General features: G+C 70.1%; 51 protein-coding genes (2 of these 51 only partly in view). 35 read left to right on the plus strand and 16 right to left on the minus strand.

The genetic code is table 11. The features are described 5' to 3' along the window. The 3 genes from glpK to ABC271_RS06015 form a co-directional block, all read right to left on the minus strand. Positions 1-649, minus strand: the 5' portion of a protein-coding gene (gene glpK / locus ABC271_RS06005) for a glycerol kinase GlpK (RefSeq protein ID WP_412923984.1). The gene continues 863 nt to the left of window position 1, outside the view; the window shows 649 of its 1,512 coding nt (coding positions 1-649); its start codon is at positions 647-649; its stop codon lies beyond the left edge, outside the window. Positions 650-733: 84 nt separating this feature from the next. Beyond that, on the minus strand, positions 734-1,489 hold the full coding sequence (locus tag ABC271_RS06010) for an MIP/aquaporin family protein (protein ID WP_412923985.1): 756 nt from the start codon (positions 1,487-1,489) through the stop codon (positions 734-736). Between the two features lie 119 nt (positions 1,490-1,608). Next, on the minus strand, positions 1,609-3,327 hold the full coding sequence (locus ABC271_RS06015; RefSeq protein ID WP_412923986.1) for a glycerol-3-phosphate dehydrogenase/oxidase: 1,719 nt from the start codon (positions 3,325-3,327) through the stop codon (positions 1,609-1,611). A gap of 111 nt (positions 3,328-3,438) precedes the next feature. Here ABC271_RS06015 and ABC271_RS06020 point away from each other — a divergent pair, with 111 nt between their 5' ends. Next, positions 3,439-4,404 carry a sugar-binding transcriptional regulator gene (locus ABC271_RS06020; protein WP_412923987.1) on the plus strand — a complete coding sequence of 322 codons (966 nt, stop codon included), beginning with the start codon at positions 3,439-3,441 and terminating at the stop codon, positions 4,402-4,404. Positions 4,405-4,419: 15 nt separating this feature from the next. On the opposite strand, the gene dhaM is transcribed toward ABC271_RS06020, so the two are convergent. From dhaM to ABC271_RS06040, 4 genes are all read right to left on the minus strand, one after another. Next, entirely contained in the window at positions 4,420-5,142 is a 723-nt protein-coding gene (gene dhaM, locus ABC271_RS06025; RefSeq protein ID WP_412923988.1) for a dihydroxyacetone kinase phosphoryl donor subunit DhaM, read from the minus strand. Next, positions 5,139-5,774 carry a dihydroxyacetone kinase subunit DhaL gene (gene dhaL / locus ABC271_RS06030; protein WP_412923989.1) on the minus strand — a complete coding sequence of 212 codons (636 nt, stop codon included), beginning with the start codon at positions 5,772-5,774 and terminating at the stop codon, positions 5,139-5,141. Before dhaL ends, dhaM begins: the two co-directional genes overlap by 4 nt. Further along, positions 5,771-6,766, minus strand: a complete 996-nt coding sequence (dhaK, locus tag ABC271_RS06035; RefSeq protein ID WP_412923990.1) for a dihydroxyacetone kinase subunit DhaK — start codon at positions 6,764-6,766, stop codon at positions 5,771-5,773. Before dhaK ends, dhaL begins: the two co-directional genes overlap by 4 nt. Before the next feature lie 87 nt (positions 6,767-6,853). Beyond that, the gene (locus tag ABC271_RS06040) at positions 6,854-7,555 is read right to left on the minus strand and encodes a lysophospholipid acyltransferase family protein (protein WP_412926110.1); all 702 of its coding nucleotides are present in this window, start codon (positions 7,553-7,555) and stop codon (positions 6,854-6,856) included. Positions 7,556-7,668: 113 nt separating this feature from the next. Here ABC271_RS06040 and ABC271_RS06045 point away from each other — a divergent pair, with 113 nt between their 5' ends. Both ABC271_RS06045 and dxr read left to right on the plus strand, forming a co-directional pair. Then, positions 7,669-8,679 carry an FKBP-type peptidyl-prolyl cis-trans isomerase gene (locus ABC271_RS06045; protein WP_412923991.1) on the plus strand — a complete coding sequence of 337 codons (1,011 nt, stop codon included), beginning with the start codon at positions 7,669-7,671 and terminating at the stop codon, positions 8,677-8,679. 9 nt (positions 8,680-8,688) lie between these two features. Beyond that, complete coding sequence (dxr, locus tag ABC271_RS06050) at positions 8,689-9,771, plus strand: 1-deoxy-D-xylulose-5-phosphate reductoisomerase (RefSeq protein WP_412923993.1); 1,083 nt, start codon at positions 8,689-8,691, stop codon at positions 9,769-9,771. Positions 9,772-9,821: 50 nt separating this feature from the next. On the opposite strand, the gene ABC271_RS06055 is transcribed toward dxr, so the two are convergent. After that, the gene (locus ABC271_RS06055) at positions 9,822-11,480 is read right to left on the minus strand and encodes a Mur ligase family protein (protein ID WP_412923994.1); all 1,659 of its coding nucleotides are present in this window, start codon (positions 11,478-11,480) and stop codon (positions 9,822-9,824) included. Positions 11,481-11,567: 87 nt separating this feature from the next. On the opposite strand from ABC271_RS06055, the gene ABC271_RS06060 reads away from it, so the two are divergent. After that, positions 11,568-12,884 carry a M50 family metallopeptidase gene (locus tag ABC271_RS06060; RefSeq protein ID WP_412923995.1) on the plus strand — a complete coding sequence of 439 codons (1,317 nt, stop codon included), beginning with the start codon at positions 11,568-11,570 and terminating at the stop codon, positions 12,882-12,884. Between the two features lie 20 nt (positions 12,885-12,904). On the opposite strand, the gene ABC271_RS06065 is transcribed toward ABC271_RS06060, so the two are convergent. Further along, positions 12,905-14,806, minus strand: coding sequence for a chorismate-binding protein (locus ABC271_RS06065; RefSeq protein ID WP_412923996.1), 1,902 nt, complete (start codon positions 14,804-14,806; stop codon positions 12,905-12,907). Positions 14,807-15,010: 204 nt separating this feature from the next. Here ABC271_RS06065 and ispG point away from each other — a divergent pair, with 204 nt between their 5' ends. Both ispG and ABC271_RS06075 read left to right on the plus strand, forming a co-directional pair. Continuing rightward, positions 15,011-16,162 (plus strand): flavodoxin-dependent (E)-4-hydroxy-3-methylbut-2-enyl-diphosphate synthase, encoded by a 1,152-nt coding sequence (gene ispG, locus ABC271_RS06070; RefSeq protein WP_412923997.1) that lies wholly within the window; start codon positions 15,011-15,013, stop codon positions 16,160-16,162. 66 nt (positions 16,163-16,228) lie between these two features. Further along, positions 16,229-17,422, plus strand: coding sequence for a benzoate/H(+) symporter BenE family transporter (locus ABC271_RS06075; protein WP_412923998.1), 1,194 nt, complete (start codon positions 16,229-16,231; stop codon positions 17,420-17,422). A 49-nt stretch (positions 17,423-17,471) separates the two neighbouring features. Here ABC271_RS06075 and ABC271_RS06080 read toward each other — a convergent pair whose 3' ends face one another. Continuing rightward, positions 17,472-18,284 carry a M90 metallopeptidase family protein gene (locus tag ABC271_RS06080; protein WP_412923999.1) on the minus strand — a complete coding sequence of 271 codons (813 nt, stop codon included), beginning with the start codon at positions 18,282-18,284 and terminating at the stop codon, positions 17,472-17,474. 105 nt (positions 18,285-18,389) lie between these two features. Between ABC271_RS06080 and ABC271_RS06085 the strand changes: the two genes are divergently transcribed. The 5 genes from ABC271_RS06085 to ABC271_RS06105 all read left to right on the plus strand — a co-directional run bounded on the left by ABC271_RS06085 (position 18,390) and on the right by ABC271_RS06105 (position 24,133). After that, positions 18,390-18,917, plus strand: coding sequence for an RNA polymerase sigma factor (locus ABC271_RS06085; protein ID WP_412924000.1), 528 nt, complete (start codon positions 18,390-18,392; stop codon positions 18,915-18,917). Beyond that, entirely contained in the window at positions 18,914-20,053 is a 1,140-nt protein-coding gene (locus ABC271_RS06090) for a hypothetical protein (protein ID WP_412924001.1), read from the plus strand. Before ABC271_RS06085 ends, ABC271_RS06090 begins: the two co-directional genes overlap by 4 nt. Positions 20,054-20,283: 230 nt before the next feature. Beyond that, a complete protein-coding gene (locus tag ABC271_RS06095) occupies positions 20,284-21,294 on the plus strand; it encodes a hypothetical protein (protein ID WP_412924002.1) in 1,011 nt (336 codons plus the stop codon). Between the two features lie 33 nt (positions 21,295-21,327). Beyond that, positions 21,328-23,124, plus strand: a complete 1,797-nt coding sequence (locus ABC271_RS06100; RefSeq protein WP_412924003.1) for a proline--tRNA ligase — start codon at positions 21,328-21,330, stop codon at positions 23,122-23,124. A gap of 187 nt (positions 23,125-23,311) precedes the next feature. Then, a complete protein-coding gene (locus ABC271_RS06105; RefSeq protein ID WP_412924004.1) occupies positions 23,312-24,133 on the plus strand; it encodes an aldo/keto reductase in 822 nt (273 codons plus the stop codon). A gap of 6 nt (positions 24,134-24,139) precedes the next feature. Here the strand turns inward: ABC271_RS06105 and ABC271_RS06110 are convergent, their stop codons facing one another. Next, on the minus strand, positions 24,140-24,949 hold the full coding sequence (locus ABC271_RS06110) for a DUF1206 domain-containing protein (protein WP_412924005.1): 810 nt from the start codon (positions 24,947-24,949) through the stop codon (positions 24,140-24,142). Positions 24,950-25,088: 139 nt separating this feature from the next. Here ABC271_RS06110 and ABC271_RS06115 point away from each other — a divergent pair, with 139 nt between their 5' ends. The 7 genes from ABC271_RS06115 (at position 25,089) to ABC271_RS06145 (ending at position 34,529) form a co-directional block, all read left to right on the plus strand. After that, positions 25,089-27,593 carry a glycogen/starch/alpha-glucan phosphorylase gene (locus ABC271_RS06115; RefSeq protein WP_412924006.1) on the plus strand — a complete coding sequence of 835 codons (2,505 nt, stop codon included), beginning with the start codon at positions 25,089-25,091 and terminating at the stop codon, positions 27,591-27,593. Between the two features lie 150 nt (positions 27,594-27,743). Then, on the plus strand, positions 27,744-28,346 hold the full coding sequence (locus ABC271_RS06120) for an HD domain-containing protein (RefSeq protein WP_412924007.1): 603 nt from the start codon (positions 27,744-27,746) through the stop codon (positions 28,344-28,346). 290 nt (positions 28,347-28,636) lie between these two features. Further along, the gene (nusA, locus tag ABC271_RS06125; protein ID WP_412924008.1) at positions 28,637-29,626 is read left to right on the plus strand and encodes a transcription termination factor NusA; all 990 of its coding nucleotides are present in this window, start codon (positions 28,637-28,639) and stop codon (positions 29,624-29,626) included. A 33-nt stretch (positions 29,627-29,659) separates the two neighbouring features. Then, positions 29,660-29,911: a YlxR family protein gene (locus tag ABC271_RS06130; protein WP_076490888.1), complete on the plus strand. Its 252-nt coding sequence runs from the start codon at positions 29,660-29,662 to the stop codon at positions 29,909-29,911. A gap of 94 nt (positions 29,912-30,005) precedes the next feature. Beyond that, positions 30,006-32,855 (plus strand): translation initiation factor IF-2, encoded by a 2,850-nt coding sequence (gene infB / locus ABC271_RS06135; protein ID WP_412924009.1) that lies wholly within the window; start codon positions 30,006-30,008, stop codon positions 32,853-32,855. A 66-nt stretch (positions 32,856-32,921) separates the two neighbouring features. Beyond that, a complete protein-coding gene (gene rbfA / locus ABC271_RS06140) occupies positions 32,922-33,416 on the plus strand; it encodes a 30S ribosome-binding factor RbfA (protein WP_412924010.1) in 495 nt (164 codons plus the stop codon). A gap of 135 nt (positions 33,417-33,551) precedes the next feature. Further along, positions 33,552-34,529 carry a CPBP family intramembrane glutamic endopeptidase gene (locus tag ABC271_RS06145; protein ID WP_412924011.1) on the plus strand — a complete coding sequence of 326 codons (978 nt, stop codon included), beginning with the start codon at positions 33,552-33,554 and terminating at the stop codon, positions 34,527-34,529. Positions 34,530-34,540: 11 nt separating this feature from the next. Here the strand turns inward: ABC271_RS06145 and ABC271_RS06150 are convergent, their stop codons facing one another. Beyond that, entirely contained in the window at positions 34,541-35,407 is an 867-nt protein-coding gene (locus ABC271_RS06150; protein WP_412924012.1) for an HhH-GPD family protein, read from the minus strand. A 124-nt stretch (positions 35,408-35,531) separates the two neighbouring features. Here ABC271_RS06150 and ABC271_RS06155 point away from each other — a divergent pair, with 124 nt between their 5' ends. From ABC271_RS06155 to ABC271_RS06175, 5 genes are read left to right on the plus strand one after another with little or no spacing between them, the layout of a single operon-like run. Then, a complete protein-coding gene (locus ABC271_RS06155; protein ID WP_412924013.1) occupies positions 35,532-36,038 on the plus strand; it encodes a nucleoside/nucleotide kinase family protein in 507 nt (168 codons plus the stop codon). Further along, positions 36,038-36,931, plus strand: coding sequence for a tRNA pseudouridine(55) synthase TruB (truB, locus tag ABC271_RS06160; RefSeq protein WP_412924014.1), 894 nt, complete (start codon positions 36,038-36,040; stop codon positions 36,929-36,931). Before ABC271_RS06155 ends, truB begins: the two co-directional genes overlap by 1 nt. Then, complete coding sequence (locus tag ABC271_RS06165; protein WP_412924015.1) at positions 36,928-37,296, plus strand: hypothetical protein; 369 nt, start codon at positions 36,928-36,930, stop codon at positions 37,294-37,296. The genes truB and ABC271_RS06165 overlap by 4 nt, the downstream gene beginning before the upstream one ends. A gap of 55 nt (positions 37,297-37,351) precedes the next feature. After that, entirely contained in the window at positions 37,352-37,771 is a 420-nt protein-coding gene (locus ABC271_RS06170) for a hypothetical protein (protein ID WP_412924016.1), read from the plus strand. Then, positions 37,768-38,712 (plus strand): bifunctional riboflavin kinase/FAD synthetase, encoded by a 945-nt coding sequence (locus ABC271_RS06175; protein WP_412924017.1) that lies wholly within the window; start codon positions 37,768-37,770, stop codon positions 38,710-38,712. Before ABC271_RS06170 ends, ABC271_RS06175 begins: the two co-directional genes overlap by 4 nt. A gap of 53 nt (positions 38,713-38,765) precedes the next feature. Here ABC271_RS06175 and ABC271_RS06180 read toward each other — a convergent pair whose 3' ends face one another. Further along, positions 38,766-40,133 (minus strand): MFS transporter, encoded by a 1,368-nt coding sequence (locus ABC271_RS06180; protein WP_412924018.1) that lies wholly within the window; start codon positions 40,131-40,133, stop codon positions 38,766-38,768. 152 nt (positions 40,134-40,285) lie between these two features. Between ABC271_RS06180 and ABC271_RS06185 the strand changes: the two genes are divergently transcribed. The 5 genes from ABC271_RS06185 to ABC271_RS06205 all read left to right on the plus strand — a co-directional run bounded on the left by ABC271_RS06185 (position 40,286) and on the right by ABC271_RS06205 (position 46,686). Beyond that, positions 40,286-40,924: a hypothetical protein gene (locus tag ABC271_RS06185; protein ID WP_412924019.1), complete on the plus strand. Its 639-nt coding sequence runs from the start codon at positions 40,286-40,288 to the stop codon at positions 40,922-40,924. A 194-nt stretch (positions 40,925-41,118) separates the two neighbouring features. Continuing rightward, positions 41,119-43,275 (plus strand): DEAD/DEAH box helicase, encoded by a 2,157-nt coding sequence (locus ABC271_RS06190; RefSeq protein ID WP_412924020.1) that lies wholly within the window; start codon positions 41,119-41,121, stop codon positions 43,273-43,275. A gap of 55 nt (positions 43,276-43,330) precedes the next feature. After that, positions 43,331-44,392 carry a hypothetical protein gene (locus ABC271_RS06195; protein WP_412924021.1) on the plus strand — a complete coding sequence of 354 codons (1,062 nt, stop codon included), beginning with the start codon at positions 43,331-43,333 and terminating at the stop codon, positions 44,390-44,392. A 94-nt stretch (positions 44,393-44,486) separates the two neighbouring features. Further along, a complete protein-coding gene (locus ABC271_RS06200; protein WP_412924022.1) occupies positions 44,487-45,515 on the plus strand; it encodes a 6-phosphofructokinase in 1,029 nt (342 codons plus the stop codon). Positions 45,516-45,768: 253 nt separating this feature from the next. After that, a complete protein-coding gene (locus tag ABC271_RS06205) occupies positions 45,769-46,686 on the plus strand; it encodes a hypothetical protein (RefSeq protein WP_412924023.1) in 918 nt (305 codons plus the stop codon). A gap of 101 nt (positions 46,687-46,787) precedes the next feature. Here the strand turns inward: ABC271_RS06205 and ABC271_RS06210 are convergent, their stop codons facing one another. Further along, positions 46,788-48,902: a S9 family peptidase gene (locus ABC271_RS06210; protein ID WP_412924025.1), complete on the minus strand. Its 2,115-nt coding sequence runs from the start codon at positions 48,900-48,902 to the stop codon at positions 46,788-46,790. Positions 48,903-49,082: 180 nt separating this feature from the next. Here ABC271_RS06210 and ABC271_RS06215 point away from each other — a divergent pair, with 180 nt between their 5' ends. The 4 genes from ABC271_RS06215 to ABC271_RS06230 all read left to right on the plus strand — a co-directional run bounded on the left by ABC271_RS06215 (position 49,083) and on the right by ABC271_RS06230 (position 53,154). Further along, positions 49,083-50,306, plus strand: a complete 1,224-nt coding sequence (locus ABC271_RS06215) for an inorganic phosphate transporter (RefSeq protein WP_412926111.1) — start codon at positions 49,083-49,085, stop codon at positions 50,304-50,306. Beyond that, positions 50,303-50,629, plus strand: a complete 327-nt coding sequence (locus tag ABC271_RS06220; RefSeq protein ID WP_412924027.1) for a peptidase — start codon at positions 50,303-50,305, stop codon at positions 50,627-50,629. The genes ABC271_RS06215 and ABC271_RS06220 overlap by 4 nt, the downstream gene beginning before the upstream one ends. Before the next feature lie 35 nt (positions 50,630-50,664). Continuing rightward, the gene (locus ABC271_RS06225) at positions 50,665-51,564 is read left to right on the plus strand and encodes a phosphodiesterase (protein ID WP_412924028.1); all 900 of its coding nucleotides are present in this window, start codon (positions 50,665-50,667) and stop codon (positions 51,562-51,564) included. Positions 51,565-51,690: 126 nt separating this feature from the next. Further along, positions 51,691-53,154 (plus strand): aspartate ammonia-lyase, encoded by a 1,464-nt coding sequence (locus ABC271_RS06230; protein ID WP_412924029.1) that lies wholly within the window; start codon positions 51,691-51,693, stop codon positions 53,152-53,154. Positions 53,155-53,328: 174 nt separating this feature from the next. Here the strand turns inward: ABC271_RS06230 and ABC271_RS06235 are convergent, their stop codons facing one another. Then, positions 53,329-54,195 carry a fumarylacetoacetate hydrolase family protein gene (locus ABC271_RS06235; protein ID WP_412924030.1) on the minus strand — a complete coding sequence of 289 codons (867 nt, stop codon included), beginning with the start codon at positions 54,193-54,195 and terminating at the stop codon, positions 53,329-53,331. A gap of 93 nt (positions 54,196-54,288) precedes the next feature. Here ABC271_RS06235 and ABC271_RS06240 point away from each other — a divergent pair, with 93 nt between their 5' ends. The 3 genes from ABC271_RS06240 to ABC271_RS06250 all read left to right on the plus strand — a co-directional run bounded on the left by ABC271_RS06240 (position 54,289) and on the right by ABC271_RS06250 (position 56,764). Continuing rightward, positions 54,289-55,449: a PrsW family intramembrane metalloprotease gene (locus ABC271_RS06240; RefSeq protein WP_412924031.1), complete on the plus strand. Its 1,161-nt coding sequence runs from the start codon at positions 54,289-54,291 to the stop codon at positions 55,447-55,449. A gap of 240 nt (positions 55,450-55,689) precedes the next feature. After that, the gene (locus ABC271_RS06245) at positions 55,690-56,055 is read left to right on the plus strand and encodes an FKBP-type peptidyl-prolyl cis-trans isomerase (RefSeq protein ID WP_412924032.1); all 366 of its coding nucleotides are present in this window, start codon (positions 55,690-55,692) and stop codon (positions 56,053-56,055) included. Between the two features lie 148 nt (positions 56,056-56,203). Then, entirely contained in the window at positions 56,204-56,764 is a 561-nt protein-coding gene (locus ABC271_RS06250) for a YceI family protein (protein ID WP_077050207.1), read from the plus strand. A gap of 69 nt (positions 56,765-56,833) precedes the next feature. Here the strand turns inward: ABC271_RS06250 and ABC271_RS06255 are convergent, their stop codons facing one another. Then, positions 56,834-56,905, minus strand: the 3' end of a protein-coding gene (locus tag ABC271_RS06255) for a DMT family transporter (RefSeq protein WP_412924034.1). The gene runs 846 nt beyond the window's last position; only the last 72 of its 918 coding nucleotides appear in the window; its start codon lies off the right edge, out of view; it ends in the stop codon at positions 56,834-56,836.

Consider the following 56,905-nt stretch of genomic DNA (forward strand, 5'->3'; position numbering starts at 1 on the left):
CGGGCATCATCGAGCGCGGGACACCGAAGTCGGCGAGGATGTCGTCGCGCCACTGCAGGGTCTCGAGGTCCATGAAGAGCGTCCGGCTGGCGTTGGTGACGTCGGTCGCGTGCACGCCGCCGTCGATGCCGCCGGTGAGGTTCCACAGCACCCAGGCGTCGGTGGTGCCGAAGATCAGGTCGCCGGACTCGGCCTTCTCGCGAGCGCCCTCGACGTTCTCGAGGATCCAGACGATCTTGGTGCCCGAGAAGTAGGTCGCCAGCGGCAGACCCACGATGCTCTTGTAGCGCTCGACGTCGCCGTCGGCGAGGCGGTCGACGATCGACTGCGTGCGGGTGTCCTGCCACACGATGGCGTTGTAGACGGGCTTGCCGGTGTTCTTGTCCCAGACCACCGCGGTCTCGCGCTGGTTGGTGATGCCGACGGCGGCGATGTCGTGACGGGTGATGTCGGCGCGGCTCAAGGCCAGGCCGATGACTTCCTGGGTGTTGCGCCAGATCTCGAGCGGGTCGTGCTCGACCCACCCGGCCTTGGGGAAGATCTGCTCGTGCTCCTTCTGTCCGACGGACACGACGCCGCCGGACTTGTTGAAGATCATCGCGCGCGTCGAGGTCGTGCCCTGGTCGATGGCGAGGACGTAGTCGGCCATGGAGGACTCCTTTGTCAGTGGGTGGAGATGGTGGACGGGAGGGGAAGAGGAGCGGGGGCGCCGTACCGACGCCCCCGCGGAGGATTACTTGCCGAGGCTGAGGAGGACCGGGGCCAGCAGGCCCGCGAGGAGACCGCCGACGAGGGGACCGACGACCGGCACCCACGAGTAGCCCCAGTCGCTCGAGCCCTTGCCCTTGATGGGGAGGATCGCGTGGGCGATGCGGGGTCCGAGGTCACGGGCGGGGTTGATCGCGTAACCGGTGGGACCACCGAGAGAGGCGCCGATACCGACCACCAGGAGCGCGACCGGCACGGCGGCAAGACCACCGATGCCGCCCGGGACGCCGATGTCGGCGACGCCGTAGTCGGCGAACCCGAAGATCACGAAGACCAGGACGAAGGTCGCGATGATCTCGGTGAGGAGGTTCCAACCGTACGAACGGATGGCGGGCCCGGTGGAGAAGACGCCCAGCTTGGCGGCCGGGTCGGGCTCTCCGTCGAAGTGCTGCTTGTACGAGGCCCAGGCGAGCACGGCGCCCACGATGGCGCCGATCAACTGCGCGGCAACCGCGATGAGGAACTGGACGAAGCTGATCTTTCCGGCGACAAGGAGTCCGATGGAGACGGCGGGGTTCAGCTGAGCGCCGGAGTACGCCGACACGATCACGCCGGCGAAGACGGCGAGACCCCACCCCCAGTTCACCATCAGGAATCCGCCGGCATTGCCCTTGGTCTTGGCCAGCGCCACGTTGGCGACCACGCCGCAACCCAGCAGGATCAGCATGGCGGTGCCGACGACCTCCGAGAGGAAGTACAGCCCCAGATTCACTTCTTGCATGTCGTCATCGACCTTTCTGTTGTGCCCGGCCGCCATCGGCTCGGACGTTTCGCGGCTCGGTAACCCGAATGTATGACCGCCGTGCGGGCGCGCAACAGACGGCGCGCCCGCACGTTCTCTCAGATTCGGGCGACTCCGGCCTCGGCGAGATCCACGCGGTGAGCGTTCCGCAGCGACGCGGTCGCCGTGGCGATCTCCTCGTCGATCCGCGCGGCATCCCAGCCCAGCGGTCCAGCGACGGCCTCCGCGACTTCGCGCAGCGTGCGCTCGGTCATCCCGCCGACGAAGGCGAGGTGGGTCCGGCGCAGCAGCACGTCGATCAGGTGGACGACCTGCTCGTGCTCGGCGATCCAGACCAGCTCTTCGCGGTAGTAACCCGGGGCGCTCTCCAGAGCGGTGGGGTCGGCGGGCAGGACCGCGAGGATCGCGTCGGCGCGGGTGCCATAGCGCTTGAGCATGGCATCCACGAGCTCGGCGGAGTGAGCATTCGTGCGCGCGGCGACCCACCGCTGCCGTTCCGCGCGGGAGGTGGGGAAGCCCTTGCCTCCGCCGATGGCGAGTCCCTGGGTGCTGACGCGGTGCGGGCGGCGGAGCTTCTGCAGCGTCTTCATGCTGAGGTGCTCGGCGAGCGCGCGGAACGTCGTCCACTTGCCGCCGACGAGGCTCATCGCCGGGGTGTCGCCGATCTCGTCGTCGACGATGCGGTAGTCACGCGAGACGAACCCGGGTGCCGTGTCGTCGTGGCGGGGGAGCGGGCGGATGCCGGAGAAGGTGTAGACGATCTGCGAGCGGTCGACGGACACCGTGGGGAACACGTGACCGATGAGGTCGAAGAAGTACTCGATCTCGTCATCGGTGCACACGACCGGCGTCGACGGGTCGGCGTCGATGTCGGTGGTGCCGACGAGGACGCGGTCCTTCAGCGGGTAGATGAGAACGATGCGACCGTCGGAGTGCTCGAAGAAGATCTCGCGGCCACCGGTGGCGGCGAGCAGTTCGGGGTTGTCGAGCACGATGTGCGACCCCTTGGTGCCGCCCATGAACTGGGTGTCCAGACCCAGCGCGCCGTTGGTGAGGTCGGTCCACGGGCCCGAGGTGTTGAGGATGACCTTGGCCGCGACCGAGAACTCCTCGCCCGAGACCTCGTCGCGAACACGCACGCCGTTCTCGTCGGCACCGACGGCCGAGACGTAGTTGACGGCCTGGGTGCGGCCACCGCCGGCGACGATCCCGTCGTGCAGGACGTCGAGCGCGATGCGCTCGGGGTCGTGCATCGAGGCGTCGAAGTAGGTGGCGGTGTAAGCGAGGTCGGGGTTCAGGCGGGGGAGTTCGGCGAGCGACTTCTTCTTGCCGAGGAATTTGTGACGCGGGACCGAGCCGCCGTCGCGCGAGAAGGTGTCGTACATGATCAGGCCGACTTTGATGAGCAGAGCGCCGCGCTCACTGGGCTTGCCGCGACCGTGGGTCACCAGTAGCCGGAACGGGGCGGACAGAATGCCCGAGAACGTCTTGTAGATCGGGATGGTCGTTTCCAGCGGCTTGACGTAGTGGGGCGCCGTCTTGAGCAGATCGTTGCGCTCGGTGACCGCTTCCTTCACCAGGCGGAACTCGCCGTTCTCGAGGTACCGGATGCCGCCGTGCACCATGTGGCTGGATGCCGACGACGCGCCGGAAACGAAGTCGCCGCGCTCGACGAGGGCGACCTTCACGCCCTGGAGGGCGAGATCGCGGAGAGTGGCGAGGCCGTTGATGCCCCCTCCGATGATGAGGACGTCGAGGTCTTCGGCGTCACGGAGCGCCTGGACATCGGCGCGAAGTGAAGAAGAGGGGGACGACATGTCGACTGCGACCTTTCGTAGGAGTACGACGAAAAGAATGCGCGCCGCTGCACGTTGTTGCAAGCCCCTTGAACAAACGTGCAGAATGGGCAACGCGAAGAAAGGGCGGGCATGACGACCCAGACCGAAGAGCGTTCGCGCGACGCGCTGCGCGCCGCGCAGCTCTACTACATGCAGGACTTGACGATGGATGCCATCGCCCACGAGATGCGCGTTTCGCGATCCTCCGTATCCCGGCTGCTCCAGCATGCCCGCGACGTCGGGCTCGTCACGATCTCGATCAGCCCGCCGGACGACGCCCGCGGACAGATGGCCCAGCGCATCGCCGACCGCTTCGGCATCACCGCTCACGTCGTGCCGACCCCGGCACGGACCTCCGAGGCCGAACGTCTCGAGCGGACCGCGCTGACGGCGGCGCGAATCCTCGCGGAACGCATCGAGTCCTCGATGACGATCGGCATCGCGTGGGGGTCGACGCTGTCGGCCATCGCGCGCCACGTCCCGGCGAAGGATGTGCACGACACCCACATCGTTCAGATGAACGGCGCGGCCAACCTCCGGACGTCCGGCATCCCGTACGCGGGCGAGATCCTCTCTCGGCTGGGGTCCGCGTGGTCGTCATCCGTGCACCAATTCCCGGTCCCCGCGCTGTTCGACGACCCGCGCACGAAGCAGGCGATGTGGCGGGAGCGGTCGGTTCGGTCGGTGCTGGAGATCCAGCAGCGGGTCGGCCTCTTCGTCTTCGGTCTCGGATCGCCCCACGCCGACGTCCCCTCGCACGTCTACAGCGGCGACTACTTCGACGAGCACGACCGCGCGATCCTCGAGCGCGAAGGCGTCGTCGGGGACTGCGCGACGGTGTTCTACCGCGTCGACGGGTCGTGGGACATCCCCGAGCTCAACGCGCGCTCCAGCGGACCCGACCTCGACACTGTGCGCCGCATCCCGCGCCGGTTCTGCGTCGTCTCGAGCCTGTCCAAGCTGACCGCCCTCCGCGGTGCGCTGGCCGCGGGCCTCATCACCGAGCTCGTCGTCGAAGAGGCGCTCGCCCGGCGTCTGCTCAGCGTGACCCGCTGAACGGACGCCGGCTGCTCAGACCTCGCCGAAGCCTTCGTCGATGAGCTTGCGCAGCTCGTCCAGCGCTGGGCGAGCCTCCGGCCCGGTCGCGGTCACTCGGACCCGTGTCCCCTGACGGATCCCGAGAGCCATCAGCGCCAGCAGGCTTCGCGCGGAAACGGCGGGGGACTCGCCGCCCACTTCGGTGATCTGCACGTCGGCGTCGTACCGGGATACCGCCTTGACGAAGGTGGCTGCGGGTCGGGCGTGCAGGCCGGACGGGTTGATGACCGTCGTCTCGAACGAGATCTCGCCGGCAGGGTCCGTCGCCGGGGCGGGGGCCGGCGCGTCGTCTGCGCCGCCGCCCAGCTGGCGCCGCTTCGCGTCGGCGGCGCCCGCGACCTCGGCGGCGACCTGTGCGAGCGTCGCGCCCCCGGCCGCGGTGACGACGGCGGCGACGAGACCCTCGACGAACGGCGCGGGGCTGAGGACCACGCGGTCGGGCGAAGTGGCGAACTCGAGCGCCATCTCCGCGCTCAGCAGCGCCGACCCGAGGTCCATCAGGACGAGCACGCCGTCTCCGGAATCCGCCGAGTCCAGCGCCTCCGCGACCGCCGTGGCATCCGTGCCGAGGTCGCCGTCGGGGCCGCCGGCGGCGACGCGAACCGTGGGCGGCTCGTCGCCGCCCATCCGCAGCGCCAGGTCGACCGCGGCCTCGGCGAGCGGACGACTGTGTGAAACCGCGACGATGCCGATCACCCGTGAGCCGCCAGCGTGTCACTCAGCGTCTGGAACAGCAGGGCCGACGAGGCGGCACCGGGATCGATGTGTCCGGCGCTTCGCTCGCCGAGGTAGCTCGCGCGCCCCTTCCTCGCCACGAGCGGTTCCGTGGCATCGCGAGCCTTCGTGGCCGCGTCCGCGGCGGCCGCGGCAGCGCCGGCGGCATCCGCCCCGGAAGCGACGGCCTCGTCCCACGCGGCGAGGGCGGGGAGCTGCGCGTCCACCATCGTCTTGTCGCCGAGTTCGGCTTTGCCGCGCGCGACCACTCCCTCGGCGCCCGCCCGGAGCGCGGCCCCGAGGGTGGAGGCATCCGCACCGTCCGCGAGCGCCGGGCCCATCCGCAGGAAGAACGTCCCGTACAGCGGGCCGCTGGCCCCGCCCACCGACGACACCAGCGTCATGCCCACGGTCTTGAACAGCTCCGCCGCCGATGCGGGCGGCGACTCGAGCTTCGCGACGACCGCATCGAGGCCGCGCGCCATGTTCGAGCCGTGGTCGGCATCGCCGATCGCGGAGTCCAGGGCGGTCAGCTCGTCGCGGTGCTCCTGGACGGCATCCCGGAACGCGCGGATCCAGGCGAGGAGGTCGTCGGTCGAGACGGCGCCGCTCATGCGCCCCACCGCAGGCCGGGCGTTACGACGGGGGCGTCCCAGAGCCGCAGGAACTCCTCGTCCGCCTTCACGACGGTGAGAGACGCTCCCGCCATGTCGAGGCTCGTGATGTAGTCGCCGATGAGGACCCGCTGGACCTCGACGCCGGCGTCGGCGAGCAGCGGTGCGATCTCGCCGTACAGGAGGTACTGCTCGATGAGCGGGGTACCACCGAGGCCCGAGAGCAGCACGATCGCGGGGCCCACCGGGTCACCGAAGTCGTGCACGATCGGGTCGACCATGAGCTTCGCGATCTCGTGGGCGGTGGCGAGCGTGACGCGGCTGCGGCCGGGTTCGCCGTGAATGCCCACCCCGACCTCCATCTCGTCCTCGGGGAGGTCGAACGTGGGGTGTCCCACCGCGGGAACGGTGCAGCTGGTGAGCGCGACGCCCATGGAGCGTCCCGCCTCGGACACGCGTCGGGCCAGCGCCGCGACGGCGTCGAGGTCGGCGCCTTCCTCGGCGAGTGCGCCGACGATCTTCTCGAGGATCACCGTCGTGCCGGTGCCGCGGCGGCCCGCGGTCCACGTCGAGTCCTGCACGGCGACGTCGTCGGCGACGACGACGGACTCGACGCGCACGCCCTCGGCGGCGGCCAGTTCGGCGGCCATCTCGAAGTTCAGCACGTCGCCGGTGTAGTTCTTCACGATGTGCAGGACGCCCGCACCCGAATCCACCGCCTGGGTCGCCGCAAGCACCTGATCGGGCGTGGGGGAGGTGAACACCTCACCGGCGGCCGCGGCGTCGAGCATGCCGCGCCCGACGAAGCCACCGTGCATCGGCTCGTGGCCCGAACCGCCGCCGGAGACGAGCGCGACCTTCCCTTCACGAGTGGGTTCTCCGCGCAGGATGACGCGGTTCTCGGTGTCGATACGAAGCTCGGGATGAGCGGCGTGGATCCCTCGCAGGGCTTCCGCCAGCACGTCGGCCGGATCGTTGACGAACTTCTTCACGGGTGCCTCCTCGTCGTGGCTGCGGCGGGTTCGGGCCCGCCTCTTCAGACCATGCTCGCCGGGAGGCGTCGCGTCAAGGGCGTCCGCTCAGATGCGCTCGTGAGGGAGGACCTGCTTGATGCGCTCGATGGCGTTCTGCGCGGGCACCTCGTTGTAGGCGTTGGCCAGTTCTTGTTCGCTGAGCGCGTGGATGGCGGCCATGATCTCGTCCGTCGCCGCTCGGCGCGCGCGACCCGAGGAGGCAGCGCCGTGGGGCGAGAGGTCGAGGGGCTCGCCGAAGCGCACGGTGATGCGCTCTTTCGTGGTGGGCACCTTCGCCCCGACGGGCATGACCTTGTCGGTGCCGATGAGTCCGACCGGCACGACCGGCGCGCCGGTCTGGAGGGCCAGGAACGCGACCCCCGTGCGGCCCTTGTAGAGGCGCCCGTCGAGCGAACGCGTGCCCTCCGGATAGAGCGCGACGGCACGACCGTCTTCGAGCAGCGCGCGCTGCTGATCGAGGGCGTCGAGGGCCGCCTGCCCCGCACCGCGTTCGACGGCGATGGCGCCGATCGCGGTGAAGAACTGCCGTGAGGCCCACTTCTCGAAGTAGGTCGACTTGGCCAGGAAGTGCACGGGGCGGGGTGACGCGACGGGAATCGCGATCGAGTCGATGAAGGAAAGGTGGTTGCTCGCGAAGATCACCGGTCCCGTGCGCGGGACGTTGTCGCGACCCTCGACGCGGGGCCGGTAGACGGCGCGCGCGAGCGGGGCGATGAAGAAGCGCCCGAGGCCGTAGGCCGCGCCCATCTGCTTCGGTGGGACGGCGGGGGTGCCGCCCGGTTCGTCGGAACTCACCCGTCGAGGCTACTGTGCGCCGCATGCGTCGCCGCGCATGAGGCTCCCAGCGGCACCAAAGCCGGATGGGGGATGATGAGACGGTTCCCGTCGTCTCCGAGAGGTCTGCCGTGCGCATCCGCCCGATCGCTTCCCTGTCCGTCGCCGCCGCCGCGGTTCTCCTCCTGGCGGGGTGCTCCGGTTCGTCGAACGAGAGCCCGACTCCGGATGCCAGTGGCTCAGCCGACGCGAGCGCCTGCCAGAGCGCGCTGTCGCAGGGCGAGGTGTCCAGCGACGTGCAGGTCTCGGGCGACTTCAAGGGCAAGGTTCAGGTCACCCTCCCGGACGGTTACGCGCCGGACGGACTCGAGCGCACCACGCTCATCGAAGGCTCCGGTCAGCAGGTGCGGGCCGGCGACGTGCTCCGCGCGAACTACACGCTCATGGATGCCGCCACCGGTGAGGTGCAGCTCGAGTCCCAGACGACGTCGCCCGACGGTATGGACACCCTGATCTCTTCGCAGCAGATCTTCGGCGCGGCTCTCGAATGCGCGACGATCGGTTCGCGCACGGTCTCGGCGTTCCCCGCGGGTGCGCTCGGTGAGGGCTCTCCGGCGTTCGTCCTCGTGGCCGACGCCATCGAGGAGCTCCCCACGCGCGCCGATGGCACCGAGGTCGCCCCGGCCGAAGGAATGCCGACCGTGACCTTCGACGACAAGGGCGCGCCCACCATCACCATGCCCGACGCCCCTGCCCCCACCGAGACGCGTGTCACGAACCTGCGCCAGGGAGACGGCGACGTGGTGAACCCCGGTGACCAGGTCATCGTGCAGTACACCGGTGCCCTCTACGACGACGGCACCGTGTTCGACTCCAGCTGGCAGAGCGGTCAGCCCGCCGAGTTCGCGACCACCGGCGTCGTCCCCGGATTCCGGAAGGCGCTCGAGGGCCAGACCGTGGGCTCGCAGGTCCTCGTGGTCATGCCGGCGTCGGACGGATACGGCGACAAGGGGCAGGGAACCATTCCCGCCAACGCACCGCTCGTGTTCGTCGTCGACATCCTCGGAGTCCAGCACGCGGCGGCGACCGGTCAGTAGGCTGAGCGGATGCGTCGCGTCGTCATCCTCGGCTCCACCGGTTCGATCGGCACCCAGGCGCTCGACGTCATCCGGGCCAACCCCGACCGGTTCGAGGTCGTCGGGCTCGCGGCCGGCAGCGACCGCGCGGGCGTCGAGGCGCAGGCGGCGGAGTTCGGCGTCGACGACATCGCGCTCGGGGCCGTCGAAGCCGAGCACCTGGTACGTGACGTGCCAGCCGAGGTGGTGCTCAACGGCATCACCGGGTCGGTCGGGCTCGGTCCCACGCTCGCTGCTCTCGAGGAAGGGCGTACGCTCGCGCTGGCGAACAAGGAGTCGCTGATCGTGGGCGGCGATCTGGTGACGCGCCTCGCCGCGCCCGGGCAGATCGTCCCCGTCGACTCCGAACATTCCGCGATCGCGCAGGCGTTGCGATCGGGCGAACCGGACGAGGTGCGTCGACTCGTGCTCACGGCATCCGGAGGTCCTTTCCGCGGTCGCTCGAGGGACGAGTTGGCCGAGGTCACGCCCGCGCAAGCGCTCGCCCACCCCACCTGGGACATGGGCCGCGTCGTGACGACCAACTCGGCGACGCTGGTGAACAAGGGCCTCGAGGTCATCGAGGCGCACCTGCTGTTCGACGTGCCGTACGAGCACATCGACGTCGTCGTGCACCCCCAGTCGATCGTGCACTCGATGGTCGAGTTCCTCGACGGATCCACGATCGCCCAAGCCTCGCCGCCCGACATGCGCCTTCCCATCTCGCTCGGCCTCGACTGGCCGAACCGGATCTCGGGCGTCGGGGTGCCGCTGGACTGGACGACCGCGACGCAGTGGACGTTCGAACCGCTCGACGAAGAGGCGTTCGGCTCCGTGGCCCTCGCCAAGCGCGTCGGCCGAGCGGGCGGCACCTACCCGGCCGTCTTCAACGCCGCGAACGAGCAGGCCGTGGACGCCTTCCACGAGGGTCGCCTGAGCTTCCTCGGCATCGTCGAGGTCATCGAGCGCGTCGTCGAGCGCCACGATGCACCGGACACGCTCACCCGCGAGTCGCTCGCCGACGCCGAGGCGTGGGCCCGCCGCACGGCCGACGCCGTCATCGCCGCACTCTGACCCGCGCCGCCGCACGGAGGTGCGCGGGGCGGCTCGAGTGGCCCGCCGACTCAGGCGGGGAAGTCGACCGGCCGCTCGGGGTCGGACGAGGGGGTGTGATCGACCGGGTACGGTACGGGCCAGTGGGGCTCGGGCACCGACCAGCCGGCCGCGCGCAACGCGCGGCGGGAGAGCTCGCGCGCCGAGTACGGGGTGCGGACGCCGCGGATGTCGCGGTAGTCCTGGTGTCCCGGGCCGGCCCACAGGATCGCGTCGCCCTCGCCGACGAGCTTCACGGCCTCGAGGATCGCGCGCTCGGGCGGGGTGAACTCGTGGATCTCGGCATCGGGCCGCGCCCGACGAGCCCCCTCCACGAGCACCTCGCGAATGGCATCCGGGTTCTCGCTCCGGGGGTGGTGGTCGGTGACGATGAGGATGTCGCTGCCCTCGACCGCGGTGCGTCCCATGTCGTGGCGCTTCGTCGCGTCGCGGTCGCCGTCGGCGCCGAACAGCATCACGACGCGGCCCGGAGTGACGCGCCGCACCGCCGCGAGCGTCTTCTCGAACGCGTCGGGGGAATGGCCGAAGTCGACGTAGACCGCCGGTCCGTCCGGACCGGACACCAGCTGGGTTCGACCGGGAAGAGAGGCGGCGATCCGGCCACCGTCGAGGGCCGCGGTCAGGGCCTCCCACGTGTGGCCGGCCTCGAGCAGCATGACGATCGCGAGGCCCGCGTTCGCCGCCATGTGTCGACCGATCACCGGGACGACGGTCGTGAGCGAGCGTCCGCCGCGGTCGCGGACGGTGAACTCCGTGCCGTCCTGGCGCTCGTCGACGATGTCGACGGTCCAGTCGGCTTCGGCGGTCGGGTCGGCGGCGATGGCGGGAGTGACGATCGTCACCGTCGGGATGTCGGCCCGCGCCGCGATCTCCGCACCCGCGGGGGAGTCCAAGCAGACGACACCGCGACGCGAGCGGTCGGAGCGGAACAGGGGAAGCTTGGCCTCGAAGTACTCGCGCATGTCGGCGTAATCGTCGAGGTGGTCGTGCGTGAGGTTGGTGAACCCCGCCACGTCGAAGAGGAGCCCGTCCACACGGTGCCGCGTCAACGCCTGCGCGCTCACCTCGACCGCGACGGCCTCGACGCCTCGCTCCCGCATGAGGGCGAGAAGCGCGTGGAACTCGGACGCCTCCGGCGTCGTGAGCCGCGACACGATGACCTCGCCCGCGATGTGTCGCTCGGCCGTCGACGACAGGCCGGTCACGACCCCGAGCTGACCCAGGATGCCCTCGAGCAGGTGCGACACGCTCGTCTTCCCGTTCGTGCCGGTCGTGGCGAGGAGCTGGGGGAGGTCGTCATCGGGACCGGTGCCGTAGACCCAGGCCGACAGGTCGCCCAGCAACGCGCGAGGGTCTTCGACCACCACGATCGGGAGACCCGTGGACGCGGCGATGTCGGCGCCCGCCTCGTCCGTCACCACGGCGACGGCTCCCCGCTCGGCGGCGACACCGGCGAACTCCGCACCGTGGCGGTTCACTCCACGGATGGCGACGAAAGCCTCACCGGCGCGCAGATCCGCGGTCGCGAGCGTGATGCCCGTGAGGACGGTCCCCTCGACGTCGCCGATGCTGCGCTCGCCGAAACGGCGGGCCAGCTCCGAGAGATCGCGGCGCGGCGGGTGCTCGGGCCGGAGGACGGGCGGGAGGTGAGAGGGCGTGTCGGTCGGCATCCCTGCCATTGTCTCATCCGCCCCCGCACAGCCCTCGCATCGGCGCCGCACGGGAGGTTCCAAGGGCGGCGGCGGTATCGTCGGCAGGTGACCGCGATCGCCTTCCTCATCGGCGTGCTCGTGCTCGTGATCGGCCTGGCCGTCTCGATCGCCCTGCACGAGATCGGGCATCTGCTGCCCGCGAAGCTGTTCGGCGTGCGCGTCGGGCAGTACATGATCGGGTTCGGCCCGACGCTGTGGTCGCGCCGCATCGGCGAGACGGAGTACGGCGTCAAGCTCCTCCCGCTCGGTGGATTCATCTCGATGTCGGGGATGTACCCGCCCGCGCCGGAAAGCGACGCGCAGCCGACGCGCCGTTCGCGCCTGTTCGCGACGATGATCCAGGACGCCCGCGATGCCAACGCCGAGACGATGATCGCCGGTACGGATCGCGTCTTCTACAAGCTCCCGGTCTGGAAGCGCGTCATCATCATGCTCGGCGGCCCCGTGATGAACCTGGTGCTGGCGTTCGTACTGTCGGCGGTCGCCTTCAGCGCCATCGGCGTCGCGCAGGGCACCACCACGGTCGCCTCCGTTTCGCAGTGCGTGATCCCCGCGAGTGCGGAGCGGTCCGACTGCCAGCCGAGCGACCCCACGGCCCCGGCGGCCGCCGCCGGTATCCTTCCGGGCGACACGATCGTCTCGATCGGCGGCACCCCGGTCTCGACGTTCGATGAGGCGGCCGCCATCATCCAGCGCTCGCCGGATCAGACCCTGCCGGTCGTGGTCGAGCGCGATGGCGCGCAGCAGACCCTCACGATCACCCCGATCACCACCGACCGTGCGGTGACGGGCGCGGACGGACAGCCCGTCGTGGACGCCGCCGGCGCCCCGCAGTACGAGACCGTCGGTTTCGCCGGCCTCAGACCGCAGTCGGCGCTCGTCCCCCAGCCCATCTGGGTGGGGCCCGAGGCGACGATCCAGCAGGTCGGGCAGGTCGCGCAGATCATGACGCAGCTGCCGGTACGCGTCTACGACACCGCGGTCGACCTGTTCACGGGGCAACCGCGCGATCCCAACGGCCCGCTCAGCGTCGTCGGCGCCGGGCGCCTCGCGGGGGAGTTCGCGGCGGTCGATGCGCCCATCCTCGCCCGCGTCCAGTCGATCATCGGGCTGCTGGCGGCGCTGAACATCGCCCTCTTCGTCTTCAACCTCATCCCGCTGCTGCCGTTGGACGGCGGACACGTCGTGGTCGCTCTGTGGGACGGCCTGAAGCGTTGGTTCGCTCGTGTGCGCGGCAGAGTCGCCCGACCGGTGGATGCCACCAAGCTCGTGCCCGTGACCTTCGTCGTGGTCGTGCTGCTCATCGGCATGGGCGGAGTCCTGTTCCTCGCCGACATCTTCAACCCCGTGCAGCTGCTGTAGGGGGCGCGATCCCCGCAGCGTCAGAGGGCGGCGGCGATCAGTCGCTCGAGTGTGCGCATGCCGTCGCGCGACAGGATCGACTCGAGGTGACCCTGGACGCTGGAGAAACGCTCGCCATGCAGGGCGTACACGTCGCCCGTGTCCTCGTCCGCCGCGATCTCGACACCCTCGGGGAGCGTCTCGGGTAGCCGGGCGGTGAAGGTGTTGTAGAACCCGATGGACGCGGGCTCCCCGAACACGTCGACGCTCTTCTGCAGGCCCTGGTGCGGCTGCGCGAGTGGCGCCAGACCGAGGCCCAGCTGATCGGCGAGGATCTGGTGGCTGAGGCACACGGCGAGCAACGGGGCCCCGTGCGACAGTCGGCGCGACACCACCGCCCGCATCGCGGTGATGCGCGCGCTGTCGTGGTCGCGCGGGTCGCCGGGGCCGGGGCCCGCGACCACGAGGTCGGCGGCATCCACCTCGGCGTCGGTCGCCTCCGACCAGTGCACGATCCGGGCGTCGAGTCCGAGGTGGCGGAGCTGATGCGCGAGCATCGTGGTGAAGCGGTCCTCGGCATCCACGACGAGGGCGGTGCGCCCCGCGAACGGGCCGGTGCCGTCGGGGTCCTGCGGGTTCATCCAGAACGGTGCGAGGCGCTCGTTACGGGATGCCAGGAGCTCGGCGATCGCGGGATCCTCGGCGAGCGGGCGGCGCGGGGCGACCGGGGCGTCCGGGTCGGCGTCGGGCGCGGCGGCCGGAGCGGAGTCGCGGGGGATCGCTCCGATCGCGCCGAGCACCCCGGCGGCCTTGCCGTGGGTCTCACCGACCTCGCCGTACGGGTCGGAGTGACGCACGAGGGTCGCTCCCACGGGGACGCGGAGGCGTCCGTCGACGAGGTACGCCGTGCGGATGAGGATGGGCGCGTCGAGGTCGTGGGTCGGCCCCTCTGTCGCGCCGTTCGGGGTGAACAGCGCGGCGACGCCCGAGTAGTACCCGCGCGGGGTGGTCTCGTGGCGCGCGATCACCGTGCAGGCGTTCTGCATCGGCGAGCCGGTGACGGTGGGCGCGAACATCGTCTCGCGCAGGATGTCGCGCGGATCGAGCGTGCTGCGGCCGCGCAGCATGTACTCGGTGTGGGTCAGGCGCGACATCTCTTTGAGGTGGGGCCCGGTGATCCGGCCGCCGTCGCTGCAGACGGCGCTCATCATCTTCAGCTCTTCATCGACGACCATGAAGAGCTCCTCGGTCTCCTTGGTCGAGCGCAGGAACTCCGCGAGCGTCTCGGCCGTCGCGCCGCCGCGCGGGTGACGGAACGTGCCCGAGATGGGGTTCATGGTGACGATGCCGTCGCGCGCGCTGACGTGCGCCTCGGGGCTCGCGCCCACCGCGATGTGACCGGGCGTCACCACGGCGAACGTCCAGTACGCGCCCTTCTCGTGTTCGAGGAGCGCGCGGAACCACGTGAGCGCCGCGACCCGCGGATCGGCGTCCACACCGGCGACGAAGTCGCGGCGGATGACGAAGTTCGCCCCCTCGCCGCGCCCGATCTCGTCGGCGATCACCCGGCGCACGATGTCGGCGTACGCCTCGTCGTCGATGTCGAACCCGGCGTCCTGCAGGGCCACGGGGGTGGAGGGGAGGGATGCCAGGGCCTCGGCGCGGGGGAGTGGCATCCGTTCCTCGATCACGAGGCAGCGCAGCGGCGCGCCGTCGTCGTGGCAGACGAATCCGCGCTCGCGCACCTGGCGGAAGGGGACGAGCGCGAGCACCTCGCGCGGCGAGCCCTCGTCGTCGATCAGCGGAATGTCGGCGAGCAGCTCGACGTCGACGACGGTGCCGGTGAGCACCTCGACCGTCGCGTCGTCGCGGGCGATCAGCGCGAACGGCTCACTACCGGCGAGGAGATCGTGGATCAAGGAGGAGGGGTCGGGCCCGGTCATCGAAGTACTTCCGTCAGTGATCGAGGGTCCGGAGCGGCCGCCGGAAACACGAAGACCGCCCCGATCCCGAGGGAGGGCGGTCTGTCGCACGCGTGCTCACCGCCTAGACGGTGGGCCACCAGCCGGTATACGCGCGCATGCCGCCGAATTTATCACAGAGCGGCCCTCAGCCCCCGCCCGGGTGGGGCGGCGTAGGCTGTGGACGTGCCTGCAGTGAACATCGGGATGCCCCGCGTACCGGAGGTCCTCGCTCCCCGTCGCAAGACCCGCCAGATCAAGGTCGGCAAGGTCCTCGTCGGCGGTGACGCCCCCGTGAGCGTCCAGTCGATGACGACCACTCCGACCACCAACATCAACGCCACCCTGCAGCAGATCGCCGAGCTCACGGCATCCGGGTGCGAGATCGTGCGCGTCGCCGTCCCGTCGCAGGACGACGCGGACGTGCTCCACATCATCGCGAAGAAGAGCCAGATCCCCGTCATCGCCGACATCCACTTCCAGCCGAAGTACGTCTTCCAGGCGATCGACGCCGGGTGCGGCGCGGTGCGCGTCAACCCGGGGAACATCCGCAAGTTCGACGACCAGGTCGGGGCGATCGCGAAGGCCGCCAAGGACGCGGGCGTCTCGCTCCGCATCGGCGTGAACGCCGGGTCGCTCGATCGCCGCCTGCTCGAGAAGTACGGCAAGGCCACCCCGGAAGCGCTCGTGGAGAGCGCGGTGTGGGAGGCGTCGTTGTTCGAAGAGCACGACTTCCACGACTTCAAGATCTCGGTCAAGCACAACGACCCCGTCGTCATGGTGAAGGCCTACCGCCTCCTCGCCGAGCGGGGAGACTGGCCGCTGCACCTCGGTGTGACCGAGGCCGGTCCCGCGTTCCAGGGAACCATCAAGAGCGCGACGGCCTTCGGCATCCTGCTGTCCGAGGGCATCGGGGACACGATCCGTGTCTCGCTGTCGGCGCCGCCGGCGGAAGAGGTGAAGGTCGGCCACCAGATCCTGCAGTCGCTCAACCTCCGCGAGCGCAAGCTCGAGATCGTCTCGTGCCCGTCCTGCGGACGCGCGCAGGTCGACGTCTACACCCTCGCCGACAACGTCACGGAGGGCCTCAAAGACATGACCGTGCCGCTGCGCGTGGCCGTCATGGGCTGCGTCGTGAACGGCCCGGGCGAGGCCCGTGAGGCCGATCTCGGTGTGGCGTCGGGCAACGGCAAGGGCCAGATCTTCGTCAAGGGCCAGGTCATCAAGACCGTGCCCGAGGCCGAGATCGTGCAGACCCTCATCGAAGAGGCCAACCGCCTCGCCGACGAGATGGGCCCGGACGCCGCCGTCGGCACCGCGCAGGTCGTCACGTCCTGACGAGTCCACCTGTTCGGCGGTGGCCCGCAGGGAGGTCGCGCCGAACCCGATAGCGTCGGAAGCCGTATGACCGCTTCCCTCGCTTCCGACGCGCCCGCCTCCCGCCCGCTCATCGCCGGTGTGGTGACCGCCCTCGTGGGATTCACGAGCACGTTCGCCGTCGTCCTCACGGGGCTCCGGGCTGTCGGCGCGACCGCGGACCAGGCCGCCAGCGGGCTCCTCGCCCTGTGCGTCGTGGTGGGATTCGGATGCCTCTTCGTCGGTGCGCGGTACCGGATGCCGATCACGATCGCGTGGTCCACCCCCGGAGTGGCCCTCCTCGCGGCGACCGGCGCGGTGGACGGCGGATGGCCCGCGGTCGTCGGCGGGTTCCTGGTGTCGGCGGCGCTGATCCTGCTCGCAGGGTTCTTCCCGCCGCTCGGCGCGCTCATCGCCCGCATCCCGCCGTCGATCGCGCAGGCGATGCTCGCGGGCGTCCTGCTTCCCTTGTGCGTGGCACCGTTCACGGGCCTGCTCTCCGATCCGTGGGGGGTCGCGCCGGTCCTCGTCGTGTGGCTCGTCGCCGCGAGGCTGCTGCCCCGGTGGGCCGTGCCGCTGGCATTCGTGGCGGCCACGGTCGTGATCGTGATCGGGATCGTCCGGTCGGGCGCGCAGGTGGACCCGGCGACCCTCGTTCCCCGCGTCGAGTTCGTGGTCCCCACCCTCACGTTCGGCTCAGTGGTCGGCATCGGCATCCCGCTGTTCGTGGTGACGATGGCGTCGCAGAACGTGCCCGGGGTCGCCGTGATGCGGAGCCTCGGATACGCGGTCCCGTGGCGTCCCGCCATGATCGTCACCGGACTGGGCTCGGCGCTCGGCGCGACCGCCGGGGCGCACGCCATCAACCTGGGGGCGATCAGCGCCGCCATCGCGGCGGGACCCGACTCCCACCCCGACCCGAACCGTCGGTGGCTCGCGAGCATCTCGGCCGGTGGATCCTATCTCGTGCTCGCGGTCCTGTCGTCGGCGTTCGCCGCGCTCGTGCTGCTGGCCCCGGCGGGGGTGATCCCCGCCGTCGCGGGTGTCGCGCTGTTCGCCGCGTTCGGCTCGGCGATCCAGCAGGCGATTGATGACCCCGGTGAGCGGATTCCTGCGGTCGTGACCTTTCTCGTCGCGGCCTCCGGTGTCGCCGTGGCCGGCGTCAGCGCGGCATTCTGGGCACTGCTGGCGGGCCTCCTCGTGCGAACGGTGCTGCACGCCGGGCGGCGCCGGGCGGACTGACGGCGCGTCGCGTTCCGCGGGGTCCGAGCGACGGTCCGCCGTCGGGCGGTCAGTCCAGACCGAACTCTGCGCGGATGCGCTCGCGTGCCCCGGCGTACTCGGGCAGAGCGGCGAAGAACGCGAACTTCTCGGCGATCACGGAGTCCGTGGTATCCGTTCCCGGTTCGACCACGTACGCCGCGAAGGTCTCGGCGAAGTCCTCGGAGGCGTTTGTCGCGGCGTAATCGTCCACGAAGTCCTCCTCGTGCGCCTGGTAGAAGTCCCACGCGACGTCGACGTCGACGTTGTCGCGCGCCGGAGCGTCGGTGTAATCGGCCCAGAACTGCTTTGCGAACCGCTCGAGGTCGGCGTCAGGGAGCAGGCATCCGGCGCCCGCCCACTCGGTGTCGCACTCCGTTGCGGTGGCGTCGGTGTCGTCGGCCCCCAGGCTCAGCATGTGGGCGTACTCGTGGACGAGCGTCGAGAGCAGCAGATCGGCGTCGTCGACGTACGCCAGATTGGTGGCGAAGACCCACTTGCTCGGGTCGGCCGCGCTCGTGACGTACGCCAGGGTGTCGCTGTCCGGGTCGTCGCCGGTCTCGTACTGGGTGATCATGGACGTCGCGAACGCGGGGGTGGTCACTCGGAGGAGGTGCTCCCAGACCAGGCCGGCCCGTGAGTCCGGGTGCGGCGTCAGCGTGCCGTCCGCGGTGACGGTGAAGACATCCGTCGTGGTGAAGTCGGGCGAGGCCTCCGTGCTGTTCCGTGTCGTGGCGAGGATGCCGGTGCCGACGCCGATCCCCGCACCGATGGCGACCCACGCCATCACGCCCACCAGGACAGCGATCGACGCGCTGAGCAGGGCGATCCAGCGGGGGCGCATGCCCTCACCCTAGGTTGTGCGCGCGGGTTCGGGGACGTTGCCGTTTCGTTATCGAACCTGCCTCGCCGGAGGGAACCGATCGGCGTCTGCCGGACACTGAAGAGTGTGGGAGATGACGAGGCCGGGCTGTGGGCTCGGGTGCGCCTGGGGGATGAGCTTGCGCTCGCGGGGTTGTTCGATCGGTATGAGGGGCGGTTGTTCCGGCATGCGTCGCGGTTGTTGACGCATCGGGAGGATGCGAAGGATGCCGTGACGGTGGCGTTCTTCGAGTTGTGGCGTAAGCGTGCGTCGGTGCGGCTGGTCGATGGGTCGCCGTTGCCGTGGTTGTTGAACACGGTGGCGCATTGTGCGCGGAATCTGGAGCGGTCGGGGCGTCGGTATCGGGCGTTGTTGGATCGTGCGCCGGTTGCCGAGCCGGTGTCGCACGAGCAGGACGACAGCGACGTGATGGCGGCGTTGAAGCGTTTGCCGGAGCGGGAGCAGTCCGTGGTGGTGCTGTCGGTGTTGGAGGGGTTTTCTGAGCGCGAAGTGGCGCAGGCCCTCGGCATCCCGGCGGGGACGGTGAAGTCGCGGTTGGCGCGGGCGAAAGCGAAGCTCCGTGACGATCTGGCCCGGGAAGGGGTGCAGGCATGAACGACGAATTGACGCCCGATGAGCGGGCCGCTTTGCGCTCTCGCATTCTCGGCGGAGCGCGCGATATCAAGCCGGCCGGTGCGCACCGGAACGCGTGGATCGCGGGGTCGATCGCGGCGGTTCTGGTGGTTGCCATCGCCGGCGGTGTGGTCGCGACGTCGACGCTGTCAGCACCGCAGATCGCGGAGACCCCGACGCCGACGCCGGTGACCACCGAGACCGTCCCGCCGAGTCCCACTCCGCCCCCGACGTCCGTGCCGACCCCCGCCGCGACCGCCGTGACGGCAGTTGGACGCGCACCGTTCGGCGACTCGTGCGACAACGTCCTCACGTCGGAGCAACTGGCCGCGGCCACGGGTCATCCGATGTACGACGTCACTTTCATCCGGCATGACACCAGGGCGACGGTGCGGGGTGGCGTCTTCTGTGCGTGGGTGTCATCCGATGAGCGCTGGGCCGCGACCGTGAACGTCGCCGTCCTTCCGTCGACGGAATCGCTCCCCGCGCCCGAATCCGACCAGTTCGCTACCGAGGGATGTGACGAGAACGGCCGTTGCACACTCACCCGGGTCGAAGACGGGGTGCGGGTCTGGGTACAGGTCTGGGCGAAGCTCACAACACAGTCGCCCGACGTCACCGCCACGCGGTCCAGCACCCTGCTCGACCAGATCTTCGCGAGAGCGGGCGACTATCCCGCGGGCGTCACAGCGACCCCGACGTCGGCGTGGTGGTCTCCGTGGGACTGCGTGGATGTGACGTCGTGGATAGATCCGACCGTGTCCGGCTACGACACCGCGACGAGCGTGACCGCGGAGCCGGACACTGCGAAGGCGGACGGAGCCTGCACGATCACTCTGTCTCGACCGACGTCGACATGGGACGCTCAGGTCTGGCTCGTACCCGGCGGTGCTGTCGGTCTCGACCAGATGGTCGCCGCCGCGGACAGATCGACTCCCGTGACGGTGTCAGGAGCCGTCGAGGCGTACTCGGTGACGGTCCTCGCCAAGGTCGACGATGGTGGCGCGTCCTTCCTGTGGGTCAGCGACGGCACGAACCTGCTCGTCGTCACGCCTTCATCGTTGGAGGAACCGGATGTCGCGATCCAGCTCGCAGAGCAACTCCTCGCCCGGCTCTGACATGGCAGATGACGAGGCCGGGCTGTGGGCTCGGGTGCGGCAGATGGCACGTGGGCCCGGTTCTCGCTGCCCACGGAGGCCAGGTCTGCGGAACTGACGTCCATCGCCTCGCAGATCGCGTCGACGATCGTTCAGGCCGTGTATCGGATACCGTGACCGTGGCGTTCTTCCCCGTGGAAGCGTACCTACGCCTCGGCGCTGATCAGGGGGTTCCATCGTTGGAGAGGTTCTTGACGCGCAGGAACGCCTGGATCGCGGGGTCGATCGTGGCGGTGCTCGTGGTTGCCGTCGCCGGCGGTGTGGTCGCGACGTCGACGCTGTCGGCACCGCAGATCGCGGAGACCCCGACGCCGACGGCGACCGTCGCGCCGGTGGTCCCGACCCCCACCCCGACCCCGAGCGCCACCCCGTCGAGCACCCCGGTCGTGGCGTTCGACGGGGACTGCGGGAATGCGATGAGCGAGAACGACGTGTCGGCTCTCGTCGGCGTGCCCATGGTCCTCTCGAACGGTCTCGCAGCGGGGGATGCCCGGGTGCTGGGGGGTGTCGCCTGTCAGTGGCGCGCAGGAGGCGAGCAGTACCAGGCGGTCGGAGTCGACGTCTTCCCCGCTGCGGTCGTTCCCGAATCCGTCCGGGGCTCCCTTGGCGTACCGTCCGACTGCAAGATGGGTGGCCTCGCGTGTCGCTCCACCGAGCGATTCGGGGACGCGATCGTGTCGGCGTGGGGTGCGCGCGATGACGAGGTCGCGGCATTGCTCGAGGCGGTGGGACCTCGCGCCGCCGCGTCACCCGGCCGGCCCGGCACCATCCCCTCAGGCGCGTGGGCCCTCCCTGACTGTGCCGATGTTCTGAAGATCGCCGAGGCGGCCCGCGGGCGGGGGGATCTCGTTCCTCATCAGGGTGATTTCTTGCCGAACGGTCTGGCGTGGGACGTCATGAGCGCCAACGGCGCCGCCGGTTACTGCGCGGTGGACAACCGATCGGCGATCAACGTCGCGAGCGTGGTCGACATCTTCTTCGGTCCCGGTTCGTCGCCCGATCTCGCCGAGATCGCCCGGAGCTCGGGCTCAGAGACGGTCGTTGCCGGGGCGGATGCGGCCTGGTTCTTCCCGGAGTTGACGCCTTCCTTCGATTACCTCCTCGTTCAATCCGGGCCGAACGTCCTGATGATCGGAACCAAGGCCATGATCGAGGAGGAGATGGCGCAGCTCGCGGCCGGCCTGATCGCCGCGCTCGGCTGAGCCGTGGCATCCACCGCTCTAGACTCGATGATCGTGGTCACCCGTCTCTCGAACTACTTCCTCCGCACGCTCCGCGAAGACCCCTCGGATGCCGAGGTCACGAGCCACCGCCTGCTCGTGCGCGCCGGCTACATCCGTCGCAACGCCCCGGGCATCTTCGCGTGGCTGCCGCTGGGACTGAGGGTCAAGGCCAAGATCGAGACGGTCGTCCGCGAGGAGATGGCGAACGCCGGGGCGTTCGAGGTGCACTTCCCTGCGCTGCTGCCCCGTGAGCCCTACGAGGTCACGGGCCGCTGGGAGGAGTACGGCGACGCGCTGTTCCGCCTGCAGGACCGCAAGGGTGCCGACTACCTCCTCGCCCCCACGCACGAGGAGATGTTCACGCTCCTGGTGAAGGACCTGTACTCGTCGTACAAGGACCTGCCGCTGACGATCTACCAGATCCAGGACAAGTACCGCGACGAGGCGCGTCCCCGCGCCGGTCTCCTGCGCGGTCGCGAGTTCACGATGAAGGACGCGTACTCGTTCGACGCGACCGATGCGGGACTGGATGCCTCGTACCAGGCGCAGCGCGACGCGTACGAGCGGATCTTCCAGCGCCTCGGGCTCGAGTACGTCATCGTCGCGGCGGACGCCGGCGCGATGGGCGGGTCGAAGTCGGAGGAGTTCCTGCACCCGACACCGATCGGCGAGGACACGTTCGTGCGTTCGGCGGGCGGGTACGCGGCCAACGTCGAGGCGTTCACGACGGTGGCGCCCGAGGCGCTGCCCATCGAGGGGCAGCCCGCGCCGGTGATCTTCGACTCGCCGAACACGCCCACGATCGCGACCCTCGTCGACCACGCCAACGCGGTGTTGGACGCCCCGGCTCCCGGCGTCGCAGGCCCCGCCACCGCGGATGCCGCCGAGTGGACGGCCGCGCACACGCTCAAGAACGTGGTGCTCGCCCTCACGCACCTCGACGGCACCCGCGAGATCGTCGTCGTCGGCCTCCCGGGCGACCGCGACATCGACGACAAGCGCGTCGAGGTGGCGTTCGCGCCGGCCGAGGTCGAGGCCGCCACCGAGGCCGACTTCGAGAAGAACCCGCTCCTGGTGAAGGGGTACATCGGTCCCTGGTCGGAGACCGGCGCCATCCTCGGCAAAGAGTCCGCGACCGGCATCCGGTACTACCTCGACCCGCGCGTGGTGGACGGCACCGCCTGGATCACCGGCGCCAACATCGACCAGAAGCACGTGCACTCGCTCGTCGCGGGTCGTGACTTCGCCGGCGATGGCTTCGTCGAGGCCGCGACGGTGCGCGCCGGCGACCCCGCCCCCGACGGCTCGGGCCCGGTGGAACTCGCCCGCGGCATGGAGATCGGCCACGTGTTCCAGCTCGGCCGCAAGTACGCCGAGGCCCTCGGCCTGAAGGTGCTCGACGAGAACGGCAAGCTCGCCACCGTCACGATGGGGTCCTACGGCATCGGCGTGACGCGCATCCTCGCGATCATCGCCGAGCTCAACAACGACGACAAGGGCCTCATCTGGCCCCCGTCGGTCGCCCCGTTCGACGTGCACGTCGTCGCGACGGGTCGGGATGCCGTGGCCTTCGACCTGGCCGCGTCGGTGTCGGAGCAGCTCGAGGGCGCCGGACTCGACGTCCTCTACGACGACCGCCCCAAGGTCTCGCCGGGCGTGAAGTTCGGCGACGCCGAGCTCGTCGGCATCCCGCGTATCCTCATCGTCGGTCGCGGCGCGGCCGACGGAGAGGTCGAGCTGTGGGACCGCCGTACGGGGGAGCGCGAGACGCTGCCGGTCGAGGCGGCGATCGCGCGTCTGCGCCCCTGAGCGCTGCTCTCGGATCTCCCATCTCTCACGCCGCGTCCGTCCGTGCGCCCCACGGATTCGCCGAGACGTCATCACGCTGACGAGTCCCTTGCATCCTGCCGCGCGGATGTCGGCGCGATGACGTCTCGCGGATCAGGAGGGGGACGCAACGCGCCGACGGGCGCCGACCGCGGATAGCGTGGATGCCATGATCTCCGCGCCCCGCGTCCCCCTGTCCGACGGCTCCTCCATCCCGCAGCTCGGGGTGGGGACGTACAAGGTACCCGCCGAGGTCACCGCGGATCTCGTCGCCGGGGCGCTCGCCGCGGGATACCGACACGTCGACACCGCCGCGCTCTACGGCAACGAGCGGGAGGTCGGCGAGGGGATCCGGGCTGCCGGGATCGCGCGCGACGACGTCTTCGTCACGACGAAGGTGTGGAACGACGATCAGGGGTTCGACGAGACGCTTCGCGCCTTCGACGTGAGCGCCGAGCGGCTCGGACTCGGACACGTCGACCTGTACCTCATCCACTGGCCGATCCCCAGCGCCGACCGGTACGTCGACACGTGGCGTGCGCTGGTGCGCCTGCGCGAAGAGGGTCGTGTCACCTCCATCGGGGTCAGCAACTTCTCGCCCGCCCACATCGAACGCCTCCGCGACGAGACGGGAGTGCTGCCCGTCATCGACCAGGTGGAGCTGCACCCCCGCTTCCCGCAGAACGAGCTCGTGGAGTGGAACACGGCGCACGGCATCGTCACCGAATCGTGGGCGCCGCTGGCGCGCGGCGGCCTGCTCGAGGAGCCGGTGCTCGCCGACATCGCGGCCCGCTACGGCAAGACGCCGGCGCAGGTCGTCATCCGCTGGCACCTCGACCGCGGCCTCGTCGTGTTCCCCAAGTCCGTGTCTCTCGACCGCCTGCGCGAGAACGGCGACGTGTTCGATTTCGCCCTCGACGCCGCCGACCACGCCCGGATGGCGACGCTCGAGACGGGAGAGCGGACGGGGCGGAACCCCGACCTGGACTGACGGGCGTCAGGCGTCCAGGCGTGCGTAGCGCGCACGAAGAACGGTGAACAGGCCGTAGGCCAGGAATCCCGCGCCGACCAGCGCCGCGAGGAGAGGTCCGGCGGGGAGCGCGACGACGGCCGTCACAGCGCCGTCGAGACCGCCCGCGGTGTCGGGCTCCACGCGGATCGCGGCGACGACCAGAAGGATGCCCACGATCACCAGCGCCACGCCCTTCGCAAGGAACCCCGCCATCCCGAGCGCGGTCAACGCGACTCCACTCGTTCCATCGGGGATCCGGACTTTGGTGCGGAAGGATCGGCGCACGCCCATCCAGACGAAGCCGATGCCCACCGCCGCGACGACCACGCCGACGGCCCCGAGGACGAAGCCGCCGATCGGAAGATGCAGTACGCCCGCGCTGATTCCTTCGGCCGCCTGCTCCGCGTGGGGGCGGGCGCCCAGGGCGACGGATGCCGAGACCACCCCGACGGCGAGGAACACGATGCCCTGCGGTGCCTCGGCAGCGATGCGTGCGAGCCGTCGTGGGCCGGAGAGACCGCGGGGCGCGACGGCCTGCAGCAGATGCCAGGCGCCGAGGGCGACGAGGCCGACGGCCAGAGCCCACAACCCGACGGCTCCGAGGGGAAGCGCCGCGAGGGCGCGGAAAGCTCCGGTCTGATCAGTGTCCTCGGCGGCGCCCGTTCCCACCGCGATGACACGCCCGCCGATGAGGAGGTGCAGGATGCCGTTGGCGGCATACCCCGCACGAGCGGCGAGGCGGAATCCGGGGTTTGCCTCGGCGTCGCGGGCGAGGACGCGGGCGGGGGAGGGCATTGGGGAACCGTACGCGTCCTCGCCCGTTGCGACAAACCCCGGGCGTGGGATGCGTCGGCCATGCGGCGGCGAGGTGAAGATCCTGTGTCGATGCCGATCCCTCTTGGCGCGCACGGGCGGTTCTCATTACGGTCGAACCGTGCCCGAGAACACTTCCTCCGCGTCCGAGCCCCGTCCGACTCACCCGCTCGCGCTCGCCCCCGTGGCAGCGCCTCCGGCATCGGTCGATGGCTTCGTCCGCCGCTTCCTGCAGAACCTCAACTTCGACCAGGGCGTGGCGCTGTCGACCTCCGACGACAACGACCGTTACCTGGCGCTGGCAGGCACGGTCCGCGACTACCTCATGGCCCGCTGGCTGGACGACCAGGCGCAGCAGAGCCGCCAGCAGTCCAAGACGGTCTGCTACCTCTCGGCCGAGTACCTGCTCGGGCGTCAGCTCGACAACAACCTCCTCGCCGCGCGGTTGACCGACATCGCCACCGAAGCGCTCGCGCAGTGCGGGATCGACATCGACGAGCTCCGCGCCCTGGAGATCGAGCCCGGTCTCGGAAACGGCGGCCTCGGCCGGCTCGCCGCCTGCTTCATCGACTCGCTCGCGACGATGAGCATCCCGACGATCGGGTACGGCATCCGATACGAGTACGGCATCTTCCGCCAGGCCTTCGCCGACGGCCAGCAGATCGAGCAGCCCGACGCCTGGCTGCGGCTCGGCTCGCCGTGGGACTTCCCGCACCCCGAGGCGGCACAGACCATCTCGTTCGGTGGACGCACCGAGACCTACGACGACGGCGGCGTCGAACGGACGCGTTGGGTACCCGACTGGAACGTGCTCGCGGTGCCGTACAACATGATGGTCCCCGGCTACCACAACGGGCGCGTCAACACCCTCCGTCTGTGGCGTGCGGTCGCGACCAACGCCTTCGACCTCCACACCTTCAACTCCGGCGACTACGTCGAGTCGGTCCGCGCGCAGACCTTCGCCGAGAACATCTCCAAGGTGCTCTACCCCGAGGACTCCACCCCGCAGGGCAAGGAGCTGCGCCTCCAGCAGCAGTACTTCTTCGTCGCGGCATCCATCGCCGACTTCGTCGAGAACGTGCTGCCCGAGGGGTTCGACCTCGCGAACCTCCCCGAGCGCGTCATCTTCCAGCTCAACGACACCCACCCCGTGATCGGTGTGCCCGAACTCATGCGCGTGCTCGTTGACGAGAAGGGGATGGAATGGGATGCCGCGTGGGCGATCACGCAGAAGTGCTTCGCCTACACGTGCCACACGCTGCTGCCGGAAGCACTGGAGGTCTGGTCGGTCGACCTGCTGGGCCGCCTGCTCCCGCGCCACCTGGAGATCATCTACCGCATCAACGACGAGTTCCTGCTCGAGGTGCGCGAGCGCTTCGGCGACGATGAGATGCTCATCCGCGACATGTCGATCATCGGTGAGCACCCGTTCCGCTCGGTACGGATGGCCTATCTCGCGACCGTCGCGGGATCCAAGGTCAACGGCGTCGCCGAGCTCCACTCGCAACTCCTGCGCGACAACGTGCTGAAGGACTTCGCGCGCATGTGGCCGGAGAAGTTCACCAACGTCACGAACGGCGTGACCCCGCGCCGCTTCCTGCGCCTGGCGAACCCCGAGCTGTCGACCCTCATTACCGAGACGCTGGGCGCGGGGTGGACGGTCGACCTCGAGCGCCTCCGCGGTCTCGAAGCGTTCGCCGACGACCCCGAGTTCCGCGAGCGGTTCGCGGCGGTCAAGGCGTCGAACAAGCGCCGTCTCAGCCGCGTCCTGGCCGCCCGCGACGGAATGACCCTCGACGACGGGCACCTGCTCGACGTCATGATCAAACGCCTCCACGAGTACAAGCGTCAGACGCTCAAAGTGCTGCACATCGTGAGCTCGTACGACGGCATCGTCTCGGGGCGCGTGTCCGTCGACGATGTCCAGCCCCGCACGTTCCTCTTCGGCGCCAAGGCCGCCCCCGGGTACGCGATGGCGAAGCACATCATCCACCTCATCAACGCCGTCGGCGAGGTCGTCAACGCCGACCCCCGGGTGCAGGGGCGACTCAAGGTGCTCTACCCGGCGAACTACAACGTGACGCTCGCCGAGAGCATCATCCCGGCCGCGGATCTCTCCGAGCAGATCTCGCTCGCGGGCAAGGAGGCCTCGGGCACCGGAAACATGAAGCTCGCCCTCAACGGCGCGCTCACGATCGGCACCGACGACGGCGCCAACGTCGAGATCCGCCAGCTCGTGGGAGACGACAACTTCTTCCTCTTCGGCATGAGCGAGCCCGAGGTCGAAGCCCTGTGGGCGGAGGGGTACCGTCCCGCCGACTTCTACCACGAGGACGACCGCCTGCGCCGAGCGATCGACCTAATCGCTGCGGGAACGTTCTCGGACGGGGACCGCACGGTGTTCGAGCCCCTCATCTCGAACCTGCTGTACGACGACCGGTTCATGGCGCTCGCCGACTTCGGCTCGTACGTCGATGCGCAGGAGCGCGTCGACCTCGCCTACGCCGATCAGGACGCGTGGGTGCGCTCCGCGATCCTCAACGTCGCCCGCAGCGGCTTCTTCTCCTCCGACCGGGCGATGCGCGATTACCTCGACCGCATCTGGCACGCGACTCCCGTCAACTGAGCGGACACGGATGCCACGACCCCGGGTCGTGGCATCCGTCCCGCTCTGGCAGGAAGACGCCGAAGGCTGACCGGCGGGCGCCCGTTCGCGGCGCCGGCGCAGGCGAGAGTGGGGGAAGCGGGCACGTCCGCCCGCCGAAGGAGCCCCGCCATGCGCCTGTCCGACGTCATCGCCCCCGACACCGCCGCTGCGCGCGGCGCTCTCGCGCTGGCACAGCACTACCAGTCGCCCGCGATCACCGCCCACGCTCTCCGCTCGTGGCTGTGGGCGGAGGCGTTCGCTCTCGTCGACGGCATCGAGGGCGTCGATCATGAGCTCCTCTACGTCGCGGCGGTGCTGCACGACATCGGGACGGTGACCGAGTTCGACAACCACACGCTGTCGTACGAGCACGCCGGTGGCCACGTTGGCATCGCCCTCACCGCAGGGGCCGGGTGGGACACGGCCCGACGCGCGCGCGTGCTCGACGTGATCGTGCGGCACAACTGGCCGCGGGTCGACCCGGGCATGGATGCCGAGGGCTATCTGCTGGAGACCGCGACCGGACTCGACATCTCGGGAGCACGGCCCGACGCACTTCCACGGGAGTTCGTGCGCGAGGTCCTCGCCGCCCATCCGCGGGGCGCGCTCGCGGCGGAGTTCGGCGCCTGCGTCGTGGATCAGGCGGAGCGCAAGCCCGACACGGCGGCGCGACGGCTCGTCGACGGGGGAGTCCTCGACAAGCTGGCCGCGAACCCGCTCGAGCGCATCTGACGCCGGCGTCCGGTCCGGCGCGGGTGCACGGGCTCCGGGGCGCGGCGTGCCGAACTCCGGAGATTCCCGTCAGGCAGCCAGCGCCATCCGCGGAATCACGCGTGGCCATCTTCGCGCGCTCGCAGATTCTCCGGAGTTGCGCAGAGCGGACGCGAGTCGGGATGCCGGGAACGCCTGTGCGGCGGCATCCGGAACCCTTCCGCGGGTCGCGGGGGGTGCGGCATACCGGGTATCGTAGGAGGGTTGTCGGTACCGGTTGTGCCGACGAGAGCTGAATACGGAGGATCCCGATGGACATCGATCTTGCACTCCTGAAGACGATCGAACGCGAGAAGGAGATCCCCTTCGACGAACTCGCGCGCATCATCGAGCAGGCGATCCTCACCGCCTACGCCAAGCACATCTCGCCCAGCGGCGAGATCCCCGCCGGCGCGCGGGCCGAGCTCGACCGCAAGACCGGTCATGTCGGCATCTTCACCCCGGTCCTCGACGACGAGGGCGTCGTCATCGGCGAGGAGGAGCAGGCGCCCGACGACTTCGGTCGCATCGCGGCGTTCGCGGCGAAGCAGGTCATCAGCCAGCGTCTGCGCGACATCGCCGACGACGCGGTACTGGGGGAGTTCCGCGGCAAGGAGGGCGACATCGTCGCCGGCGTCGTGCAGCAGGGGCCGAACCCGCGCATGGTCCACGTCGACCTCGGCACCGTCGAGGCCATCCTCCCGCCCGAGGAGCAGGTCCCGGGCGAGACCTATCCGCACGGCTCGCGTCTGCGCGTCTACGTCACCTCGGTATCGAAGGGCAACAAGGGCCCCCAGATCACCGTGTCGCGGACGCACCCCGGTCTGGTGCGCAAGCTGTTCGCGCTCGAGGTCCCCGAGATCGCCGCCGGGCTGGTCGAGATCGTCTCGCTCGCTCGTGAAGCCGGTCACCGCACGAAGATCGCCGTGAAGGCGAACGACCCGACGGTCAATGCCAAGGGCGCCTGCATCGGCGAGCTCGGCCGCCGCGTCCGCGCCGTGACGGAAGAGCTCTCCGGCGAGAAGATCGACATCATCGACTACGACGCCGAGCTGCCCAAGTTCGTCGCCAACGCGCTCTCGCCCGCGAAGGTCACGTCGAGCTTCGTGCTGGACGCCTCCACCAAGGCCGTCCGCGCCCTGGTGCCGGACTACCAGCTGTCGCTGGCGATCGGCAAAGAGGGCCAGAACGCGCGTCTGGCCGCCAAGCTGACCGGCGCGAAGATCGACATCCAGCCGGACAGCATCCTCGAAGACAACTGAGCGTCCGTCGTCCGGACGACCGCGAGGTGTACCATGGAGCCTGTACGAACGTGCGTCGGATGCCGCGCACGTGCCCCCCGATCATCGCTTCTGCGTGTGGTCGCGGAGGGGTCGGTCCTCGTCAGAGACGAGCGGGCGGTCCTGCCGGGACGGGGTGCGTGGGTGCACGAGACGGACGCGTGCGTCGGGAAAGCTCTCGCGCGCCGCGCCTTCGTACGAGCATTGCGTGTGTCAGGCCCGCTTGACACGCAGACCTTCGAATCAACCCTCCAGCGAAACGGCTGAACGGCTATGGACACGAAGTGAACGGCTCGAAATGAGACCCGTCCGCAACTAACGGTCTGCCCTGTCCGGGGTAGACCCCTCAGACAGGAGAATTGTGGCAAAACCACGCGTGCACGAGATCGCTTCCGAGCTCGGCGTCGACAGCAAGGTCGCGCTCGCGAAGCTCAAGGAGCTCGGCGAATTCGTCAAGAGCCCCTCATCGACCATCGAACCCCCGGTGGCCCGTAAGCTTCGCGCTGCCTTCGCGGCGGAAGGCGCGTCCGGATCCTCGGATGCCAAGCCCTCGGCCGCCGCGGCGCGCCCGGGTGCTCGCCCGAACCCGGCCCGCCCCGCAGCGGCACCCGGCGCACGTCCGTCCGGTCCCACGCCCGGACCGGCGCGTCCCGCCGCGCCCAAGAGCGCTCCGGCCCCTTCGGCACCCGCCCCCGCTCCGGCGGAATCCGCCCCGTCGACGTCCGCTCCGGCGGCGTCCACTCCGGCGGCGTCCGCTCCGGCGAAGCCCGCCTCATCCGCTCCGGCCCCCGCGGCCCCGGCGCAGGCTCCCGCGTCGCAGGCGCCGAAGCCCGGCGGCCCGCGTCCCGGTCCCGCCGGTGGCGGGTCGAACCCCCCGCGTCCCGGTGGTGCTCCGCGCCCCGGTAACAACCCGTTCGCGTCGGCGCAGGGCATGGGACAGCGTCCCGCCGGCCCGCGCCCGGGTAACAACCCGTTCGCGTCGGCGCAGGGCATGGGACAGCGTCCCACCCCCGGCAACATTCCGCGTCCGCAGGCCCCGCGCCCCGGCGCTCCCCGTCCGGGCGCTCCGCGTCCCGGCGGTGCAGGTCGTCCCGGTGGCGGCGGTCGTCCCGGTGCTCCGTTCCAGCAGCGTCCCGGCGGTCCCGGTCGTCCCGGCGGCGCGGGCGGTGGCTTCCAGCGTCCCGGTGGCGCGCCCGGCGCGGGCGGCGGTTTCGCCGGTCGTCCCGGTGGTGGTGGCGGCCGTGGCCGTGGTCCCGGCGGTGGCACCGCGGGTGCTTTCGGTAAGGGCGGCGGCAAGTCCAAGCAGCGCAAGTCGCGTCGGGCGAAGCGGCAAGAGTTCGAGATGCGGTCGGCGCCGGTCGTCGGCGGCGTCAACGTCTCGAAGGGCAACGGCGAGATCATCCGCCTGCGTCGCGGCGCCTCGATCGCCGACTTCGCGGACAAGCTCGAGGCCCTGCGCGGGTACACCGTGCAGCCCGGCACGCTCGTGACCATCCTGTTCAACCTGGGCGAGATGGCCACGGCCACCGAGTCGCTCGACGAGGCCACCTTCGAGGTCCTCGGCGCGGAGCTCGGCTACAAGATCCAGATGGTCTCCCCCGAGGACGAGGACAAAGAGCTCCTCGAGGGCTTCGGCCTCGACCTCGACGCCGAACTCGAGGCCGAGAGCGAGGACGACCTCGAGATCCGTCCTCCCGTGGTCACCGTCATGGGCCACGTCGACCACGGTAAGACGCGACTGCTCGACGCCATCCGCCAGACGAACGTCGTGGCGGGCGAGGCCGGCGGCATCACGCAGCACATCGGTGCGTACCAGGTCTGGACCGAGCACGACGGCATCGAGCGCGCCATCACCTTCATCGACACCCCGGGTCACGAGGCGTTCACCGCCATGCGTGCCCGTGGTGCGCAGGTGACCGACATCGCGATCCTCGTGGTCGCGGCCGACGACGGCATCATGCCCCAGACGGTCGAGGCGTTGAACCACGCACAGGCGGCGAACGTGCCGATCGTGGTCGCGGTCAACAAGGTCGACAAGCCGGATGCCAACCCCGCCAAGGTGCGCCAGCAGCTCACTGAGTACGGTCTGGTCGCCGAGGAGTACGGCGGCGACGTCATGTTCGTCGACGTCTCGGCTCGTCAGGGCACGAACATCCAGGAACTCCTGGACGCCGTGCTGCTGACCGCCGACGCCGGACTCGACCTGACGGCCAACCCGAACAAGGCGGCCCGTGGTGTCGCGATCGAAGCGAAGCTCGACAAGGGCCGCGGTTCGGTCGCCACCGTCCTGATCCAGTCGGGAACGCTGCGCGTCGGAGACGCGATCGTCGCCGGAACGGCCTACGGCCGCGTCCGCGCCATGATCGACGAGAACGGCGACGCGGTCGACGAGGCTTACCCCTCGCGTCCCGTGCAGGTGCAGGGCCTCAACTCGGTCCCGCGCGCCGGCGACGTCTTCATCGTCACCGAGGAAGACCGCACCGCGCGTCAGATCGCCGAGAAGCGTGAGGCCGCCGAGCGCAACGCCCAGCTGGCCAAGGCTCGCAAGCGCATCTCGCTCGAGGACTTCACCCGCGCTCTCGAAGAGGGCAAGGTCGAGTCGCTCAACCTCATCATCAAGGGCGACGTGTCGGGTGCCGTCGAGGCGCTCGAGGAGTCGCTGCTCAAGATCGAGGTCGACGACAGCGTCCAGCTGCGCATCATCCACCGTGGTGTGGGTGCGATCACCGAGTCGGACATCAACCTGGCCACGATCGACAACGCGATCGTGATCGGCTTCAACGTCCGCCCCGACACCAAGGCCCGTGAGCGTGCCGCCCGTGAGGGTGTGGACGTGCGGTTCTACTCGGTCATCTACAACGCGATCGACGACGTCGAGCAGTCGCTCAAGGGCCTGCTCAAGCCGGAGTTCGAAGAGGTGCAGTCGGGTGTGGCCGAGATCCGCGAGGTGTTCCGCTCCTCGAAGTTCGGCAACATCGCCGGTGTCATCGTCCGCTCGGGAACAATCACGCGCAACGCCAAGGCGCGCGTCATCCGCGACGGTGTGGTGCTGGCCGACGGTCTAGCCATCGAGTCGCTGCGTCGCTTCAAGGACGACGTCACCGAGGTTCGTACGGACTTCGAGGCCGGTATCGGACTCGGCAAGTACAACGACATCCAGATCGGTGACGAGATCGAGACCACCGAGATGGTCGAGAAGCCGCGAGGCTGATCCGTCGAACGGGGGTCGCGCCTGCGGGCGCGGCCCCCGTTCCGTCCTCCAGAGAAGGAGAAGGAAGTGGCAGGGGAACGACAGGCCCGTGTGGCCGACCGCATTCGCGTGGTCCTTGCGGAGCGCCTCGAGAGGGGACTGCGAGACCCTCGGCTCGGATTCGTCACGATCACCGATGTCCGGGTGACGGGCGACCTGCAGCACGCGTCGGTGTTCTACACCGTCATGGGCGACGAGGCGCACCGGGCCGATACGGCCGCGGCGCTGAAGTCCGCCACCGGCATGCTGCGCAGTGAGGTCGGCAAGAACCTCAACACGCGGCTCACTCCGTCGCTGGAGTTCATCCTCGACGCGATCCCCGAGAACGCCGATCACATCGCGGCGTTGCTGCGCGAAGCGCGCGAGCGCGACCAGTCGGTGGCGGGTCTCGCCGCGAGCGCCTCGTACGCCGGCGAGGCCGATCCGTATGTCAAGCCGCGGGAGTTCGGTGACGACGACATCGACGATGACGACATCGACGATGAAGAGGGTGACGACGAGGGAGACGAAGCGCGCCCCTGACAGCGTCGTGCGAACGGCCGGATGCCGCCCCCGCGGGGGCCGTATCCGGCCGTTCGTCGTTCCGCATCGCGAGGAGGAGCGTCTCTCCGTCGCGCGGGGGAGGTGGTGGCATCCGGGGCTTCGTAGGGTCGATGCATGACCGCTTCGTCTCGCCCGGACTGGCTCTCCATCGGCGTCTTCGCCGTCACCTCTGTCGCCCTGTCGTGGCTCATCGCGCTGCCGCTGTGGTCGCGCGGACAGGGTTTGGCGGATCCGTTCCTGGGCCTCGTCGCCGCCGCCATGATGTTCACTCCTGCGCTGGGCGTTGTCGCGGCGCTTCTGGTGCAGCGGCGTCGTCGCGGACGCCGTGGTGCACGCGTCGTGCTGCGGGAACTCGGGATGTGGCCGCTGCGACCGGCCGCGCGGACGATCTGGACCTGCGTGGCCGTCATCGTCGGCGCACCGCTGCTCGTCGCGGTCGGTCTCGTGGTGGTGGGGGCTTTGGGCCTCGCGACCTTCGATCCGATCGGATTCTCCGGCTTCGAGAAGACGCTGGAGGCCGCGGTGCCGCCCGGGACCCCGCTGCCGCCGGTGGGGATTCTCGTCGCGGTGCAGCTGGCCACGATCCCGCTCGGCGCCATCATCAACGCGCCGTTCGCGTTCGGTGAGGAGCTCGGGTGGCGCGGCTTCCTGTTGCCCGCCCTGCGGCCGCTCGGGGTGTGGCCGGCGTTGCTCCTCTCGGGCGCGTTCTGGGGGTTCTGGCACGCCCCGCTGATCCTGCTGGGCTACAACTTCCTCGAGCCCAACGCGTTCGGCGTCCTGCTGATGATCGGTGGCTGCGTCCTCTTCGGCGTGCTGCTGGGGTGGACGCGACTGCGCACGGCATCCGTGTGGCCTGCGGTGTTCGCGCACGGAGCGTTCAACGCCTCGGCGGGATTGGGTGCGCTGGTGATCGCGGCCGACTCGGTCACTCCGTCACCCGTGCTCGCGGGTCCGCTCGGCCTCGTCATGTGGGGCGTCTTCGCCGTGGTCATCGCGGTGCTCGTCCTCACCGGGCAGTTCCGGGGCGACCGCCTCGACGCGCGTCTCGGGCCGGATCCGGTGCGGTCGGCCCCGGTCACGCCGACGGTCTGAGCCGAGCGACCTCAGCGGGGCAGGAAGAGCGCGCCGTCCTCTGCTTCAGCGAGTCCGTCGGCGATGAGTGAGTCGATCGCCCGGTCCCGCTGCACGGGGTCGGGCCAGTCGGGAACGACGTCGTCGAGGCGCACCGCCGCGGGTGCCGCATCGCGCAGCACCTTCAGCACCGCGCCGCGCGCCTGACGGTCGCTGCCCTCGTACTTCGCCTGGCGGCGACGCCGGTCCTCGGATGCCGGGTACCCCGCCGCCCGCCACGCGCACTGCGTTGCCAGGGGGCACACACCGCACTTCGGTGAGCGTGCGGTGCAGACGATGGCCCCGAGCTCCATGGCCGCGGCGTTCACGATCGCCGCCTCGCCCACGTCTTCCGGCAGCTCCGCCGTCATCCGGGCGAGGTCGGACTTCCCTGGCGGACCGGGTTGCGCGACGCCGTTGATCACGCGGGCGAGGACCCGTCGCGTATTCGTGTCGACCACCGGATGCCGGTCGCCGTACGCGAACACCGCGACGGCACGGGCGGTGTAGTCACCGATCCCGCTGAGCGCGAGGAGCGCGTCGACGTCGCGCGGCACGACTCCCTCGTGCCGGTCGCGGATCTGCACGGCCGCACGGTGCAGCCACAGCGCGCGTCGCGGGTAGCCCAGGTTCGCCCAGTGCGCGACGGCTTCCGCGGGGGGTGCGGCGGCGAGGTCAGCAGGTGTCGGCCACCGCTCGAGCCACGCTTCGAGGTGCGGGATGACGCGGGCCACGGGCGTCTGCTGGAGCATGAACTCGCTGACGAGAGTGCCCCAGGCCCCGAACCCGTCCCGGCGCCACGGCAGGTCTCGGGCATTGTCGCGATACCAGGCGATCAGCGGTGCGGCGATCCCTGGCATCCCTCCACCCTACGGTCGCCACCGCCCCGGGGGCGGCGCGAGAGACGGCGTTCGTCAGGGGAAGGCGATGTCGCCGCGTGGCTCAAGAAGAGGCGGTGTCGGTGGGCGACCGTAGGCTGGAGGCATGTCGAGCGAGAACCCCGTCGAGACCCTGCAGCGCAGCCTCCGCGATCTCCTGCATCAGAACGCGGGCAACGGCCGTCTTGTCGTGGCGATCGACGCCCTGGATGCCGCCGCCGCCACTGCTTTCGCTGACGCCTTCGCCGCGGCGGTCGCCGAGGACGGCACCGCGGTGTTCCGCGCGACGCTCGGCGACGGCGCCGACGACGTGCGCGAGGGTCTCGTCGCGCCGTTCCGCGCGGGCGAGCCCTTCGAGGGCAGCGGAACCGCCGCCCCCGAACGCGCGGTCCTCGTCGTCGACGGCCGTTTCCTTCACGCGTCCGGCCTGCGCGGCTTGTGGAACTGGTCGGTGTGGCTCGAAGCCAACCCGCCCTTCGGTGCTCCCCGTCCCGAGCTCCCGGATGCCGAGAAGCAGTACGTCCGGTCATCGCGGCCCCGGGCTGCGGCGTCGGTCATCGTCGAGAACTCCGACCCCGCCCACCCGGTGCAGGTGTTCGGCGACTTCTGCTGATGGTGCGCGCGGGCATCCTCCTGGTCGACAAGCCGGGGGGCATCACCAGCCATGACGTCGTGGCGCGCGCGCGTCGCGCGCTGGGTACGCGGAAGATCGGCCACGCGGGCACGCTCGACCCCATGGCCACGGGCCTGCTGGTGCTCGGCGTCGAGGGCGCGACGCGCCTGCTCACCTACATCGTGGGCGCCGACAAGACCTACGAGGCGACGATCCTCCTCGGGGTCTCGACCGACAGCGACGACGCCGACGGAGAAGAGACCGGGCGCGCGGATGCCGCGGCGGTCGACGCCGTGACCGAGACCGCGATCGCCGCCGGTGTCGCCGAGCTGACCGGCGAGATCGAGCAGGTGCCCAGCACGGTCTCCGCGATCAAGGTGCAGGGCCGTCGCGCGTACGACCTGGCCCGCGCCGGCGAGGCGGTCGAGCTGAAAGCGCGTCGTGTGACCGTGTCACGCTTCGACGTGCGTGCGATCCGGAGAGAAGCGGCGACGATCGCCCTCGACGTCGTCGTCGACTGCTCCAGCGGAACGTACATCCGCGCGCTCGCCCGCGACCTGGGCGCCGCGCTCGGCGTCGGCGGCCACCTCACCGCTCTCCGCCGAACCCGCATCGGGTCGTTCGGCGTCGGGTCAGCGGCATCCGTCGACGACATCGCCGAGGAAGCCCTGGTGAACCCGGCCACCGCCGCCGCGACGGTCGTCGGTGCTCTCGCGGTGAGCTCCGACGACGCGCGCGACCTCCGCCACGGCAAGCGCATCGACGGCGGCGGGCGCCTCACGGGCGAGCGCGCGGCCGCGATCGATCCGGACGGGCGGCTGGTCGGGATCGTGGAGCGGCGGGGGAGTCAGCTCAAGAGCGTCATGAACATGCCCGGGGAGGTCGCGGGATGATCCTGTGGTTCACACTCACTCAGGTGGGGGTCGCGGTTCTCGCGGGCCTCATCGCCGTCGTCGCGGGGCTCGCCGGACGCCGACCGTCCGACCTCACGGTGGGGGCCCTCGCGCTCATCGAGGTGCTGCTCATCGTGCAGATCGTCGTCGCCATCGTGTCGCCGTTCGCCGGGAACCCGCCGACGGGCAGCCTGCTGGAGTACTGGACGTACCTCGTCTCGGCCGCACTCCTCCCGCCCGCCGGCGCGGCGTGGGCGCTCATCGAGCGCAGCCGGTGGAGCACCGTCATCATGGGCGCTGTCGCCCTCGCGGTCGCCGTGATGGTGTGGCGCATGCACGTGATCTGGACGGTGCAGGTCGCCTGAAGCGTCGGTGGCGGCCGAGGCGAGAGGACGCCGGGAGAACTAGACTCGGAAGGTCATGGCATCCATCACTCCCGCCCGCACCCGCGGAATGACCGGCGTCGGCCGGGTCCTCGTGATCGTCTACGGCATCATGGCTCTCGCCGCGACGGGACGGTCGTTCGTGCAGATCGTCCGTGAGTTCGACGACGCGCCGGTCGCGTACACGCTCTCCGCGCTCGCGGCCGTGGTCTACATCGTCGCGACGCTCGCGCTCGTCTTCTCGGCGCGGCCCGCGTGGTACCGCGTTGCGTGGGTCGCCATCGGTTTCGAGCTCGTGGGAGTCCTCGTCGTGGGCACGCTGAGCCTCGCGCTGCCGTCGCTGTTCCAGCACCCGACGGTGTGGTCGGTGTACGGCATCGGCTACCTGTTCATTCCACTCGTGCTGCCGTTCCTCGGTCTGTGGTGGCTGGTGCGGCACCGCCGGACGGCGTCGTGATCGTCTTCCGCGACCCCGCGGAGGTGCCCGCGGGCTTCGGTCCGTCGGTCGTGGCGATCGGCAAGTTCGACGGCGTGCACACCGGCCACCGTGCCGTGATCGACCGGGCTCGCGTCGAGGCGGCGGACGGCGCGCAGGTCGTGGCCGTGACCTTCGACCGCAACCCGTTGAGCGTCCTGCGACCCGAGAAGTGCCCGCCGGATGTCATCGGCCCGCACCAGAAGCTCGAGCTCCTCGATCGCGCGGGAGTGGATGCCACCCTGCTGCTGACTTTCGACGAGACGCTGGCCGCGCAGCCGGCCGACGCCTTCGTCCGGCGAGTGCTCGTCGACGCCCTCGCGGCTCGGACGGTGCTCGTGGGGCGCGACTTCCGTTTCGGCGCCGGGGGCGCCGGCGATCCCGCGATGCTCGTGCGGCTGGGGGAGGAGTACGGCTTCCGGGTGGACGTGGTCGACGACGTCCGCGCGGTTCACGCCGACCGTCGCGTGTCGTCGACGTGGATCCGCGAGGCCCTCGCGGCGGGTGACATCGCCACCGCCGCTCGTCTCCTCGGTCGGGCTCCCTCGGTGTGGGGCGAGGTCGTGCACGGGCTCAAGCGCGGGCGCGAGCTCGGATACCCGACGGCCAACCTGTCGCCCGACCTCGAAGGGTTCGTGCCCGCCGACGGCGTGTACGCGGGGTGGCTCGTCGACGTCGACGGCGCGCGTCGCATCAGTTACCCGGCCGCCATCAGCATCGGCACCAATCCGACGTTCGACGACGTGCACACGCGGCAGGTCGAGGTGTACGTCCTCGACGAGACCGACCTCGATCTCTACGGGCACCACGTCGAGGTGCGTTTCGTGGAACGGGTCCGCGGCATGGCGGCTTTCGACGGCGTCGACGCCCTGCTGGTGCAGATGGCCGACGACGTGGAGCGCGTCCGCGGCATCCTGAGCTGACGACGCCCGACGCGTGGGCGCCGAGAGCGCGTTACGTTGCCGCCCCGGCGACCTCAGTCCCGTCGCGACAGGTGGTTGCGGATGCCGAGGAACGACGTCGCCGCGCCGAGGCCCATGAGCACCGCGGTGAAGATCGCCGCGCGGTGGAACCCGTCGAGGTCGAGGGCGCCGCCGGCGATCGCGGACACCGCGGCGATCGCGAGGAGACCGGCCACCCGCGACACGGCGTTGTTGACCGCCGAGGCGATTCCCGACCGCTCCGTATCGATCGCGCCCAGCACCGCGGCGGTCAGCGGAGACACGGTGGCGGTGAGACCCAGGCCGAAGACGACGACGCCCGGCAGCACCTGCGTCCAGTAGTCGAACTCGGGGCGAACCGTCAGCAGGAGGAGCGCCCCGACGGCCATGACGGCCGGTCCGAGCGTCATGAACAGCCGCGGCCCGATCCGGCCCGACAGCGCGCCCATCCGTGAGCTGAGGGCGATCATCAGCAACGTGCTCGGCAGCGATGCCAGCCCCGCGAGGGTTGCGGGCAGTCCCGCCCCCTGTTGCAGGTAGACGCTGAGGACGAAGCCGTTCAACGACAGCGCCGCGTAGACGAACATCGTCGTGAGGTTCCCGGCCCAGAAGTTGCGGGATCGGAAGAGGTCGAGCGGCATCATCGGTTCGCGCGCGACGCGCTGGCGCACCAGGAACCCCGCGAACGACACGACCCCGAGCGCAGCCGGTATCCAGATCACCGGCGAGCCCCATCCGAGGTTCGGTTGCTCGATGAGCGCGAACACGATCCCGCCGAGGCCGACGGCGCACAGGACCGCACCGAGGATGTCGACGTGCGCGCCGGGGCGGCGCTGGTCCGCATGGCCGCGCCGCGCGAGCAGCCACAGCGTCACGCCGATCGGCAGGACGTTGACGAGGAAGACCAGGCGCCACGACAACGCGTCGACGAACACGCCGCCAATGAGGGGTCCCGCGATCATGGCGACGGTGGTGGCACCGGTCCAGATCCCGATCGCGCGGGCCTGCGCGGCGCCGCGGAACGTCGACGTGATCAGCGCGAGGGAGCTGGGCACCAGCAGCGCGCCCGCGACGCCCTGGAGCGCCCGCGCGGCGATGAGGAACTCCGCGGTCGGCGCGGCGGCGATGGCGATCGAGGTGACGCCGAACCCGATGAGGCCGATGCGCAGCACGAGCGTGCGGCCCAGGACGTCGCTCATCGATCCGGCGACGAGGATGAACGCGCCGAGCGTGACGAGGTAGGCGTCCACGACCCACTGCTGTGTGGACAGCCCGCCGCCCAGGTCGCGGGAGATGGCCGGGAGCGCCACGTTCACGACGGTGCCATCCAGGAACGACACGAAGGATGCCAGCACCGCCACGGTCAGCACGACGCGTTGGTCCCGCGACATCCGTTCGGCCATGGGCCCAGCGTACGGGCGGTGGGACCGCTGCGGTCGGGCCGCCGCACCTCCGGGCCGTGATACCTCGGGCGGGCCTCCCCGACGACTCGCCCGCAGGCACTCCGGAACCGCCCGACGCCCGGGTTAGGGTCGATCCGATCCTCGGAGGTCTCATGCCCGCCCTCGCCCGTGTGCTCGCCGTCGGCTCCGCCGCCGCGGCCCTTGTCGTCGCCCTGAGCGGCTGCGTTCCGGAACCGTCCCCGACTGCGTCGCCGACCTCCGAAGCATCGGTGTCGAGCACCCCGTCGTCGTCCGCGACGCCGAAGCCGTCCTCGTCGATCCCCTCTCCGACAGTGAGCCCGAGCACGGCTCTCCCCGCCTCGTGCGACGACGTCTACTCGGATGCCATGCTCACCCGGCTCCAGGAGCAGGACGGCCCGCTCAACGATCCCGGGGTCTCCCTGCTCTCCACCGACCAGGCGTCGTTGCTCGAGCTCCTGGACTCGATCCCGACACTGCGCTGCTCGTGGGGCCCGCCGGGAGAGAAGGGTCTGTCCACGAACGTGTCGATCGTCGACGCCACGCAGGCGGCGTTCGTCCGCGACGCGCTGTCGTCGAGCGGATTCGGGTGCGATACCAGTGACTCCGCGACCATCTGCCGTCTCGACCAGCGCGGGGTCTCGCTCGACGACGTGCCGTTCGAACGCGGCGAAGTGCAGGCCATCCGTGGGGAGGTCTGGGTCACGACGTCGTGGATCAACTTCGATCCGGAGGGCTACACCGAGGACATTCTGTCGACGGTGGCGGGGTGACCGGCTCCGAGAACCGCTAGAATGGATGCGACCCCGTCACCCGCCTCCTCGCGAGCCGTTCCGGTGAAGACGCGTTACGGGTCGCAGACGCTGCCGCTCCGGTGGTCAGTCTCGCGGCATTCTCCGGGGTCATCGATCCACCGGCTTCAGGCCGGACGTCCCGGACCCATCCGGACGACACGCTCAGGAGGAGCATGCCGACCACGGCAACCGCCGCCCGAAGCTCGAGCCAACGGCGCCGCAAGACCTCGTCATCCCGTCGCGATGACGAGGCCCCCGTCATCCCCATCCTCGCCCGCAAGGTGCGAGAGGTCGAGGCCAAGGCCCAGCGCGGCAAGCTCGGTCCGACCAACCGCGTCAAGTTCCAGGTGATCGCTTTCCTCGTCCGCGAGGAGCGCGCCCGGGTGAAGGCCGACACCGAGATCACCGACGCCGCGCGCGCCGAGCTGCTCAAGCGCCTCGACGGCGTGGCCACGATCCTCGCGAAGACCGCTGCGCGCGACACGTCTCTCATCCAGCTGCTCGAGGTCGACCAGGCCACCTCGCCGGTCGCGCGGCGTATGCGGCGCGACTGGCTGCTCGAGTCCGGTGCCGAGCTGCCGCCGGACGAGCTGATCATCACCGACAACGCGCCCGCCACCGCTCCGGTGGTGCCCGCGGCACTCGCCGAGAAGCAGGTCGTTCCGGCCTCGATCGAGGCGCGCCAGATGGCGAACCCGTTCCTCGCTCCCGATCTCACCCCCCGATCGACGGGTGATGCGCCCCGCCGCCGTCTGGACGGCTGGGAGCTCATGGGACCGCTGTACAAGGCGTTCGAGACCGGTGCCGGCGGTTCGGCCGCCAGCATGGACCTGCCGCCCGTCCCCGAGTTCGACCGCCTGTCACCGCGCGGACTCGAGGTCATGCCGCACCAGTCCCGCTTCCTCGAGGCGGTCCGTCAGGGTCACCGCTCCTTCCTCCTCGCGGACGAGCCGGGCCTGGGAAAGACCGCTGAGTCGGTTCTTGCGGCTTCCGTCGCCGAGGCCTACCCGCTTCTGGTCGTGGTGCCCAACGTCGTGAAGATGAACTGGGCTCGCGAGGTGCAGCGCTGGACGCCGCATCGTCGTGCCACGGTCATCTCCGGCAGCGGCGCCGACATCGACGCGTTCGCCGACGTGTTCATCGTCAACTACGAGATCCTCGATCGCCACCTCGCGTGGCTGTCCTCGATCGGCCTCAAGGGCATCGCGGTCGACGAAGCGCACTTCATCAAGAACCTGTCGTCGCAGCGGTCGCAGAACGTGCTGGCTCTGGCATCCCGTGTCCGCCAGCAGACGCGCGACCCGCTGATGCTCGCCCTGACCGGTACGCCGCTGATCAACGACGTCGAGGACTTCGACGCGATCTGGCGCTTCCTCGGCTGGACCACGGGTGAGAAGCCCGGTCCCGAGCTGATGGAGAAGCTGGATGCCACGGGCCTGACCCCCGCCGACAAGGCGTTCTATCCCGAAGCGCGCGAAGCCGTGATCTCCATGGGCATCGTCCGTCGCAAGAAGAAGGATGTCGCCGCCGACCTCCCCGACAAGCTCATCGCCGACCTCCCCGTCGAGCTGGACGACGAGTTCGGCCGCTCCATCCGGCACGCCGAGCGCGAGCTGGGTGCCCGTCTTGCGGCGAAGTACCGGCGCATCATCGAAGCCCGCGGCGACCGCGGTCTCGCTCCCGGCGAGATCGACGAGGACATCGTGCGCCTCGTCGCGCACGGCGAGCTCGAAGAGAGCAAGGCAGCCGGCACCGGATCCGAGAACGTCTTCACGATGGTCCGCCGCATCGGCCAGGCCAAGGCGCAGCTCGCGGCAGACTACGCCGTGCAGCTGCAGCGCTCGGTCGGGAAGGTCGTCTTCTTCGCCAAGCACATCGACGTCATGGATGCCGCGGAGGCGCACTTCAAGGCATCCGGGCTCAAGGCGGTGTCCGTGCGGGGCGACCAGACGTCCACGGCTCGCCAGGCAGCGATCGACGCGTTCAACACCGACCCGAGCGTCGGGATCGCCGTGTGCTCGCTGACGGCCGCGGGCGTGGGCCTGAACATGCAGGCCGCGTCGAACGTCGTGCTCGCCGAGCTCTCGTGGACCGCCGCCGAGCAGACGCAGGCCATCGACCGTGTGCACCGCATCGGCCAGGAGGAGCCCGTCACCGCGTGGCGCATCATCGCCGCGCACACGATCGACACGAAGATCGCCGAGCTCATCGACTCGAAGGAGGGCTTGGCGCAGCGCGCCCTGGACGGCCTCGCGATCGAGCCGGGGTCGAGCGATTCCGTGCAGCTGTCCGCGCTGATGCACCTGCTGCGGCAGGCGCTCGGGGGCTGACCCCGGTCGGCTGCCCGGCCCCGCTACGTCGGAGGCTGTCGCTAGGGTCGAGGGCATGTCCCTCGACCCTTTGGCGTTGCTCGACGGCCCGCGCGGTCGACGGCTGTGCCTGGAGATACATCGTGCGGCACCGGACACTGTCGAGAAGAGCGACGCCGTCCACGCCGTGTTCTGGGCCGGCCACGCTCTCGCGGAGAACCCGGGCACGGTCATGTGGATCGGGGAGACGCCACGGGAAGAGCCGAAGGTGTCGGTGGCTGAGGCGGCGGCCGCGCTCGCTCGCGTCCCGACGCCCGAGCTGACCCCCGCGCTCATCGACCGGGCGCTCCAGGTGGCGGTCGATCTGGCCGCCTACTGGCAGCCGCCCTACGGCGAGGACGTGCTCGCCGCGGCCGATGATGTCCGTGCCGTGCTGGCTCCCGTGGCGGCTTCGGTCGCGGAATCCGCACACGTGCGCTGGTGGGAGAGCACCGTGGCACAAGACGACCAGTGGACGGTGGTGCGCGAGGGTGAGGCCAGAGGCCCCGATACCCCGGAGGCGATCTTGGAGGACTGGCCCAGGGGGATGGCGGCGACCGAGCTGCAGTTCGCGGCGGCCGAGAACGCCGACCAGCTGTCCGGACCGTGGTGGTCGACGCCGCCGATGTCCTTGCCTCGCACGACGAGACGGAGGGGTGCGGCAGGTCCGGTCGCGCTGTCGCTCGTCGAGGATTCGTTCGGGTGGCGTTCCGCGCGGGTGCAGCCGGCCGCTGTGCCCTCGGGAGACGTCATCGAGATCGACGGACCCGAGGCGTGGGCCGCGCTGTGCCGACGGCATCCCCTGATCGTCACCGCCTCGCGACGCGCCGTGTGGCGCTGGACCACGGGGCGCGAGGGCGTGTGGGTCCAGCCCGACTGGTCCGCCGTCGCACGGGAGGCGGTGGGCGTCCACCTGACGGTCGCGGGGTACCTCACGACCGCGGGGAAGGTGGTCGACCTCGGCGACCTCGGCGCGAGTGTGCTCGCGGGGTGGGGTCCCGACGAGACGTTCTGGTTCGACGACGTCACGCCCGCGGGCGCGGCCGAGGAATGGATCACCGCCGACTCCGGCGAGCCCGGCTCGTGGCGTCGCGCCTGACGCGTCCCCCATTTGGCGAGCGCGCCGGGTGGGGCACTAATGTCGAACGCGGCAGCGTCGCCGACTCGATCACCCGACTAGCGAGGTTCACAGCATGAAGATCGGCATCCTGACCAGCGGCGGCGACTGCCCCGGGCTCAACGCCGTCATCCGTGGCGTCGTGCTCAAGGGCACCACCAATCACGACATCGAGTTCGTCGGCATCCGGGACGGGTGGCGCGGCGTCGTCGACGGCGACTTCTTCCCCCTGACCCGGCACGAGGTGAAGGGCCTGTCCAAGGTCGGCGGCACGATCCTCGGCACGAGCCGAACCAATCCGTACGAGGGCGTACGCGGCGGGGCGGAGAACATCTCCAAGACGCTCTACGGGCACCGCATCGACGGCATCCTGGCCATCGGCGGCGAGGGCACGCTGGCCGCCGCCGATCGCCTGTCGAAGGACGGCATCAACGTCATCGGTGTGCCCAAGACCATCGACAACGACCTCCGCGCGACCGACTACTCGTTCGGTTTCGACACCGCCGTGAACATCGCGACCGATGCCATGGACCGCCTCCGCACGACCGGCGACTCGCACCAGCGCTGCATGGTCGCCGAGGTCATGGGCCGCCATGTCGGCTGGATCGCCCTGCACGCCGGAATCGCCGCCGGCGCCCACGTCATCTGCATCCCCGAGGTGCCGATGTCGATCGACGAGATCGTCGAGCAGGTTACGCGGGCGCACGATCGCGGTCGCGCGCCGCTCGTGGTCGTTTCCGAGGGGTTCAAGCTCACCGGCATGGAGGAGGCCTTCAGCGACAAGGGCCTGGATGCCTTCAACCGCCCCCGCCTCGGCGGGATCGGCGAGCTGCTGGCACCCGAGATCGAGCGCCGCACCGGCATCGAGACCCGCGCCACGGTGCTCGGGCACATCCAGCGGGGCGGTTCCCCGTCGGCGTTCGACCGCGTGCTCGCCACCCGCCTGGGGCTGCACGCCGCCGACGCGCTCGCCGATGGCGCCTGGGGTCAGATGGTCGCGATGCGCGGCACCGACATCATCCGGGTGCCGTTCGCCGACGCGCTCGGCGAGCTGAACAGCGTCCCGCTTTACCGCTACGAAGAGGCCGCCGCGCTCTTCGGCTGAGCCACTGCCGCTGCGCCCCGTCCCGCCTGCGCGGGGCGGGGCGCCGTCGTTTCGGGGCGGTGCTGCGCTGGATAAGCACCCTCGTCCCACATATGGCGGTGCATGTCCCACTCTTTGTCGGTTCAGGCGCGCTGAGACAGCCACAAATGGGACATGCCCCGCGCTCGAGGCAGCTTCCTCCACAGGTGACGGTCGAGGGGAAGGGGCTGTGGACATCGCCGACCCACGCGAGCACGTCCGGGACCCTGGGGGCATGACCCGACTCCAGCCCCTGCCGGGAGGCCTGCCCGAACGTTTCCACGTCGCCCACGCCATGGAGAAGGGGGCGAGTCGAACTCGACTCCGCGCCTCAGACCTGTCGGCACCCTTCCACGGTGTGCGATCGCTCTCGCTCGGGGAAGCCGACACCATCCTCGACCGATGTCGTTCCTATGTACCGCGTCTCGCCCCGGGGCAGTTCTTCAGCCACGAGACCGTGTTCGTGTTGCGCGGGCTCAGCACACCGGAGTGGCCTTACGTTCCTCGCATCCATGTCTCCGCACATCGGCCGGCCCGGGAACCTCGCACCCACGGCGTTGTCGGTCACCGGCTGCAGACGCGTGAGCCGGCCATCGACGTCGGACCGGAGGGGATGCCGATCGAGAACGCCGTCCGAGCGTGGCGACAGTGCGGTCGGCTCTGGGGCCTCGATGATCTCGTCGCGGGTGCCGACGCGCTCTTGGCGGGCCGACACCCGATCGCCTCCCTCGGCGATTTGGAGGAGGAGGTGGCTCTCATGGGCGATGTCCGCGGCGGCATCCTGCGGCGATCGCTCGCCTTGGCCCGTCCGGGTGTGAGGTCACCGAGAGAGACGCACCTGCGTCTCCTCCTCGTGCGCCGGGGATTTCCGGAGCCGGACGTCAACGTCGACATCTTCTCGACGCGCGGGGAGTTCGTCGCGGAGATCGATCTGGCCTTCGCGGCCTGGCGAGTCGCTGTCGAGTACGACGGGCGGGTGCACGCCGAGGACCCGCGACAGTTCGCCCGGGACGCTGACCGCTGGGCGGCGATCCGCGATGCGGGCTGGGACCACGTTCGCATCCTGAACCACCACCTCCGCGGCGGCGGTGCTCCGGCCGTCGCGATGGTGCGCGCTGCTCTGATCAGGGCGGGCTGGCGGCCCGGCCTGTGACCCTCGTCCCACTTATGGCTGGTTCAGCTGGCCTCAGCCGACAACATCTGGGACATGCACCGCCATATGTGGGACGAGGTTCCTGCACCCGCGCGCCGCCTCTACTCCGCGAGCCCCATCACGTCGAGGAGCCATGCGAGCTCGAACGACCGCTCGCGCCACGCGTTGTAGCGACCGCTGACGCCGCCGTGGCCGGCCACCATCTCGCACTTCAGCAGTGCGTCGGCGCCCACCTCGCGCAGTCGCTGCACCCACTTGGCCGGTTCGACGTACAGCACGCGGGTGTCGTTGAGCGAGGTGACGGCGAGGATCCGCGGGTAGGGCACACCGTCGCGCACGTTCTCGTACGGCGTGTACGACTTCATGTACGCGTACACGTCCGCGTCGTGCAGCGGGTCGCCCCACTCGTCCCATTCGATGACGGTGAGGGGCAGCGACGGGTCGAGGATCGTCGTGAGGGCGTCGACGAACGGAACGTCGGCGAGGATGCCGGCGAACAGCTCGGGCGCGAGGTTCGCGACCGCGCCCATGAGGAGGCCGCCGGCGCTCCCGCCTTCGGCGACGAGCCGGTCGGGGGTGGTGTACCCGGATGCCACGAGGTGGCGGGCCACCGCGACGAAGTCGGTGAACGTGTTGCGCTTGGCACCCAGCTTGCCGTCCTCGTACCACTGGCGCCCCATTTCACCGCCGCCGCGGACGTGCGCGACCGCGAAGATCGCGCCGCGGTCGAGCAGCGACAGACGCGGCACCGAGAAGCCGGGTTCGATGGAGTGCTCGTAGGAGCCGTAGCCGTACAGGTGCACCGGTCGCGGCGCGGTCCCGGGCTCGCCGAACGAGCGCTTCCACACCAGGGAGACGGGAACCTGCGTGCCATCGTCGGCCGTCGCCCATGCGCGGGCCTGGCCGTAGTCGGCGGGGTCGAAGCCGCCGAGCACGGGCTGCCGCTTGCGGAGCAGCAGCTCACCGGTGTCGATGACGTAGTCGAAGACCGTGCCGGGAGTGACGAACGAGCCGTACCCCACACGGAGGACGGGCGGTGCCCACTCGGGATTCCCGCCGGTGCCGACGCTGTACAGGACTTCGTCGAACCCGATCTCGGTCACCGCCCCGTCGGTGTACGACAGCAGGCCCAGGCGCGCGAGCCCGTCACGACGGTAGGCGACGACGCCCCAGTCCCGGAACGTGTCGACGCCGAGCAGGCGCTCGCCGGGGCGATGGGGGATCACCGTCTCGCGGGCGCCTTCGGGATCGGATGCCGAGACCCGCACGAGCTCGAAGTCGAGAGCGCCGTCGTTGTGCAGGATGTACAGCACGTCGTCGCCGTCGACGATCGCGTGCTCCGCCGAGTACTCCACACCCTCGCGCCGGGGCCAGATGACGCGGGCTTCGCCGCGGAGGTCGTCGGCGGCGATGAGACGTTCCTCCCACGTGATCGAGGACCCGACGCCGATGACGAGGTAGCGGTCGCTGCGGGTGAAGTCGGCGCCGACCCAGAACCGCTCGTCGGGCTCGTGGAACAGCTTCACGTCGGCATCCACGTCGGTGCCGATCTCGTGCAGCCACACGGTGTCGGGGCGCCACGCGTCGTCGACGGTGGTGTACACGATGAAGCGGCCGTCGGGCGAGAACGTCGCGCCCGAGAACGTGTCGGGGATCTCGTCGGCGAGCGTTTCTCCGGTGACGAGGTCGCGGACGCGCACGGTGTAGCGCTCGTCCCCGGCGACGTCGATGCCGTACAGCATGCGGGTGCCGTCGTTCGAGACTTCGAAGCTCCCGAGCGAGAAGAAGTCGGTGCCCTCGGCCTCGACGTTCCCGTCGAACAGCACCTGCTCGCCCGGGACGGGCTCGTCGGGCGAGAGGACGGGCGGCGTCCAGTCGTCGGGCGAGGCCAGCGGAGCGCGGCACTGGATGCCGTACTGCGCTCCCGCCACCGTGCGGCCGTAGTACCACCACTCGCCGCGGCGAGCGGGCACGGAGAGGTCGGTCTCGAGCGTCCGGCCCTTGATCTCGCCGAAGATCTCGTCGCGGAGGGATGCCAGGTGCGCGGTGCGCGCGTCGGTGTAGGCGTTCTCGGCTTCGAGGTGGGCGATCACCTCCGCGTCGTCCTTCGCGCGCAGCCATTCGTACGGGTCGTCGAAGGTGTCGCCGTGGTGGGTGCGCGTCGTGACACGGCGGGCGGCGACGGGCGGAACGAGGTGGGCGGGCGTGTCGGTCACCTCTCCACGGTAGTCGGCTGCGGGGCGACGGTCGCCGACCGCCGCCGTCCGTTTGACCGGGGGAGACGCCGGTGAAATGATGTCGTCGGCCCGGTGAACGCGAGCCGAATGTCAGGTGAACTCTTCGTTCTCCGCGCCGATCCCGTCGGCATCCTCCCTTCCCCCTACGGAAAGCGATCGGTGGAGAGCGCAGCCCTTGTCATCGTGCTGGTCATCGTCCTGGCACTGTTCTTCGATTTCACCAACGGCTTCCACGACACGGCGAACGCGATGGCGACGCCCATCGCGACGGGTGCCCTCAAGCCGAAGGTCGCGGTGCTCCTGGCTGCGAGCCTCAACCTGGTCGGAGCGTTCCTGTCGACGGAGGTGGCGAAGACCATCTCCGGCGGCATGATCCGGGAAGACCAGCTGAGTCCCGACATCTTCCCGCCGATCATCTTCGCCGGTCTCATCGGCGCGATCACGTGGAACATGCTCACGTGGCTGCTGGGCCTGCCCTCGAGCTCGTCGCACGCCCTGTTCGGCGGTCTCATCGGCGCGACCCTGGTGGGCGTGGGGGTCTCGGCCATCGACACGGGTGTCGTGCTGAGCAAGGTCATCCTGCCCGCACTGATCGCGCCCCTCACGGCCGGCATCATCGCCTTCACCGTGACGAAGATCGCCTACGGGGTCACGCGCCGCTACGACATGAAGGCGGACGGACGAGACGGCTTCCGGTGGGGGCAGATCTTCACGTCATCCCTCGTCGCCCTCGCGCATGGGACCAACGACGCCCAGAAGACGATGGGCGTCATCACGCTCGCCCTCATCACGGTCGGGTGGCAGTCGACGTCCGAGCCCGACCCGCAGCTGTGGGTCGTCCTCGCGTGCGCGCTCACGATCGCGCTCGGCACCTACATGGGCGGCTGGCGCATCATCCGAACCCTCGGCAAGGGCCTCACCGACGTCAAGCCCGCGCAGGGCTTCTCGGCCGAGACGTCCACGGCCGCGACGATCCTGGCATCCAGTGCGCTCGGCTTCGCTCTCTCGACGACGCAGGTCGCCTCGGGGTCCGTGATCGGCTCCGGACTCGGGCGTCGCGGGTCGACCGTCCGGTGGCGGACGGTGGGTCGCATCACGATCGGGTGGGTGCTCACGCTGCCCGCCGCCGGGGCCGTCGGAGCCGCGGCAGCGCTCCTCGTCGTCTGGCTGGGTGGCTGGGGGATCGCGGTCGACGCTGTCATCGCGGTGACGATCGTCTTCGGGCTGTTCCTGCGCTCCCGGCGCGACGAGGTCACCTCGGCGAACGCGATGAGCGAGGTCGCCGACTCCGGTGCCGCGGTGAAGGTGCCGCGCAAGCCCGGGCCCACGCGTCGGCAGCTCCGCCTCGAGCGTGCCCAGGCCGGGAAGGACGGCGACGCATGATCATCGACTGGGAAGCCTTCCTCCACGTCTTCGTCGCGGCGCTCGCCGGCGCCGTGATCGTCGTGACGTTCTACGCCCTCGGCCTGCGGCTCCTCGTGCGCGGTGGCCGCCCGCCGCTGGTCGCGCCGGCGGAGTTCACGGATGCCATCACCGTGCTCACCGACAAGCAGAAGCGTCGCGCCGAGAAGGCGGTCGCCAAAGCGGCCGCGCGCAACCCGCTCAGCGCGGGGCAGAAGAAGGTCGCTCTCGTGGCGGCCTACGCGTGCTTCGCGGTATGCGCGGCGGCCGTGCTCGGCGCCCTCCTGCTGATCCTGTTCCACTGACACGGGGTGTCGGTGCCCCCTCGTAGGCTGGGGACATGGCATCCGTGCAGTTCGGTCAGCACGCGCCCGCGCGGCGTGTGATCCTTCACCTCAGCGACACGCATCTGCTCGCCGGTGATCGGCTCCTGGGCGGACGCTACGACACCGCCGCCCACCTGCGACGCACACTCGAGGCCGCCGAGGCCACGGGGGTGCGTCCGGATGCCGTCGTGTTCACGGGCGACCTGACCGATCTGGGGGAACCCGAGGCGTACCGGGCTCTGCGCGATGCCGTCGAACCGTGGGCGGAACGTCTCGGTGCGCCGGTGGTGTGGGTCGCGGGCAACCACGACGAGCGTCCCGCCCTGCGCGCAGGGCTCCTGGATGCCGAGCCGACCGAGGAACCCGTGACGGGCGTCTGGGACCTCGACGGTCTGCGGTTGATCGCCCTCGACTCGACCGTTCCGGGGTGGCACCACGGCGACCTCGACGCCGCGCAGCTGGAGTGGCTGCGGGCCGAGCTCGCCGACCCGGCGCCGCTGGGGACGATCCTGGCGCTGCACCACCCTCCACTGCCGACCCACATCCCGTTCTTCGACATCCTGGAGCTGCGCGACCAGCCCGCGTTGGCGGCGGCGATCGCCGGGAGCGATGTGCGCGCGATCCTCGCGGGCCACCTCCACTACTCGACGTCGGGCACGTTCGCCGGGGTACCGGTGAGCGTCTCGGCGGCTTCCTGCTACACGATGGACCTCGCGCGCCCCGCGGACGAGGTCAACGGAATGGATGCCGGTCAGTCGTTCCACCTCGTCCACGTGTGGGACGACACGATCACCCACGCGGTGGTGCCGGTCGTCGACGCCGAGCCGGGCGGCTACTTCACGCCCGAGTGGGTGGAGCGGATGGCGGCGCTCACGCCCGAGGGACGCCTCGAGGAGTTCTCGCGCAAACGATGACCCGCTGTACGCGGGGGAGCGTCCGCCTCTTTCACCCGGCCGTGGCGTCCAACGACGACGCCCCTCACGGTCGTTAGGCTCGAAGGATCCCTGACCGCCGTGACGACCCACAAGGACACCCCCCCCATGGCTTTGGACGCAATGACGCGCACCCGTATCGAGACCGACTCCCTCGGATCGCTCGAGATCCCCGCCGATGCCTACTGGGGCATCCACACCGCGAGGGCTCTGGAGAATTTCCCGATCGCAAAGCGACCGATCTCGGTCTATCCCGATCTCGTCCGGGCCCTCGCCATGGTCAAGCAGGCATCGGCTCGGGCTAACCGGCAGATCGGCGTCCTCGACGCGGCCAAGGCTGATCTCATCGATCGTGCCGCGCAGCGCGTCATCGACGGGGAGTTCCATGACGAGTTCGCCGTCGGCGTCATCCAGGGCGGGGCCGGCACCTCGACCAACATGAACGCCAACGAGGTGATCACCAACATCGCCCTCGAGATGGCCGGCCGCGAGAAGGGTGATTACGGCTTCCTCTCGCCCATCGATGACACCAACCGCAGCCAGTCGACGAACGACGTGTATCCGACCGCGATCAAGATCGGCCTTTCCCTGACGCTGCGGAGCCTGCTGGAAGAGCTCGGGCTGCTGCGGCAGTCCTTCCTGACCAAGGCCGAGGAGTTCCACGACGTCCTCAAGGTGGGGCGCACCCAGCTCCAGGATGCCGTGCCCATGACGCTCGGCCAGGAGTTCCACGGCTTCGCCACGACGCTCGGCGAGGACTACAACCGCCTCACCGAGAACGCCTACCTTCTGTTCGAGATCAACATGGGCGCGACGGCGATCGGCACCGGCATCACCGCGCACCCGGAGTATGGTCCGGCCGTCTTGCGCCACCTCCGGGAGATCACGGGTCTCGACCTCGCGACGGCCACCGACCTCGTGGAGTCCACGAGCGACACAGGTGCGTTCATGTCGTTCTCGTCATCCCTCAAGCGCAACGCGATCAAGCTGTCGAAGATCTGCAACGACCTGCGGCTGCTGTCCAGCGGCCCGCAGGCGGGTCTCGGCGAGATCAACCTGCCGGCGCGGCAGGCGGGGTCGAGCATCATGCCCGGCAAGGTCAATCCCGTCATCCCCGAGGTCGTCAACCAGGTCGCGTTCGCCGTCGCCGGTGCCGACCTGACTGTCACGATGGCCGTCGCGGGCGGTCAGCTGCAGCTCAACGCCTTCGAGCCGGTCATCGCCCATTCGATCTTCCAGTCGATCACCTGGATGCGGCAGGCCATGTGGACCCTCCGGGTCAACTGCATCGACGGCATCACAGCGAACCGCGAGCGTCTCGGCGCCATGGTGGGTTCGTCGGTCGGTGTCGTGACGGCCCTGACACCGTTCATCGGCTACGCCGCGGCTGCCGCGCTGGCGAAGACGGCGCTGTTGACGCATCGCAACGTGGCCGACCTGGTCGTCGAGGCCGGGCTGATGACGCGCGACGAGGTCATGAAGCAGATCTCGCCGGCCCGCCTGTCGGGGCTGCAGGCGATCACCGAGGCGATTCCCGTCATCCGCGCCGCCGACAGCCTCGTCGAGGACTGACCCCGCGCCCCCGCGCGCGCCCCCGCCCGCGGCCCCGCCCCTCACCTACCCGCGAGACTTCATCGCGCCGACAAGTCCCTTGCAGGCTGCGGGGCACATGTCGGCGCGATGAAGTCTCGGCGTCTCCGGGAACGGACGAACGGTCGGGAGGGAGAGGGAGAGACAGCAGAGCGGTCAGTCGAGGATGCGGCAGTGGGTCGTCAGCTCGCCGATGCCGTCGATCCCGACGGTCACGGTCGAGCGGTCGCGCAGGAAGATCTGCGGGTCGCGCGAGTAGCCGGCGCCGCCGGGGCTCCCGGTGGAGATGAGGGTGCCCGGGAGGAGCGTCGCGGACTCCGACAGCTTGTGGATGAGCGTCGCCACGGACCGCACCATCTGGCCGGTCGAGGCATCCTGAACCGTGTGACCGTCGACGACCGTCCAGATGTGGAGATCCTGCGGGTCCGGGATCTCGTCGGCCGTGACGACGAAGGGGCCGGTCGGCGTGAAGCCGTCGAAGGACTTGCAGCGCGACCATTGCGCCTCGGAGAACTGGATGTTGCGGGCGGTGATGTCGTTCACGACGGTGTAGCCCCACACATGGTCGAGGGCATCCGCCTCGGCGACGTCCCGGCCGGGGCGTCCGATGATGACCCCGAGCTCGGCCTCGTAGTCGACGGCCTCGCTGAGGGCGCGCGGCCACGACGTGGTCGCGTCGTGGGCCGTCAGGGAGTTGGGCCACAGCACGAAGACCGTGGGCCCGGCATCCGTCTTCAGCCCGAGTTCGCCGGAGTGTGCCGCGTAGTTCAGTCCGACGGCGAGGATCGTCGGGGGAGCGAGCACCGCCGAGGCGAACAGAACACCGTCGAGACCGTGCCGGGGAGCGCTCCCCGCCGCTTCGCGGACCCGATCCAGGAGGTCGTCGCCGCCGGCGATGAGCTGCTCGAGGGTCGACGGGGCGCCCGGGAACAGCTCGTCGACGAACGTGTACTCCCCGCCGTGCACGCTGACGAGACGAGGGGCATCCGCCGCCTCCGGGGAACGGACGTGGGCGAAACGCATGCACCCACGCTACCGGGCCGAGGAGAGATGGATGCCGTCGGCCGCCGCCGCAAACCCGACGATCCGGTGTCCGCGCGCCCCTAGGCTGTGCGCATGAGCTACCCCTCGCCGCTGTGGCAGCCGGGCCCGGGTGAGCCCGCGCGCATCGCCGACGCCCCGCCGTCCGCCGGCGCCGTCGTCCCGCCCCGCCCTCGACGCAGCGGCGTGCTCCTGTGGGTCGTCGCGGCGTTGCTCGTGCCGGTGCTCGCGCTGCTCGTGCTGTACTTCCTGCGCTTCCTCGGGCCTGCGGCATCCGTCGTCGGGGTGATCCTCGCGGTGGTTCCGTTCGTGATCGTGTGGTTCGCGGTGCGCCTCATCGATCGGTGGGAGCCCGAGCCTCGACGGCTGCTCGTCTTCGCCGTCGCGTGGGGGGCCGTTGCGTCGGTCGCCATCGCGCTCGGCGTCGACGCGCTGCTGGCGTTCCTCGTGGGCGGATTCGGCGACGTGTTCAGCTCCGTGGTTCAGGCGCCGATCGTGGAGGAGGTCGCGAAGGGATTCGGTCTCCTGCTGCTGTACGTCGGCGCGCGCCGATCGTTCGACGGTCCGGTCGACGGCATCGTCTACGGCGCGCTCATCGGTGCGGGCTTCGCCTTCACCGAGAACGTGCAGTACTTCGCGATCAGCTTCATCGAGGGGGGAGCGGTGCAGGTGGGTGGGGTGTTCTTCCTCCGTGCGATCCTGTCTCCGTTTGCTCACGTCATGTTCACGAGTCTCACGGGGTTCGCTCTCGGGCTCGCCGCCCGGCGTTCGCTTCGGCCCGGTGCTGCCCTCCGCTACGCCCTCGCGGGGCTCATCGGCGCGATCGTGCTGCACGCGCTGTGGAACGGCTCGGCGACCTTCTTCAACTTCTTCGAGCTCTACGCCACCCTCCAGGTGCCGCTGTTCGTGCTCTTCATCCTCGGCATCCTGGTCCTCCGGCGCGAGGAGGCCCGACTGACGCGGGCACGGCTGGGGGAGTATGCCGCGGCGGGCTGGTTCACGCCACAGGAGGTCGACATGCTCGCCACCGGCGCGGGACGCCGGTCGTCGGTGACGTGGGCGCGTTCGCTCCCGGGCGACCGTTCCGCGGTCATGAGGGAGTTCATCCGGGATGCCACAGCGCTCGCCGCCGCGCGCCAACGCGCGCTCTCGGGACGGGACGCTCACGCCGCCTCTCACGAGCGCGAGCTGTTGCAGCGGACCACCGCGGCGCGGGCGGCCCTGCTGGCCCCGTGAGGGGGCGATCCGTCCCGCCTCGCCGTGCTCGCCGGGGGTCGCGGGAGGGGGAGATCCGTCCCGCTTCGCCGTGCTCGCCGGGGGTCGCGGGAGGGGGTCTTGACACGGGCCGGTGGGCCGGAGCACCATCGATGTAGGCCAACTCAGCGCCCGGGAGACACGCAGGCATCGCCGCGGCACCGGGCGCTGAGTCTTTGTGCAGGGGGTTCGCGGCGGCGCTTCGCGTGCTTGGATGGTCTCATGACTGATCGCACCAAGCCGGAGTTCGACGCTCCCACCGGCCCTGCCCCCTCCGATCTCGTCGTCCGCGACATCATCGTCGGCGACGGCGACGAGGCCAAGCCCGGCGACACCGTCACCGTGCACTACGCCGGTGTCGAGTACGAGTCGGGCGAAGAGTTCGACTCCTCGTGGGGACGCGGCGAGAGCATCCAGTTCCCCCTCCGCGGCCTGATCCAGGGCTGGCAGGACGGCATCCCGGGCATGAAGGTCGGCGGACGCCGCGAGCTCGTGATCCCGCCGCACCTCGCCTACGGTCCCGCCGGCGGCCACTTCCTCGGTGGCAAGACCCTCATCTTCATCATCGATCTGCTCAAGGTCGGCTGACACCGCGTTTCACCGTCTGTTCACGAACCCGAGGGCGCTCCGGCCCCCTCGGGTTCGTGTTTTTCGGGAATCGTGGAATACATTCGTATGAATGCGAGTTGGACCGCGGCAGGACGCCGATCCGGCTCCCCAGACCTCAAGGAGTGACATGACCGACACGACCACGCTCGAGATCCCCGGCTACAAGGCGGGCACCTGGGTGCTCGACCCCTCGCACAGCGAGGTGACCTTCACCGTTCGCCACATGATGATCTCGAAGGTCCGCGGCACCTTCGGCATGAAGAGCGCGACGCTCGTCGCCCCCGAGAACCCGCTCGAGGCCACCGTCGAGGCATCCGTCGACGTGACCTCGGTCGACACCAAGGACGAGGGCCGCGACCAGCACCTGCGCTCGGCCGAGTTCTTCGACACCGAGACCTACCCGACCATGGACTTCCGCTCGACCGGTGCCCGCGTCGAGAACGGCGACTTCCTCGTCGACGGTGAGCTCACCATCCGCGGCGTCAGCAAGCCCGCCACCTTCGCGATCGACTTCGGCGGCTTCGGCACCGACCCGTGGGGCAACTACAAGGCCGGCGCGACCGCGAAGACGGTCATCAACCGCGAGGAGTACGGCCTCACGTGGAACGCGGCGCTCGAGACCGGCGGTGTGCTCGTCGGCAAGGACGTCACCATCGAGCTCGACCTGCAGTTCGCCCTGCAGGCCTGATCGCCTCTCCTTCACGAGGGTCCCGGATGCCACGGCATCCGGGACCTTCGTCGTTTCCGGAACCGTGGGTCAGGCGCGCTGGCGGCGGCCGAAGCGGACCCGCTCCTGCACGAGCAGGATCCCGAGGAAGACGATGACGGC

Origin of the sequence: Microbacterium canaveralium (assembly GCF_047238045.1) — a bacterium.
In the GTDB taxonomy this organism is placed as follows: Bacteria; Actinomycetota; Actinomycetes; order Actinomycetales; family Microbacteriaceae; genus Microbacterium.

Excerpts from the sequence above, each read along its gene's own strand:
- ABC271_RS06110 (WP_412924005.1), bottom strand. The coding sequence starts at position 24,949 with ATGCCCTCCCCCGCCCGCGTCCTCGCCCGCGACGCCGAGGCAAACCCC.
- ABC271_RS06220 (WP_412924027.1), top strand. The coding sequence starts at position 50,303 with ATGATCATCGACTGGGAAGCCTTCCTCCACGTCTTCGTCGCGGCGCTC.
- ABC271_RS06055 (WP_412923994.1), bottom strand. The coding sequence starts at position 11,480 with ATGCCGACCGACACGCCCTCTCACCTCCCGCCCGTCCTCCGGCCCGAG.
- ABC271_RS06165 (WP_412924015.1), top strand. The coding sequence starts at position 36,928 with ATGATCCTGTGGTTCACACTCACTCAGGTGGGGGTCGCGGTTCTCGCG.
- ABC271_RS06040 (WP_412926110.1), bottom strand. The coding sequence starts at position 7,555 with ATGGGCGCGGCCTACGGCCTCGGGCGCTTCTTCATCGCCCCGCTCGCG.
- ABC271_RS06205 (WP_412924023.1), top strand. The coding sequence starts at position 45,769 with ATGACCCGACTCCAGCCCCTGCCGGGAGGCCTGCCCGAACGTTTCCAC.
- ABC271_RS06105 (WP_412924004.1), top strand. The coding sequence starts at position 23,312 with ATGATCTCCGCGCCCCGCGTCCCCCTGTCCGACGGCTCCTCCATCCCG.
- ABC271_RS06080 (WP_412923999.1), bottom strand. The coding sequence starts at position 18,284 with ATGCGCCCCCGCTGGATCGCCCTGCTCAGCGCGTCGATCGCTGTCCTG.
- ABC271_RS06200 (WP_412924022.1), top strand. The coding sequence starts at position 44,487 with ATGAAGATCGGCATCCTGACCAGCGGCGGCGACTGCCCCGGGCTCAAC.
- truB (WP_412924014.1), top strand. The coding sequence starts at position 36,038 with ATGGTGCGCGCGGGCATCCTCCTGGTCGACAAGCCGGGGGGCATCACC.
- ABC271_RS06045 (WP_412923991.1), top strand. The coding sequence starts at position 7,669 with ATGGGGGATGATGAGACGGTTCCCGTCGTCTCCGAGAGGTCTGCCGTG.
- ABC271_RS06195 (WP_412924021.1), top strand. The coding sequence starts at position 43,331 with ATGTCCCTCGACCCTTTGGCGTTGCTCGACGGCCCGCGCGGTCGACGG.
- ABC271_RS06185 (WP_412924019.1), top strand. The coding sequence starts at position 40,286 with ATGCCCGCCCTCGCCCGTGTGCTCGCCGTCGGCTCCGCCGCCGCGGCC.
- ABC271_RS06120 (WP_412924007.1), top strand. The coding sequence starts at position 27,744 with ATGCGCCTGTCCGACGTCATCGCCCCCGACACCGCCGCTGCGCGCGGC.
- ABC271_RS06010 (WP_412923985.1), bottom strand. The coding sequence starts at position 1,489 with ATGCAAGAAGTGAATCTGGGGCTGTACTTCCTCTCGGAGGTCGTCGGC.
- ABC271_RS06240 (WP_412924031.1), top strand. The coding sequence starts at position 54,289 with ATGAGCTACCCCTCGCCGCTGTGGCAGCCGGGCCCGGGTGAGCCCGCG.
- ABC271_RS06190 (WP_412924020.1), top strand. The coding sequence starts at position 41,119 with ATGCCGACCACGGCAACCGCCGCCCGAAGCTCGAGCCAACGGCGCCGC.
- ABC271_RS06130 (WP_076490888.1), top strand. The coding sequence starts at position 29,660 with ATGGAGCCTGTACGAACGTGCGTCGGATGCCGCGCACGTGCCCCCCGA.
- ABC271_RS06245 (WP_412924032.1), top strand. The coding sequence starts at position 55,690 with ATGACTGATCGCACCAAGCCGGAGTTCGACGCTCCCACCGGCCCTGCC.
- ABC271_RS06250 (WP_077050207.1), top strand. The coding sequence starts at position 56,204 with ATGACCGACACGACCACGCTCGAGATCCCCGGCTACAAGGCGGGCACC.
- ABC271_RS06065 (WP_412923996.1), bottom strand. The coding sequence starts at position 14,806 with ATGACCGGGCCCGACCCCTCCTCCTTGATCCACGATCTCCTCGCCGGT.
- ABC271_RS06230 (WP_412924029.1), top strand. The coding sequence starts at position 51,691 with ATGGCTTTGGACGCAATGACGCGCACCCGTATCGAGACCGACTCCCTC.
- ABC271_RS06020 (WP_412923987.1), top strand. The coding sequence starts at position 3,439 with ATGACGACCCAGACCGAAGAGCGTTCGCGCGACGCGCTGCGCGCCGCG.
- ABC271_RS06075 (WP_412923998.1), top strand. The coding sequence starts at position 16,229 with ATGACCGCTTCCCTCGCTTCCGACGCGCCCGCCTCCCGCCCGCTCATC.
- ABC271_RS06015 (WP_412923986.1), bottom strand. The coding sequence starts at position 3,327 with ATGTCGTCCCCCTCTTCTTCACTTCGCGCCGATGTCCAGGCGCTCCGT.
- nusA (WP_412924008.1), top strand. The coding sequence starts at position 28,637 with ATGGACATCGATCTTGCACTCCTGAAGACGATCGAACGCGAGAAGGAG.
- ABC271_RS06235 (WP_412924030.1), bottom strand. The coding sequence starts at position 54,195 with ATGCGTTTCGCCCACGTCCGTTCCCCGGAGGCGGCGGATGCCCCTCGT.
- ABC271_RS06150 (WP_412924012.1), bottom strand. The coding sequence starts at position 35,407 with ATGCCAGGGATCGCCGCACCGCTGATCGCCTGGTATCGCGACAATGCC.
- dhaL (WP_412923989.1), bottom strand. The coding sequence starts at position 5,774 with ATGAGCGGCGCCGTCTCGACCGACGACCTCCTCGCCTGGATCCGCGCG.
- ABC271_RS06180 (WP_412924018.1), bottom strand. The coding sequence starts at position 40,133 with ATGGCCGAACGGATGTCGCGGGACCAACGCGTCGTGCTGACCGTGGCG.
- ABC271_RS06225 (WP_412924028.1), top strand. The coding sequence starts at position 50,665 with ATGGCATCCGTGCAGTTCGGTCAGCACGCGCCCGCGCGGCGTGTGATC.
- dxr (WP_412923993.1), top strand. The coding sequence starts at position 8,689 with ATGCGTCGCGTCGTCATCCTCGGCTCCACCGGTTCGATCGGCACCCAG.
- ABC271_RS06090 (WP_412924001.1), top strand. The coding sequence starts at position 18,914 with ATGAACGACGAATTGACGCCCGATGAGCGGGCCGCTTTGCGCTCTCGC.
- ABC271_RS06145 (WP_412924011.1), top strand. The coding sequence starts at position 33,552 with ATGACCGCTTCGTCTCGCCCGGACTGGCTCTCCATCGGCGTCTTCGCC.
- ABC271_RS06170 (WP_412924016.1), top strand. The coding sequence starts at position 37,352 with ATGGCATCCATCACTCCCGCCCGCACCCGCGGAATGACCGGCGTCGGC.
- ABC271_RS06155 (WP_412924013.1), top strand. The coding sequence starts at position 35,532 with ATGTCGAGCGAGAACCCCGTCGAGACCCTGCAGCGCAGCCTCCGCGAT.